At 44.0% G+C, this 57,671-nt stretch carries 47 protein-coding genes and 1 other annotated feature (1 of these 48 running past the window's edge); of the genes, 30 read left to right on the top strand and 17 right to left on the bottom strand.

All coding sequences use genetic code 11. The features are described 5' to 3' along the window. From recJ to BCV39_RS07190, 6 genes are all read left to right on the top strand, one after another. Positions 1-1,410 carry the 3' portion of a single-stranded-DNA-specific exonuclease RecJ gene (gene recJ, locus BCV39_RS07220; RefSeq protein ID WP_017059329.1) on the top strand. 327 nt of this gene lie to the left of the window's left edge, so 1,410 of the gene's 1,737 nt are visible here — the last part of the coding sequence; its start codon lies off the left edge, out of view; it ends in the stop codon at positions 1,408-1,410. A 235-nt stretch (positions 1,411-1,645) separates the two neighbouring features. Further along, positions 1,646-2,744, top strand: a protein-coding gene (prfB, locus tag BCV39_RS07215) for a peptide chain release factor 2 (RefSeq protein ID WP_100208942.1) whose coding sequence is annotated in 2 segments (ribosomal slippage) — positions 1,646-1,720 and positions 1,722-2,744 — 1,098 coding nt in all. Because the reading frame shifts where the segments join, the coding sequence is not laid out codon by codon here. Positions 2,745-2,842: 98 nt separating this feature from the next. Further along, positions 2,843-4,375, top strand: a complete 1,533-nt coding sequence (gene lysS, locus BCV39_RS07210) for a lysine--tRNA ligase (RefSeq protein WP_017059330.1) — start codon at positions 2,843-2,845, stop codon at positions 4,373-4,375. Between the two features lie 271 nt (positions 4,376-4,646). After that, the gene (gene vpsR, locus BCV39_RS07205; protein WP_050053118.1) at positions 4,647-5,981 is read left to right on the top strand and encodes a cyclic-di-GMP-binding transcriptional regulator VpsR; all 1,335 of its coding nucleotides are present in this window, start codon (positions 4,647-4,649) and stop codon (positions 5,979-5,981) included. A gap of 567 nt (positions 5,982-6,548) precedes the next feature. After that, on the top strand, positions 6,549-6,800 hold the full coding sequence (locus tag BCV39_RS07195; protein ID WP_004735015.1) for a hypothetical protein: 252 nt from the start codon (positions 6,549-6,551) through the stop codon (positions 6,798-6,800). A 214-nt stretch (positions 6,801-7,014) separates the two neighbouring features. Next, positions 7,015-7,326 carry a DUF6482 family protein gene (locus tag BCV39_RS07190; RefSeq protein ID WP_004735016.1) on the top strand — a complete coding sequence of 104 codons (312 nt, stop codon included), beginning with the start codon at positions 7,015-7,017 and terminating at the stop codon, positions 7,324-7,326. A gap of 89 nt (positions 7,327-7,415) precedes the next feature. Here BCV39_RS07190 and mutH read toward each other — a convergent pair whose 3' ends face one another. Further along, positions 7,416-8,081 (bottom strand): DNA mismatch repair endonuclease MutH, encoded by a 666-nt coding sequence (mutH, locus tag BCV39_RS07185; RefSeq protein WP_055319051.1) that lies wholly within the window; start codon positions 8,079-8,081, stop codon positions 7,416-7,418. Between the two features lie 616 nt (positions 8,082-8,697). On the opposite strand from mutH, the gene rppH reads away from it, so the two are divergent. From rppH to BCV39_RS07150, 7 genes are all read left to right on the top strand, one after another. After that, positions 8,698-9,216, top strand: coding sequence for an RNA pyrophosphohydrolase (rppH, locus tag BCV39_RS07180; RefSeq protein ID WP_017059335.1), 519 nt, complete (start codon positions 8,698-8,700; stop codon positions 9,214-9,216). A 2-nt stretch (positions 9,217-9,218) separates the two neighbouring features. Next, positions 9,219-11,468 carry a phosphoenolpyruvate--protein phosphotransferase gene (ptsP, locus tag BCV39_RS07175; protein WP_019820560.1) on the top strand — a complete coding sequence of 750 codons (2,250 nt, stop codon included), beginning with the start codon at positions 9,219-9,221 and terminating at the stop codon, positions 11,466-11,468. Between the two features lie 8 nt (positions 11,469-11,476). Further along, positions 11,477-12,268, top strand: coding sequence for a sulfite exporter TauE/SafE family protein (locus tag BCV39_RS07170; protein ID WP_048662681.1), 792 nt, complete (start codon positions 11,477-11,479; stop codon positions 12,266-12,268). Between the two features lie 57 nt (positions 12,269-12,325). Continuing rightward, on the top strand, positions 12,326-13,147 hold the full coding sequence (lgt, locus tag BCV39_RS07165) for a prolipoprotein diacylglyceryl transferase (RefSeq protein WP_017059338.1): 822 nt from the start codon (positions 12,326-12,328) through the stop codon (positions 13,145-13,147). A 9-nt stretch (positions 13,148-13,156) separates the two neighbouring features. Next, on the top strand, positions 13,157-14,008 hold the full coding sequence (locus tag BCV39_RS07160; RefSeq protein WP_017056122.1) for a thymidylate synthase: 852 nt from the start codon (positions 13,157-13,159) through the stop codon (positions 14,006-14,008). A 124-nt stretch (positions 14,009-14,132) separates the two neighbouring features. Next, the gene (locus tag BCV39_RS07155; RefSeq protein WP_102432240.1) at positions 14,133-15,521 is read left to right on the top strand and encodes a winged helix-turn-helix domain-containing protein; all 1,389 of its coding nucleotides are present in this window, start codon (positions 14,133-14,135) and stop codon (positions 15,519-15,521) included. Positions 15,522-15,736: 215 nt separating this feature from the next. Next, positions 15,737-16,213, top strand: a complete 477-nt coding sequence (locus tag BCV39_RS07150; protein WP_102432239.1) for a hypothetical protein — start codon at positions 15,737-15,739, stop codon at positions 16,211-16,213. 421 nt (positions 16,214-16,634) lie between these two features. Here the strand turns inward: BCV39_RS07150 and BCV39_RS07145 are convergent, their stop codons facing one another. Next, positions 16,635-17,780, bottom strand: a complete 1,146-nt coding sequence (locus BCV39_RS07145) for a Na/Pi symporter (RefSeq protein ID WP_048662115.1) — start codon at positions 17,778-17,780, stop codon at positions 16,635-16,637. 390 nt (positions 17,781-18,170) lie between these two features. Between BCV39_RS07145 and nhaR the strand changes: the two genes are divergently transcribed. Together nhaR and BCV39_RS07135 are read left to right on the top strand one after the other, a co-directional pair. Continuing rightward, positions 18,171-19,061: a transcriptional activator NhaR gene (gene nhaR, locus BCV39_RS07140; RefSeq protein WP_048658065.1), complete on the top strand. Its 891-nt coding sequence runs from the start codon at positions 18,171-18,173 to the stop codon at positions 19,059-19,061. A 100-nt stretch (positions 19,062-19,161) separates the two neighbouring features. After that, positions 19,162-19,455: a metalloregulator ArsR/SmtB family transcription factor gene (locus BCV39_RS07135; RefSeq protein ID WP_004735028.1), complete on the top strand. Its 294-nt coding sequence runs from the start codon at positions 19,162-19,164 to the stop codon at positions 19,453-19,455. 284 nt (positions 19,456-19,739) lie between these two features. Here the strand turns inward: BCV39_RS07135 and rpsT are convergent, their stop codons facing one another. Then, entirely contained in the window at positions 19,740-20,000 is a 261-nt protein-coding gene (rpsT, locus tag BCV39_RS07130; protein WP_012603273.1) for a 30S ribosomal protein S20, read from the bottom strand. A gap of 251 nt (positions 20,001-20,251) precedes the next feature. On the opposite strand from rpsT, the gene murJ reads away from it, so the two are divergent. The 6 genes from murJ (at position 20,252) to ispH (ending at position 28,074) form a co-directional block, all read left to right on the top strand. Next, the gene (gene murJ, locus BCV39_RS07125) at positions 20,252-21,814 is read left to right on the top strand and encodes a murein biosynthesis integral membrane protein MurJ (protein ID WP_032501129.1); all 1,563 of its coding nucleotides are present in this window, start codon (positions 20,252-20,254) and stop codon (positions 21,812-21,814) included. A gap of 70 nt (positions 21,815-21,884) precedes the next feature. Beyond that, positions 21,885-22,820, top strand: coding sequence for a bifunctional riboflavin kinase/FAD synthetase (ribF, locus tag BCV39_RS07120; protein WP_102394040.1), 936 nt, complete (start codon positions 21,885-21,887; stop codon positions 22,818-22,820). Positions 22,821-22,883: 63 nt separating this feature from the next. Beyond that, complete coding sequence (gene ileS / locus BCV39_RS07115) at positions 22,884-25,742, top strand: isoleucine--tRNA ligase (RefSeq protein ID WP_102394039.1); 2,859 nt, start codon at positions 22,884-22,886, stop codon at positions 25,740-25,742. 157 nt (positions 25,743-25,899) lie between these two features. Then, positions 25,900-26,400: a signal peptidase II gene (lspA, locus tag BCV39_RS07110; RefSeq protein ID WP_102394038.1), complete on the top strand. Its 501-nt coding sequence runs from the start codon at positions 25,900-25,902 to the stop codon at positions 26,398-26,400. A 149-nt stretch (positions 26,401-26,549) separates the two neighbouring features. Further along, the gene (fkpB, locus tag BCV39_RS07105; RefSeq protein ID WP_017062866.1) at positions 26,550-26,981 is read left to right on the top strand and encodes an FKBP-type peptidyl-prolyl cis-trans isomerase; all 432 of its coding nucleotides are present in this window, start codon (positions 26,550-26,552) and stop codon (positions 26,979-26,981) included. 136 nt (positions 26,982-27,117) lie between these two features. Next, positions 27,118-28,074: a 4-hydroxy-3-methylbut-2-enyl diphosphate reductase gene (gene ispH / locus BCV39_RS07100; RefSeq protein WP_102394042.1), complete on the top strand. Its 957-nt coding sequence runs from the start codon at positions 27,118-27,120 to the stop codon at positions 28,072-28,074. A 132-nt stretch (positions 28,075-28,206) separates the two neighbouring features. Here the strand turns inward: ispH and btsR are convergent, their stop codons facing one another. From btsR to BCV39_RS07085, 3 genes are all read right to left on the bottom strand, one after another. Next, positions 28,207-28,938, bottom strand: coding sequence for a two-component system response regulator BtsR (btsR, locus tag BCV39_RS07095; protein WP_055319044.1), 732 nt, complete (start codon positions 28,936-28,938; stop codon positions 28,207-28,209). Positions 28,939-29,041: 103 nt separating this feature from the next. After that, positions 29,042-30,712 (bottom strand): sensor histidine kinase, encoded by a 1,671-nt coding sequence (locus BCV39_RS07090; protein ID WP_102432237.1) that lies wholly within the window; start codon positions 30,710-30,712, stop codon positions 29,042-29,044. A 255-nt stretch (positions 30,713-30,967) separates the two neighbouring features. Further along, positions 30,968-32,458 carry a carbon starvation protein A gene (locus tag BCV39_RS07085; RefSeq protein WP_048669573.1) on the bottom strand — a complete coding sequence of 497 codons (1,491 nt, stop codon included), beginning with the start codon at positions 32,456-32,458 and terminating at the stop codon, positions 30,968-30,970. Positions 32,459-32,790: 332 nt separating this feature from the next. Between BCV39_RS07085 and BCV39_RS07080 the strand changes: the two genes are divergently transcribed. After that, entirely contained in the window at positions 32,791-33,141 is a 351-nt protein-coding gene (locus BCV39_RS07080) for a DUF2799 domain-containing protein (protein WP_017098352.1), read from the top strand. Between the two features lie 91 nt (positions 33,142-33,232). On the opposite strand, the gene murQ is transcribed toward BCV39_RS07080, so the two are convergent. Together murQ and BCV39_RS07070 are read right to left on the bottom strand one after the other, a co-directional pair. Next, positions 33,233-34,153, bottom strand: a complete 921-nt coding sequence (murQ, locus tag BCV39_RS07075) for an N-acetylmuramic acid 6-phosphate etherase (protein WP_048658073.1) — start codon at positions 34,151-34,153, stop codon at positions 33,233-33,235. Positions 34,154-34,198: 45 nt separating this feature from the next. After that, positions 34,199-35,314: an anhydro-N-acetylmuramic acid kinase gene (locus BCV39_RS07070; protein WP_102432236.1), complete on the bottom strand. Its 1,116-nt coding sequence runs from the start codon at positions 35,312-35,314 to the stop codon at positions 34,199-34,201. 121 nt (positions 35,315-35,435) lie between these two features. Here BCV39_RS07070 and nagZ point away from each other — a divergent pair, with 121 nt between their 5' ends. The 3 genes from nagZ (at position 35,436) to tyrA (ending at position 38,974) form a co-directional block, all read left to right on the top strand. Beyond that, positions 35,436-36,425 (top strand): beta-N-acetylhexosaminidase, encoded by a 990-nt coding sequence (gene nagZ, locus BCV39_RS07065; protein ID WP_102432235.1) that lies wholly within the window; start codon positions 35,436-35,438, stop codon positions 36,423-36,425. A gap of 246 nt (positions 36,426-36,671) precedes the next feature. Then, on the top strand, positions 36,672-37,745 hold the full coding sequence (locus BCV39_RS07060; RefSeq protein WP_017629783.1) for a 3-deoxy-7-phosphoheptulonate synthase: 1,074 nt from the start codon (positions 36,672-36,674) through the stop codon (positions 37,743-37,745). Positions 37,746-37,846: 101 nt separating this feature from the next. Next, positions 37,847-38,974 (top strand): bifunctional chorismate mutase/prephenate dehydrogenase, encoded by a 1,128-nt coding sequence (gene tyrA / locus BCV39_RS07055; RefSeq protein ID WP_017071391.1) that lies wholly within the window; start codon positions 37,847-37,849, stop codon positions 38,972-38,974. A 142-nt stretch (positions 38,975-39,116) separates the two neighbouring features. On the opposite strand, the gene BCV39_RS07050 is transcribed toward tyrA, so the two are convergent. The 3 genes from BCV39_RS07050 to ettA form a co-directional block, all read right to left on the bottom strand. Further along, a complete protein-coding gene (locus tag BCV39_RS07050) occupies positions 39,117-40,127 on the bottom strand; it encodes a M23 family metallopeptidase (RefSeq protein ID WP_048669570.1) in 1,011 nt (336 codons plus the stop codon). Between the two features lie 49 nt (positions 40,128-40,176). Continuing rightward, positions 40,177-40,545, bottom strand: a complete 369-nt coding sequence (locus tag BCV39_RS07045; protein WP_048658078.1) for a PilZ domain-containing protein — start codon at positions 40,543-40,545, stop codon at positions 40,177-40,179. A 90-nt stretch (positions 40,546-40,635) separates the two neighbouring features. Continuing rightward, complete coding sequence (gene ettA, locus BCV39_RS07040; RefSeq protein ID WP_017071393.1) at positions 40,636-42,303, bottom strand: energy-dependent translational throttle protein EttA; 1,668 nt, start codon at positions 42,301-42,303, stop codon at positions 40,636-40,638. A gap of 263 nt (positions 42,304-42,566) precedes the next feature. Here ettA and sltY point away from each other — a divergent pair, with 263 nt between their 5' ends. Continuing rightward, positions 42,567-44,516, top strand: a complete 1,950-nt coding sequence (sltY, locus tag BCV39_RS07035; protein WP_048662122.1) for a murein transglycosylase — start codon at positions 42,567-42,569, stop codon at positions 44,514-44,516. Between the two features lie 172 nt (positions 44,517-44,688). Next, entirely contained in the window at positions 44,689-44,982 is a 294-nt protein-coding gene (trpR, locus tag BCV39_RS07030; RefSeq protein WP_048658080.1) for a trp operon repressor, read from the top strand. Between the two features lie 105 nt (positions 44,983-45,087). On the opposite strand, the gene yjjX is transcribed toward trpR, so the two are convergent. The 6 genes from yjjX to BCV39_RS07000 all read right to left on the bottom strand — a co-directional run bounded on the left by yjjX (position 45,088) and on the right by BCV39_RS07000 (position 52,759). Further along, positions 45,088-45,609, bottom strand: coding sequence for an inosine/xanthosine triphosphatase (gene yjjX / locus BCV39_RS07025; RefSeq protein WP_102432234.1), 522 nt, complete (start codon positions 45,607-45,609; stop codon positions 45,088-45,090). After that, the gene (locus BCV39_RS07020) at positions 45,572-47,950 is read right to left on the bottom strand and encodes an EAL domain-containing protein (RefSeq protein WP_102432233.1); all 2,379 of its coding nucleotides are present in this window, start codon (positions 47,948-47,950) and stop codon (positions 45,572-45,574) included. Before BCV39_RS07020 ends, yjjX begins: the two co-directional genes overlap by 38 nt. Before the next feature lie 333 nt (positions 47,951-48,283). After that, positions 48,284-49,459 carry a prephenate dehydratase gene (gene pheA / locus BCV39_RS07015; protein WP_102432232.1) on the bottom strand — a complete coding sequence of 392 codons (1,176 nt, stop codon included), beginning with the start codon at positions 49,457-49,459 and terminating at the stop codon, positions 48,284-48,286. Positions 49,460-49,471: 12 nt separating this feature from the next. Next, positions 49,472-49,593 (bottom strand) — a sequence feature (Phe leader region). A gap of 110 nt (positions 49,594-49,703) precedes the next feature. Next, positions 49,704-50,039 carry a ribosome-associated translation inhibitor RaiA gene (gene raiA, locus BCV39_RS07010; protein ID WP_004735034.1) on the bottom strand — a complete coding sequence of 112 codons (336 nt, stop codon included), beginning with the start codon at positions 50,037-50,039 and terminating at the stop codon, positions 49,704-49,706. A gap of 428 nt (positions 50,040-50,467) precedes the next feature. Then, entirely contained in the window at positions 50,468-51,892 is a 1,425-nt protein-coding gene (locus tag BCV39_RS07005) for a lytic transglycosylase F (RefSeq protein ID WP_311195432.1), read from the bottom strand. A 138-nt stretch (positions 51,893-52,030) separates the two neighbouring features. Then, positions 52,031-52,759 (bottom strand): outer membrane protein assembly factor BamD, encoded by a 729-nt coding sequence (locus BCV39_RS07000; RefSeq protein ID WP_102432231.1) that lies wholly within the window; start codon positions 52,757-52,759, stop codon positions 52,031-52,033. A 137-nt stretch (positions 52,760-52,896) separates the two neighbouring features. On the opposite strand from BCV39_RS07000, the gene rluD reads away from it, so the two are divergent. The 3 genes from rluD to clpB all read left to right on the top strand — a co-directional run bounded on the left by rluD (position 52,897) and on the right by clpB (position 57,329). Next, positions 52,897-53,871, top strand: a complete 975-nt coding sequence (rluD, locus tag BCV39_RS06995) for a 23S rRNA pseudouridine(1911/1915/1917) synthase RluD (protein WP_019820953.1) — start codon at positions 52,897-52,899, stop codon at positions 53,869-53,871. 1 nt (position 53,872) lies between these two features. Beyond that, on the top strand, positions 53,873-54,613 hold the full coding sequence (pgeF, locus tag BCV39_RS06990; RefSeq protein WP_019820954.1) for a peptidoglycan editing factor PgeF: 741 nt from the start codon (positions 53,873-53,875) through the stop codon (positions 54,611-54,613). A gap of 142 nt (positions 54,614-54,755) precedes the next feature. Then, entirely contained in the window at positions 54,756-57,329 is a 2,574-nt protein-coding gene (gene clpB, locus BCV39_RS06985; protein WP_048606842.1) for an ATP-dependent chaperone ClpB, read from the top strand. Positions 57,330-57,671: the final 342 nt, after the last annotated feature.

Raw genomic sequence — 57,671 nt, 5'->3', positions numbered from 1 at the left:
GATGGTTATGGCTTGAGCCCTGAGGTTGTCGAACAGGCAATCGAGCTTGGCGCCGAAGTGATCATGACGGTTGATAACGGTGTCTCTTCTATTGAAGGTGTTCGCTTCGCTAAAGAGAAAGGACTAGAGGTTCTGGTTACCGACCATCACTTGCCGGGCAATGAACTGCCAATGGTCGATGCGATGGTTAACCCAAACCTTGAGAGCTGTGCTTTTCCTTCGAAAGCCCTAGCGGGTGTTGGTGTCGCTTTTTATCTGATGATGGCATTGTGTGTTCACATGCGTAAGTTGGGTTGGTTTGCAGAGCGCGGCATGACAGAACCTAAGTTGATGGAATTGATTGACCTTGTGGCGCTGGGTACGGTTGCCGACGTGGTCCCACTCGACGAAAACAACCGAATTTTAGTGCATCAAGGTTTGCAACGTATTCGTGCGGGTAAAGCTCGTCCGGGTATTCAAGCCTTGATCGAAATCGCTAAGCGAGACGCTAAGCGTTTGGTGGCGTCTGATTTTGGCTTTGCTCTTGGTCCTCGTATCAATGCAGCTGGTCGATTGGATGACATGTCTTTTGGTGTTGAGCTACTAATGAGTAACAACATCCATGCAGCGCGTCGAATGGCAAGTGAACTGGATGGTTTGAACCAAACACGTAAAGAGATCGAAGAGGGCATGAAGCAAGAAGCGATGGCTTTTTGTGAGCGCCTTGAGTTTGGTAAAGACGACCTGCCTTCTGGTTTAGCCTTGTTCCAACGTGATTGGCATCAAGGTGTGATTGGTATCTTGGCTTCGCGTATCAAAGACAAATACCACCGCCCAGTGATTGCGTTTGCAGATGGCGGCGAAGGCAGTATCAAAGGTTCATGTCGCTCAATTCCAGGTTTGCACATGCGTGATGCTTTGGACCGAATCGACACTCAAAACCCAGGCTTGATTCTTAAGTTTGGTGGCCACGCAATGGCGGCTGGCTTAACCATCATGGAAAAGGACTTTGAACGCTTCAGCAAGTTGTTCAATGATGTTGTGAAGAATGAACTTGGAGAAACAGCACTGAAGGGCATTATCTTGTCTGATGGTGAGCTGTTACCAGAAGAGTTCTCTATGCACACCGCTGAAACGCTGCGTTCAGGTGGCCCGTGGGGACAAGCTTTCCCTGAGCCAATTTTCGATGGTGAGTTTAAAGTGCTGCACCAAAAGCTGGTGGGTGAAAAACACCTTAAGCTGATGCTCGAGCCGCTCTACAAAGGCCACCCTACCAATGTGATGATTGATGGTATTGCCTTTAACGTCGACCTACGTCGCTGGCCTGATGCATCAGTAAAAACCGTTCATCTTGCATTTAAGCTCGATATCAACGAATTTCGTGGTAACCAATCGTTGCAGCTGATGATCGATCATATCGAAGCCAAATAGTTATTTTGGGCTCAATAATGCTCATCATCTAGCGCTAAATTCAACAAGCTCTGTTCAAAAACAGGGCTTGTTTTCCTTCCTGCCCTTACAAATTCTACGTGTTTCTTCTGCCTGTCAATTTTATATCCCATTAAGTTGTTGAATCTTGGTTCACCACTCTAAAAAATTCTGTATCTCCGTCACACTTTTGAGTACAATTCTTCGGTTAAATTCTACTCATAAATGATGAGCTAAAATGTTTGAAATCAATCCTATAAAAAACCGTCTGCAGGATGTGTCTGAGCGCACAAATATCCTGAGGGGGTATCTTTGACTATGACGCTAAGAAAGAGCGTCTAGAAGAAGTAAACGCAGAATTAGAACAACCGGATGTATGGAACGAACCTGAGCGTGCTCAAGCGCTAGGTAAAGAACGTTCTGCATTGGAAGCGGTAGTAGAAACGATCGACCAACTTGACCAAGGTGTTGAGGATGTTGATGGCCTATTAGAGCTTGCGGTTGAAGAAGAAGATCAAGAAACGTTCGATGAAATTGAACCTGAACTGGCCGAGCTTGAAGCTAAGCTAGAGAAGCTGGAATTCCGTCGTATGTTCTCTGGTGATCACGATGCATCAGATTGCTACATCGATTTACAGTCAGGTTCGGGCGGTACAGAAGCTCAAGACTGGACTTCAATGATGTTGCGCATGTACTTACGTTGGGCAGATTCGAAAGGCTTCAAGACTGAAGTTATCGAAGTGTCTGATGGCGATGTTGCTGGCCTTAAAGGCGCAACGGTACGTATCTCTGGTGAGTATGCTTACGGCTGGTTACGTACAGAGACTGGTGTTCACCGTCTAGTTCGTAAATCACCATTTGATTCAAGTGGTCGTCGTCATACTTCATTTGCATCTGCGTTTATCTATCCTGAGATTGATGACAACATTACGATCGACATTAATCCTTCTGACCTACGTATTGACGTATACCGTGCCTCTGGCGCTGGTGGTCAGCACGTAAACACCACGGAATCGGCGGTACGTATTACTCACGTTCCGACCAACACCGTGGTTCAGTGTCAGAATGACCGTTCGCAGCATAAGAACAAAGATCAAGCGATGAAGCAGCTACGTGCTAAGCTTTTTGAACTTGAGATTCAAAAACAAAATGCTGAAAAACAAGCGAGCGAAGAAACGAAATCAGACATCGGTTGGGGCAGTCAGATCCGCTCTTACGTACTGGATGATTCTCGTATCAAAGATTTACGCACCGGCATCGAAAACCGTAATACTCAAGCGGTTCTTGACGGTGACTTAGACAAGTTTATTGAAGCTAGCCTGAAATCAGGTCTGTAAGCTTTATCAACTATTAAGCTTTACCAATAATATTGGTAAAAATGCCTATATTTGCAAAAATATAGCGGTCCAAATTTTAAAAGCAGGGTACATCTCTAATGACTGATGCTGTTCAAAACGAAAACGCACAAGAAGCTTCTTCACCTGAAGAGAACAAACTAATCGCTGAGCGCCGCAGCAAGCTGGATCACATCCGCCAAAACTGCAAAGCTAACGGTCACCCAAATGACTTCCGTCGTGAGCACCTAGCTGGCGATCTTCAAGCGGAATTCGGTGAGAAGACTAAGGAAGAGCTAGAAGAGCTTAACCACATCGTTGCGATCGCTGGTCGTGTTATGGCGAAGCGTGGTCCATTCCTTGCGATTCAAGAAACTTCTGGTCGTATCCAAGCATACGCAGCGAAAGACGTACAAAAAGTACTGAAAGAGAAGTACCAAGGCCTAGATATCGGTGACATCATCGGTGTTAAAGGTGCGCTTCACAAATCAGGTAAAGGCGACCTTTACGTGAACATGGAAGAGTTTGAATTGCTGACTAAAGCACTTCGTCCTCTACCAGAGAAGTTCCACGGTCTAACTGACCAAGAGATGCGTTACCGTCAGCGTTACGTTGACCTAATCGTGAACGAAGATTCTCGCAATGCATTTATCGTGCGTTCTAAGCTTGTATCTTCAATCCGTAACTTCATGAGCGCGAAAGGCTACCTAGAAGTTGAAACGCCAATGATGCACGTGATCCCGGGTGGCGCAACTGCACGTCCATTCATCACTCATCACAATGCACTAGACATCGACATGTATCTACGTGTTGCACCAGAGCTTTACCTTAAGCGTCTAGTGGTTGGTGGTTTTGATCGTGTATTCGAGATCAACCGTAACTTCCGTAACGAAGGTCTATCTCCACGTCACAACCCAGAATTCACAATGATGGAATTCTACCAAGCGTACTCTGACTACAAAGACCTTATGGATCTGACAGAAGAGATGCTAAGCACGGCAGCAATGGACGTTCTTGGTTCTACTTCTATGCCTTACGGTGACGAAACGGTTGAGTTCGGTGGCACTTACGCTCGAATGAGCATGTTCGATGCAATCAAGCACTACAACCCTGAGCACGCTGAGATTCAAGCGCTAACAGAAGCAGACCTACAAGACCGTGAGAAGATGGTTGCTATCGCAAAATCTGTACACGTAGACGTAGAAACGTTCTGGACATGTGGTCAGCTTCTAGAAGAGATCTTTGGTGAAACGGCTGAGCCTCAGCTAATTCAACCAACGTTCATCACTGGCTACCCAGCGGACATCTCTCCTCTAGCACGTCGTAGCGATGACAACCCATTCTTCACAGACCGTTTTGAGTTCTTCATCGGTGGCCGTGAAGTTGCGAATGGTTTCTCTGAGCTTAACGATGCACAAGACCAAGACGAGCGTTTCAAAGCGCAAGTTAACGCGAAAGACGCGGGTGACGACGAAGCAATGTACTACGATGCAGACTACATTACTGCACTAGAGCACGGCCTACCGCCAACAGCAGGTCAAGGTATCGGTATCGACCGTCTAGCAATGCTATTTACAAACACGCACACAATCCGTGACGTGATCTTGTTCCCGGCAATGCGTCCACAAGCGTAATTCTCGCTTATAGGGCGTAACAGCCTATGTAATTAAAAAGCCACCTTCGGGTGGCTTTTTCTGTTTTTGGGCTTCAAAACCTAGTCTGTACCGCACTCTTGATTCGAAAAATCGTTATTTCTGACATAGTCTTACTATTGAGACATAAAATCTAAGATAGTCTCACTACTATACGCCTCTGCGCTGAATACGATCTCGCGGCATTTTGTCGAACGATGAAGCAGTGACTCGTATTAGCCTGATTTAAATAAAAATAGAATAAGGAAGAAGGATGGGAACTCAATTTAAGATGGATTCCTTACCAGGTTCTCTTATCGTCGTTGGTGGTGCGTACGAACCCTGGTTATCAGTGTTAGAACAAGTGGGTTGGCAGTGTACCCAGTGTGCAGATTTACGAAAAGCCGATGCCTTGATTGCTGATATTGGCCCATGTATTGGTATTGTCGATCTTAGTCATGATGAGTTCAGTCTCAACGGTATTGCTAACCTTGTGAGCAATAACAAGCAGGTGAGATGGCTCGCCTTTATCCGTGAATCGCAATTAAGCTCTGATACTATCTGCCAGTTTATCGTTAACTTCTGTATCGACTTTTTCACGGCGCCAATCCCAGATGCTCAGTTGCTGAGTACCATTGGTCACCAACTGGGTATGCTGAAGCTTGAGCAGAAAGTATGGCCAAACTACGGCATTAACAACAATATGGGCCTGCTGGGCGACTCTGTGGCTGTGAAGCGCTTGAGAGACCAAGTGAAGCGTATTGGGCCGACTGATGTCAGTATCTTGATTTATGGCGAGAGCGGAGCTGGTAAAGAGACGATTGCACGCTCGATTCACCAAAACTCGTCGCGAGCACAGAAGCCATTTTTAACGGTTAACTGTCGTGCCTTGTCTGAAATGAGAATAGAGGCCGAGGTCTTTGGTATTTCAGCACAGCCAGCGACAGCGCCTTGTATGTTGGAAGAAGCCGATGGCGGAACCATCTTGCTTAATGATGTTTTAGCGATGCCACGCAATCAACAACTGAATCTGTTGCGCTTTTTACAAGAGGGTAAGATTGAAACCGCTAATGGACCTAAATCCGTTGATGTGCGTATTCTGGCCGCGAACTCCTCTGATATCGAGAAGGCGTTGATTGAGGGCGATTTTAATGAAGAGCTCTATCACTACATTAATGTTCTGCGTATTCATGTTCCGAGCTTAAAAGAACGTGTGAGTGATATTTCAGTACTGGCTAATCACTTTCTGCGTGAGTACTCGAAAGAGTTTAATGCTCAAGCGAAGAGCTTTTCAGACGATGCTATCCGTTCGATGAATCGCTACCATTGGCCTGGAAATGTGCGTGAGCTGATGAATCAGATTAAGCGTGTTGTGTTGATGTCTGATGCGGTGATCATTGAGGATCACCAACTCGATTTACCAAAACAGAATGATGAACGCCGAAGTTTGAAGAGTATTCGTGAGCGTTCAGAGCGCGATGCACTGCTGATTGTGTTGGAGTCTTACGGCGGTCAGGTTTCGTTGGCAGCTAAAGAACTTGGCGTATCACGAGCAACTATGTACCGATTGCTCAATAAACACAGCCTAATCTCTGAAGGGGTTGTTTAGACTCTTTTCTACATGACTTTATTCAGTCACTGTAAATGAAAGGCCACGTATCTACGTGGCTTTTTTGTTTCTGAAGGATAGCCAGTTCTTTTCTAGCTCAGCCGAAGATAGATATGCTGTGATTTTATATAATCATAGTGAATATGTTATATTTAAATGAATATGCAACTGATATTTTGGGTAAATGCATTGTTTTGAAAATGTTAACCAATTATCGGTTGAATAATATACTCACTTGGTTAGACTTTACCCGTGAAAGCAGAGATTTAACAAATACTTGTCTGCTTTTACTACCTCATTTCTTTTTGGATTTTTTAGTTAGCTTGGAGGCGCAAATGAAACATTTCGATTTTATACAGCATATTTGCGCGTCGTTTGATCCGTGTACTGACATGGTGACTGATATGTCACAAACATCAGCCATGGCCGATCGAAACACCCAAGATAAACCTAACTAATAGATCCGTATCCTTATTTGGCTGCGGAAAAATAGCAGCTAAATGAGAAGCCCTCACACTATCTAACACGCTATTTTTCCTCAGTTTATTCAACAACTGGAGAGTTATTATGCGTCACTCAGTATATTTAAAATTAGCAACAGTCCTTATCCGTGCCGATCTTCGTCGTGAAGAGCGTGAATGGCAACGAAAAGTTCGTCGTAGTTCATATGATCTACCATGGAACAATACTCACTTATTAAGAGATATTGGTCTTGAGGCTGACGGTCGACCTATTGGTTTTTCTGAACCAGAAGTTGTCACTATTGAACGTCGAGTACGTCACCTTCGTCGTGTCCTAAGTGCGCGAATACCGACGTAATCTGCGGGGTTGATAGCACCGTTCAACCCCTAAGATAAGTCACAGTGATAGTTATGGCGTCGAAAGTGCAAACTTTTGAACTAGAACTGGTCAAATAAGAGAAGCTCTTGCTTCTCTTTTTTGCTTTTTTAAGCCGTTATCTATGCTTTTTTAAGTTGTTATCTAGTAAAGGAAAAGAGTTCTACTAAGCTTTATAGAGCAAGGGAGGCTGGCTATGCAGAAGCATCAATTAGACATGTGGTTACATGGAGAGCATAAAGACTCTTATCAAACTCCAAAAGTGTACGTTATAGGCTGTTCTGATATCTCAGAATATCTACTGGCGGTGGAGTACAAACACAAGCTAGAACCGGTAAAGCAAGACGGCGAGCCGCTTCACTTTGGATCCTTGGATCAAGTGAAAGAGGAGTTACTCCGGCTCGGCTTTGAAAAGGCGTATCTTCGCCTACATAACGCGTATGATGAGTTTGGTAATGAGCCAAGCCAAAGCTACTGTGACATTGAACTGGCGCTTAAACCTCATTAAGAGAGCGTTTGTTGCTAGAGATTGATTCTAATTGCAGGCTCTTTTGTAACGCATTGAGAGTTTTCGCTACCGAGGCTCGATTAAACGATCTATGCGTAATGTGTTGTCAGCAATTTGTGGGTGAATTGAGTTCGTAGATAGAAACCACGTGGTTTAGTTTTGATAGGTTTTCCACTTGCACCGTAAGCTTCGGTTAACACTCGACTGTTGGCAGCTTTTGGACGTAAATGCAGTGCTTCACCGTGTCTTGCAGTTATTTGCTCCACATTGCCTAACACGATCAATTCCATTAGTTCTTCCCAATCTCTTTTCAAGAGTTCGTCTTCAGCTTGGCTAGGTGTCCATAATAAAGGGGATCCTACATGCCTCTCTGCTAACGGGATCTCTCTTTCTCCCTCGACAGGGATCCACAACACCTTAGACAGCTTGTTTCGAACGTGGCTGGTTTCCCAAGTTATGCCTTGCACACCCATCAAAGGCGCGACACACACAAAGGTGGTTTCGAGTGGCTTGCCAGAATAGCCAATCGGAATACTTTTTAGCTCGATCCCTAGCTTGGCAAAATCTTGTTCTGGCTTGCTGCCTGCAGGTGCACCCAAGTGCCATTCCAATAACTGCCCAACCCAGCCTTTATCACGCTTAAGGTCGTTTGGCATCCGCATCTCGGCTTCGTCGGCGAGTTCTTTAAAGGTCATTCCGGCGATGGCATACGCGCGCTCTAACAGCTCTTGTTGTGTTTGTGGTTCTGGTTTCATAATAAAAGGTATGATCAAAAAAACGATTTTATCAGAAGTTATCACCAAATGACGACTGGTTAAGAAATGATCTCCTTGCGAGAAAAGGGATCAAACTCAGGGTTATCCACAGGACATAAAGGTAATTAATTGAAATATTAATTTAGTGGATAAATAAACAGGGGTTTATGGTGGATAAAATGCTTGCCAAATGGGGTTCAAAATGAATCTTTCACTTGGTAGTGTGGATAAACATCGGAGTGGTTGATCTTTAACCATGTCGAATTTCTGAAAGATCTTTTACATTTCCAATGTTTTTTAAAACTAAGATATTATTTTAATTGGTTGATTTGTATGAATATAAATTAAGTTTTATTGATTTGTCGTTTTTTGTGTTGATGAATCTATGGATTAAAAAAAACGATTGCGGGTAATTCTTCACATAGTTATTCACAGAAAAGGTGAATAAATGTGGTCTATGTCTCACTATTGTGTGGGTAACTAGAATTTGAGCAAAACTTATCCATATCTTTAGTTATTATTCATAAATATAGCGCTTATCACGTCACTAAGTTTGCTCCGATTGGGGATATGTGGAAAAATCAGAGTAATTAAAAATTTAGATAGAGGTTGGCCAGTGATAGATGGCGATGGTTACCGATTAAATGTTGGTATTGTAATCTGTAACAACCATGGTCAGGTCTTCTGGGCTAAACGATACGGGCAACATTCATGGCAATTTCCTCAAGGGGGAATAGATGAAGGTGAGACTCCGGAACAGGCAATGTACCGCGAGTTGTATGAAGAGGTTGGCCTTACTAAAAAGGATGTAAAGATCGTCGCGACAAGTCGTCATTGGTTACGCTATAAGCTACCCAAACGACTGGTTCGGTGGGATTCTAAACCTGTCTGTATTGGACAAAAACAGAAGTGGTTTCTTTTGCGCTTAGATTGCGATGAATCGCATATCAATATGCAGCGTGGAAGTACACCTGAGTTTGATGGTTGGCGTTGGGTGAGTTACTGGTACCCAGTTCGACAAGTTGTTTCTTTCAAGCGAGATGTTTACCGTCGAGCGATGAAAGAGTTCGCATCTTTAGCAATGCCGTTTAAAGAGCGAAAAATAAAAGGAAAGCGCAAATTGCGTAGAGGTTAAGCATGCTCAGTCAACTAAGGGAAATAGTTGAACACGTATCAAGAGTTGAAGATGTGTCGACGGCTCTTGATATTTTGGTGAAAGAGACATGCAGTGCGATGCAGACGGAATGTTGCACCGTGTATTTGGCAAATAATGATATGCAGCGCCTTGAGTTGATGGCAACTCAAGGCCTGATCTTCAAAGGCAATAGCATTCACATTGGTTTTGACGAAGGTCTGGTTGGCCTTGTTAAAAGAAGTGCTGAACCTATCAACCTTGCACAAGCATCTGCTCACCCTGCTTATAAGTTTTTTCCAGAGCTTGGAGAAAACGTCTATCACTCTTTTCTCGGTACTCCGATTATCCACCGCAAGCAAGTACTCGGTGTATTGGTCATTCAACAGAAGACTCCGCGTTTATTCAGTGAGATGGAAGAATCTTTCCTTGTCACGCTCTCAGCACAACTTGCCGTTATTGTGGCGCACGCCCAAACTCAAGGTCATTGGCTGTTAGAGCAACAGAAGCTACCTGCGACTAAAGGTATTGCAGCTTCATCGGGCGTGGCGATTGGTGATTTATGGTGGGACAACACCCAGCCTGAACTTACCGATGTTTATCCTGCTTCGACGCTCAATGTAGAGAGAGAGCATGAGTTGTTGGCGGTAGCGGTTGAAAATGCCCTCAATGACTTTAAGCGCATGCGAAAGCGCTTAGATAGCGAAATCAATAAAGACGCATTAGCGATCTTTGACCTGTTTACTCACTTACTCAACGATCCTATGTTGCGTAAGGATCTAAAGAGTCAAATTCAGAAAGGCGATAAAGCCGATTGGGCATTAAGACAAGTGGTTGAGAGCTATTCGAACCGCTTTGCTCGTATGTCTGATGTGTACCTTCGTGAGAGAGCACAAGACATCCGAGAGCTCGGACAAAGGTTGCTCTATTTCCTCCATAACTCTGAACATGAACTCCGCACATTAGATAAGCCGATTATTCTAGTGGTTCGTGAGTTAACCGCTTCGGTATTAGCGTCTATTCCAAAAGAAAAGCTATTAGCTGTTATTTCCTTGGAAGGGGCGGCGAACTCGCATGCAGCGATTTTGTCTCGAGCGCTTGGCATACCTTCAGTCATGGGGGTAAATCTCAATCTAGCTCAAGCTAATGGCAAGCGAGCGATTGTGGATGGGTATAGCGGTGAGATCTTTATTGAGCCGACTAAAAACCTGCTTAAAGAGTATCGAGGGCTGATTCTAGAAGAGAGTGAGCTCTCCTCTATGGTCAATCGCGAGCTGTACCTACCGGCAAAAACGCAAGACGACAAGCAAGTAGAGATTCTACTTAATGCGGGTTTGAGTGCAGACACTAACATCGCCATCAACCAAGGTGTTGATGGAGTAGGGCTGTATCGAACTGAAATCTCTTTCTTGTTACAGCAAAGATTCCCGTCAGAGGATGAACAATTCAAGCAGTATCGTTCTGTGCTGGCAAGTTACCCTGAGAAACAAGTGGTGATGCGTACACTCGATATCGGTGGTGATAAGGCCTTACCTTATTTTCCTATCGAAGAGGACAATCCATTCCTTGGTTGGCGTGGTATTCGTTTTACGCTCGATCATCCAGATATCTTCATTATTCAACTGCGTGCCATGCTACGTGCGAGTTGTGAAAGCCATAACTTGAGCATTTTGCTGCCGATGATCTCTGGTGCTCAGGAATTGGATGACGCGCTACAACTGATTGAACAAGCGTATGACGAAGTGCATGAGCTTGATAACCGAGTGCGTATGCCTCGCGTTGGTATCATGATTGAAGTGCCATCCATGCTGTACATACTGCCGCTGATTGCGGATAAGGTCGACTTCGTTTCAGTCGGTACCAACGACTTAACCCAATATTTATTAGCGGTTGATCGGAACAATTCACGAGTATCCGATGTCTATGAATCAATGCACCCTGCGGTGATCATGGCATTAAAACAAATTCATGATACTTGTAAGCAATATCAATTACCTGTGTGTATTTGTGGCGAGTTAGCCGGTGACCCGATGGGCGCGCTGCTATTGATTGGATTGGGGTATGAGACGCTAAGTATGAATACCTCGAATGTCGCAAGAACCAAATATTTGATTCGTCAATCGAACTTGGCTGAATTACAGGATTTGGCAAATAAGGCACTTTCAAAACCGTATGGTAGTGACATCTATAGTATGATGCTGAACTATTTCGAAGAGCGTGAATTTACAGGCTTCATTCGAGCAGGTAAAAAATAGGATTTAACGTGTCATATGAACTAATAGGCTTGTTAGCAGGCCTTGGTGCTATTGTTGGTGTTTTAGCAGGCTTGCTAGGCATTGGTGGTGGTTTGCTGGTGGTTCCTGCCTTACTGTTTTTGCTTCCTAAAGCGGGTATCCCCCAAGAGTTTGCGATGCAAATGGCATTGGCTACTTCGCTATCAACCATCATTGTTACGTCGGGATCGTCTGCGATTAACCATTTAAAATTAGGTAACGTAGAGATATTTGTCGTTAAGTGGTTGATGCCGGGTGTCGTTATAGGCGGCTTCCTCGGTTCTTTCGTGGCCGATGTCATTCCAGCTCAATACTTACCAAAAGTCTTTGGTGTGATTGTTTTGGTATTGGCGTTGCAAATGCTGTTGTCGATTCGCTCTAAGAGCCAAAAGTCGATGCCGGGTTCAGCTAAAACCGTATTGTGTGGTGGCGGTATTGGTTTGGTATCAAGCTTGGCGGGCATTGGCGGTGGGTCTTTATCGGTGCCTTTCCTTAACCATCATGGTGTGGAAATGCGCAAAGCTGTGGGCTCATCTTCGGTATGCGGTTGTGTTATCGCGATTTCGGGAATGCTCGGTTTCATTTGGCATGGATCTTCTGTTGATGATCTTCCTGCGTATAGCTTAGGTTACGTTTATCTGCCGGCTTTGATCGCGATATCTTGTACCTCAGTTTTGACCACTCGAGTGGGGGCGAAACTGGCCACTCAATTGCCAACCTCTGTGCTGAAGAAATTCTTTGCGGTATTTTTAATGTTTATAGCAGCCACAATGCTGCTGTAGTGTCTTTTCTGTTAGCCATTGAGCTAACCGTTAATCAATTTAGATAGAGAGCCAAGTATGTCTCAGGGTTTTATCGAATTCCCAAATATCGATCCTGTTCTTATTGAACTAGGACCAATCTCAGTTCGTTGGTACGGCTTAATGTACCTTGTTGGTTTTATGTTTGCTCTTTGGTTAGCAAATCGTCGAGCTGATCAACCGGGCAGCGGTTGGACTCGAGAGCAAGTATCAGACTTACTGTTTGCTGGCTTTCTAGGTGTGGTGCTGGGTGGTCGTATTGGCTACGTACTTTTCTACAACTTTGACCTTTTCCTAGCAGATCCTCTTTATCTATTTAAGGTATGGACTGGCGGTATGTCTTTCCACGGTGGTTTGCTTGGTGTTATTACTGCCATGTTTTGGTATGCCAAAAAGAACGGTCGAACCTTCTTTGGTGTGGCAGACATGATTGCACCATTGGTGCCATTTGGTTTAGGCATGGGACGCTTAGGTAACTTCATGAACAGCGAGCTTTGGGGCCGTGTGACTGATGTGCCATGGGCTATTGTGTTCCCTAACGGTGGCCCACTTCCTCGTCACCCATCTCAACTTTACGAGATGGCGCTTGAAGGTATTGTGCTGTTCTTCATCTTGAACTGGTTTATCAAAAAGCCGCGTCCTCTTGGTTCTGTATCAGGGTTATTCCTAGCAGGATATGGTACATTCCGCTTCTTAGTAGAATACGTACGTGAACCTGACGCTCACCTAGGTTTGTTCGGTGGATTTATCTCTATGGGACAAATTTTGTCACTGCCAATGGTTATCATCGGTGTGCTGATGATGGTGTGGGCATACAAGCGTGGTCACTACAAAGACGAATTACCACAACAAACGAAGTAAGGAATTGGTGTGAAACAGTATTTAGATCTCTGTCAGCGTATCGTTGATGACGGTACTTGGATTGAAAATGAACGCACGGGCAAGCGCTGCCTAACCGTGATCAATGCTGACCTGGAATATGATGTTGGTAATAACCAGTTCCCTCTAGTAACAACGCGTAAGAGCTTTTGGAAGGCCGCGGTTGCTGAACTGCTTGGCTACATCCGTGGTTACGATAATGCTGAAGACTTCCGCAAACTAGGTACTAAGACTTGGGATGCGAATTCGAACTTGAACGAGGCATGGCTAAATAACCCTTACCGCAAGGGCGAAGACGATATGGGCCGTGTTTACGGCGTTCAAGGACGTGCATGGGCAAAACCTGATGGCGGTCATATCGACCAACTGAAGAAGATTGTTGATGATCTAACGAACGGTATTGATGACCGTGGTGAGATCTTAAACTTCTATAACCCAGGTGAGTTCCACATGGGATGTTTGCGTCCGTGTATGTACAGCCATCACTTCTCTCTACTTGGTGACACTCTGTACCTAAACAGTACTCAACGTTCTTGTGACGTGCCTTTAGGCCTGAACTTCAACATGGTTCAAGTGTATGTCTTCCTAGCTATTATGGCGCAAATCACGGGTAAGAAAGCTGGCGTGGCTTACCACAAGCTTGTGAATGCTCATATCTACGAAGATCAGCTGGCGCCAATGCGTGACATTCAGCTAAAGCGTGAGCCGTTAGCTGGCCCAACATTCCATATCAATCCTGAGATTAAGTCTCTAGAAGATTTGGAAACATGGGTAACGATGGATGACTTCTGGGTTGAAGGTTACGAATGCCACGAAGCGATTAAGTACCCGTTCTCGGTTTAATCTAATCTGCTTTGTTTGATTGAAAGGCTGCCATTGTGCAGCCTTTTTTATTTGTGATACTTGGCTTGCTTACTATTTATAAAACCAATAATCTTGTGGGGTCTTTTCTAACCACAGAACTGCTATGACTCGTTCGCATTGCTTCGTGTTGCAACATGACTTTCCTATTGCTTTCTACCCTGATAAAAATCAGTTGGTGATTGATGATGAGGCGATTCATCTAGAGCCATTACAAGCAAAGCTACTCAGCTATTTCATCGAAAATCGCGGGCAAGTGGTTAGCACTCAGCAGATAGCCTCTGATGTGTGGCAAAGAACTCAAGTGTCTGACAATCTGGTTAGGCAAGTCATCAGTTTATTGCGCAGTCAACTTCAGGATAAGTCACGTCCGTATCGCATTATTCAGACGATCCCTAAACAAGGTTACCAGTTCGATGTTGAGGTGACTCAGTCGAGCGTTAAACCAACTCCCGTTGAGGACGCCTCTCAACTTGAGCCTATTGTTGCTAAGTCGAAAAAGAAAACCATCGCCCTGATTACAACCGCAGTATTCTCTATTGGCTTAATAGCAGCTTGGGCATGGCAAACCGATGTCCCAGCTAATGACACTGCTGTTATTTCTGCTCATCAAAGTGATGTAATTCCTGTTTATATTCATGACATAACACTCGATTCTGCGAACGATTATGAGATGTCAGAAAGCGTTTATAACTATCTTTTCTACGGGCTGAATTCGGCAAAAAACTTATCGGGTTACCACTTTTCTCAGCTATCGCATCAGGGCAAGCAATCACTGACCAACAATGGTGTTGAACTCAAAGGTTGGCTCAAACAAAAGGACAGTGATTATGTGTTGAGCGTGCTTGTACAAAACAATCGCCAACCGAATCAAAGTCAGAAAGTGGAAAAACGCTTTAGCCAAGATAATTTCTTTGATGCAATTGGGGATGTGATTCTCGAGGTCAAAGCCATTATTGCTCCAATGAGCTCCGAATACGGCGTGGCAAGTCATCGAGTGACCTCTATTGATAACTACGATGATTGGAGTGTTATCTCCGAGGGGATATCGTTGTTCTACCAAGGAAAAGGTGGTCAGCCAATTGAGGAAATAGCACTTCAGTTGGATACGATTCAACAACAAGGGCGAGATAATTATCTGGTCAATGCCTTGCTGTCGTATTCGGAATCTTTGGCTTATTTACAAAATCATGAACAAGAAGACCGCGAACATGCACTGCAACTGGCAAAGCAAGCCTTCGAGATGAACCCACGTTGTGACATCGCTAATCTTACCTTGGGGCTAGCCTTGTTAATCAATCAACATGCTAATCAAGCGTTCCCTTATCTATCCTATGCTGCCGAAAGTACGCCGAGCCCAATCAGCTTTTATCTACTGAGTGTGGCTGACAAGCTGTCGGACAACCCAAAAGGTTCGCAATACAACTATCAACGTTATACCGAAGTAAAAAAAGAGAATGACGGTCAACTGTTTGATCTTATTGAATCTTTATAAAAAAAAACCTTTCCTAAACCACGAAATACGTTTTTAAGCGAAGGTGTTTCGTGAGAGCCAATAGCAACGGTATATCCGCAAGACTTTCTTGTGCCAACAGGCTTCTCAATATGTTTGATTATTGTTTGGACTCAGGCTCGATTGCCTTGCATCAAGCGTAAAAACATCGACTTCCAGATACTGGTACCAAATCATTCATTATTGGGGGTACACACATGTTGAAGAAGTTTGCTTTTCAGATCATTCCAATTCAGATCTTCTTATTCGTCTTTTGGTTTAAAAATGGCTTTATCGATAAAGTGATGGGCGTGCTACTTGGCTACATTACACCCGATACCGCTTATGCGGGAGACACTTGGGTGGGTTGGAAAGGCTATATTGTCGGCACTTGGGATAAGAGCCAAATCGGTCATGCTTTATTGAGTCCAACGTTCGATTTTATGTTCCCAATTTTGATTGCTTTGCAATGTGTGCCGTTTTTATTGGTTCTTCGTTCGGTACTTGCTGGTGAGTTCATGGTTGGCAAAGAACGTCCGTGGTTGCTCTATGCCGCCTTTGCTTCTCTGTTTGTGACTGCTTGTATGGCTTTCACTCAAACCATCACAGGTGCAAGCGACGGGCAGTATCTATGGCAATTTATCGGCTTTGGTATGGTTGCCATTATGTACCTGCGTAATGAGCAAGGTAAGTAAGCTTTTTTAGATGCGAGTAAACGAGGTGCGGGATACGAAGATCAAAAGCGCCTGTCATTCCCTAGACTGACGAAGGAAGGAGTTGGGAATCTCTGGGTGTTGTGCGCTGCGTAGATTCCCTATCCCGCTAGTTCCTCGCTGTAGGGAATGACGGATTTTTAGATGCGAGTAAACGGGATTCGAGATGCGAAGAGCGTGTTTAGATTTGAGTCAGTTAGATATGAAATATTAAAACGCAGATAATTAGAGATAGTCGCTTTTCGTTACTCGTTTACACGAATCTCGTATCTGGTTTTGGTCTTCGTTACTCGCTTACTCAAATCCCGCATCTTCTTTTTGTTTCCTGCATCCGTTCCTAAAAAGAAAAAGCCCGCAACCTAGGAGGTTGCGGGCTTTGCTATAAGCGATGTTTGTTTTGCTATTAAGCAGTCAAAGCTAACACGGTACCAGGCAGTACAAGGAATACCGCAACAAGGTAACCAGCGACTACTGATTTGTTCTTCACAGCCATGTCTGAAATCATGTCTGCCGCTTTAACTGGTAGCTCACGTAGGAACGGAATACCGAAGATGAATACCGTTGCCATGATGTTGAACACCAAGTGTACTAGAGCAATTTGTAGTGCGAATACTGCGAACTCACCAGATACTGCTGTAGCTGCAAGTAGAGCCGTAATACATGTACCGATGTTTGCACCAAGAGTGAATGGGTAAACGTCACGTACTTTAAGAACACCTGAGCCTACTAGTGGAACCATCAAGCTTGTTGTCGTAGAAGAAGACTGAACAAGGATAGTAACGATAGAGCCAGAAGCGATACCGTGGATAGGACCACGACCAATTGCATTCTTTAGAATCTCACGAGCACGGCCAACCATCAGGCTCTTCATTAGCTTACCCATTACCGTGATAGCTACGAAAATAGTCGCAATACCTAGAACGATAAGCATGATGCCACCAACAGTGTCGCCAAATGTTGATAGAGGCTCTTTAATAGCACTAACTACTGGCTTAGTGATTGGCTTGATGAAGTTAAGACCACCCATGCTCATATCACCTGTTGCTAGCATTGGTGATACCAACCAGTGAGAAATCTTTTCTAGAATACCAAACGCCATCTCTAGTGGTAGGAAGATAGCAACGGCTAATAGGTTAAAGAAGTCGTGAATAGTCGCACTTGCGAATGCACGTTTGAACTCTTCTTTACAACGAACGTGACCAAGGCTAACTAGCGTATTGGTTACCGTAGTACCAATGTTAGCACCCATGATCATTGGGATTGCTAGCTCAACAGGTAAACCACCTGCCACAAGGCCAACGATAATTGAAGTAACTGTGCTTGATGATTGAATAAGTGCTGTTGCCACTAAACCAATCATTAAGCCTGCAACTGGGTGTGAAGCAAATTCGAAAAGAACCTTTGCTTGCTCGCCTGTTGCCCATTTGAAGCCTGTACCAACCATTGAAACTGAAAGTAATAGTAGGTAAAGCATGAATGCCAAGTTAGCCCAGCGTAGCCAACGAGTAGTGCTCGAGATAGGCGCTGCTGCAGTAGTAGCTTGGTTCATAATGTTTTCTCCATTGGACCGTTTAAGTCTGTGTTTGGTCTGTTTGTTTAATCTGAGCGTGATGTTAGAGAACAAATATTTCAGTAATATTACATTTTGGTTTAGGTTGGTTTTTTTTGTGATGATTTGCTGTTTAAATATTTTGACAGTAAATGTTGTTAATTTAACCTTTTGTTTTAATTGGTGTTTTTGTGATTTTCAACTTGGGTGATATAGATCTTAAAAGTTAGAGAAAAATTGAAAATAATCGCTGAAATATTACATTATGAAATCAGACACTTCGTAAAAACAGGTGATAATGGTTAGTTAGGTTTGGTTTTTCCGAGTTTGTTGAGTGGGAGTGTCATATTTGATATAAAAGGGTATCTACTCTTTTATTACGGCACATCTATGTCGCACCTCAACTATAACCACCTTTATTACTTTTGGATGGTTTGCAAACAAGGCTCTGTTACTAAAGCGGCAGAAGCTCTATTCCTAACACCACAAACAGTAACTGGTCAGATAAAAGCGTTAGAAGAGCGTATGGATGGCAAGTTAACTAAGCGTAATGGTCGCAGTGTTGAGCCGACAGAGCTTGGGCAGCTAGTCTTTAAGTACGCTGACCGTATGTTTGGCCTGAGTTATGAGATGCTGGATATCGTAAATTATAGCCAGCACTCTAATATTCTGTTTGATGTTGGTGTTGCGGATGCACTGTCTAAAAGACTCGTAAGCAAGATACTGATGTCGACGATTCCCCCAGATAACAGCATTCATTTACGTTGCTTTGAATCGACCCATGAAATGCTACTTGAGCAACTTTCTCAGCATAAGCTCGATATGATCTTGTCTGATTGCCCGGTGGATTCGAGTCAAAGCCCTGGCCTGTTTAGTAAAAAGCTTGGCGAAAGTGGAATGAGCTTTTTCAGTTCCGGCAAGGTTGAAGGTGTGAACTTCCCCGCGGTATTAGAACAAAGAAAGCTTTTGATACCTGGTAGTCGAACCTCAATGGGGCGCAAAGTGCTGCAGTGGTTTGATAGACAAGGACTTAAACCTGATGTTTTGGGTGAGTTTGATGATGCGGCATTGATGAAGGCTTTTGCTCGCTACCACGATGACGCAATATTCTTAGCGCCAACCCTTTATATGTCTGAGGTTGAGGAAGATACATCACTGCAATTATTAGGTGGCATTGAAGAGTTAAAAGAGGAGTACTACGTCATATTTGCTGAGAGGATGATCCAACATCCAGCAGTAAAAAACGTATGCGACGCAGATTTTAGCAAATTGTTCGAGTGAGGCGGTTTGTTAATGAATTGATATCGATTATCATAACTCCACCATATGCCGGAAATACTGATAGCCCGTAGTTGGCGTAAAGGTTGTAGGGAGCCAAACTATGAACTTAAAAGAGATGGAGAAGAACTCAGCACAAGCTGTGATTCTACTCAAAGCCATGGCCAACGAGCGTCGCTTACAGATCTTGTGCCTATTACATGGTACTGAGCTGTCGGTTGGGGAGTTGTGTGGCAAGTTGGAACTGAGTCAGTCTGCTTTATCTCAACATCTTGCTTGGTTGAGAAGAGATGGTTTGGTCGAAACTCGCAAAGAAGCTCAAACTGTGTATTACACATTGAGTAGTGAAGAAGTAAAAGCGATGATTAACCTACTGCATGGTATTTACTGCAAGTAGCTTATTGCTGGTGGGAGGTGGATTTCTTATCAGGAATAAGACCGACACAAGGAAGTGTCAGTATTTCACGTCAAACGTGAGTGCCTATCTATATTACCGACCTATCTATCTGCTTGTCTGTTTTTTTCTCGTTGTTTTTTAGCTGCTTAGCTATTTATCGGTAAGCAAATTAGCGGTTTTTCAGTTAAATAATCACCGGAAAATAATAGCATTTCTCAAATTTTAGATATAAAAAAACCGGCCAAGGCCGGTTTTTTTCGTTTTGCGTTGTAATCAAATTTCTATTAAAGAGCTTTGATTGCAGCAGCGAAACGAGACTTATGACGTGCAGCTTTATTCTTATGAATAAGGCCTTTAGTCGCCATACGGTCTAGAAGAGGTGTAACTTCTACAAGAGCAGCAGTTGCAGCTTCTTTATTGCCAGCTTCAATAGCTGCAATAGTTTTTTTCATGTAAGTGCGCATCATAGAACGACGGCTAGCATTGTGCTGGCGACGTTTCTCAGCTTGGATAGCGCGCTTCTTAGCAGATTTACTGTTTGCCAAGGGTCTAACTCCCAAAAACTTAGTTCGGTGACAATTTAAGGGCGAGGACTATCCCTCATTAGCGCTTAATTGTCAAATGATTTGTGCAAAAACCAATCGTAGCCAAACAAACTTTGGTATGGAAAGGTCATCGCGGTTAAGATGGCGGGGATTCTAACAGCATTTTTAGACCAATGCTAATAAATATGCTTCTTAGGATAGGATAGTATTTATCCTCGCTTGAAAGTAATCAACCAGTGTCAGAGGTTTCTGTGAGTAAACGACTATTAAAGTCAGGGCTGATTGTCAGTGTAATGACTTTTGTTTCCCGTGTCTTGGGGCTAGTACGTGATGTCGTAGTAGCAAACTTAATGGGGGCAGGAGCAAGTGCAGACGTATTTTTCTTCGCCAATAAAATTCCTAATTTTTTACGTCGGCTGTTTGCCGAAGGTGCTTTTTCTCAAGCCTTTGTACCAGTATTAACGGAATATCACGCCGCAGGTGATAAAGATAAAACTCGAGACTTGATAGCAAAGGTGTCCGGTACTCTTGGGGTGTTGGTTTCTATTGTTACGGTGCTTGGGGTATTAGGCTCTGGGGTTATCACCGCAATGTTCGGTGCGGGTTGGTTTATTGATTGGCTTAATGACGGCCCCTCGGCGCCTAAGTTTGAACTCGCCAGCCTAATGCTGAAAATTACTTTTCCTTATTTATGGTTCATTACGTTTGTCGCTTTATCAGGTGCAATCCTTAATACCATGGGCAAATTTGCGGTTTCGTCATTTACGCCTGTGTTCTTGAACGTAATGATCATTGCTTGTGCTTGGTTTCTTGCTCCTAATTTAGAACAACCTGAAATTGGTTTATCCATCGGCGTTTTTCTTGGAGGCTTAGTTCAATTCCTGTTCCAAATGCCTTTCTTGATTAAAGCGGGAGTACTGGTTAAGCCTAAGTGGGGTTGGAGAGATCCGGGCGTGGTTAAGATCCGCACGTTAATGATCCCTGCTTTGTTTGGTGTGTCAGTAAGTCAAATCAACTTGTTGTTCGATACTTTCATTGCCAGTTTTCTAGCGACGGGCTCGATCAGTTGGCTGTATTACTCGGATCGACTATTAGAATTTCCACTCGGTTTGTTTGGTATTGCCATTGCGACGGTTATTCTTCCTGCTTTATCTCGTAAGCACGTTGATGCTGAAGGAGAAGGGTTTGCTCACACCATGGATTGGGGTGTGCGCATGGTACTGCTGCTCGGTATTCCTGCGATGTTCGGTCTTATTGTGTTAGCAAAACCGATGTTGATGGTGCTGTTTATGCGTGGTGAGTTTTCTCCTCATGATGTTAATCAGGCTTCAATGTCTTTAGTGGCGTACGCTTCAGGCTTGCTGAATTTCATGCTTATTAAAGTATTGGCTCCCGGCTATTACTCTCGTCAAGACACCAAAACACCGGTTAAGTACGGCATCATTGCGATGGTGACTAACATGGTGTTCAACGCAATCTTCGCTTATTTCTATGGTTATGTTGGTTTGGCAATCGCAACGGCGTTGTCTGCGTTCGTGAACATGACTCTGCTTTATCGTGGTTTGCATCTAGCGGGTGTTTATCGTTTAACCAAGACTACATTGTTGTTTAGCCTTAAATTATTGATCTCAGGTACGGTAATGATTGGCGTGATTTTATGGCAGCTAGACAATATGCAATTGTGGCTTGATTGGGGCTTTAACCAAAGAGCGTTGACACTAACAGGGTTGATCGCACTTGGCGCCTTTGCTTATATTGTGTCGATACTGGTTTTAGGTATCCGAGTAAAACATTTAAAAGCAGCGACAGATTAATACTGATTAGTATATAATCCGTCGGTTTCACACAATAAATGATGTTAATAACAGGTTTTAGCTGATCACAATGGAACTGATCCGAGGTATACACAATATTAAAGCGCAGCATCATGGCTGTGTATTAACCATAGGTAACTTCGATGGTGTTCATTTAGGGCATCAAGAGGTTCTGAGTCAGGTTTCTAAACAAGCTGCAGCATTAGGGCTCCCTTCTGTTGTCATGACGTTTGAGCCGCAACCTATGGAGTTGTTTGCCAAAGGTAAAGCACCAGCACGTTTAACTCGCTTACGAGATAAATACGTGCAACTGAGTAAGCTAGATATCAGTCGTTTATTGTGTGTGAATTTTAATCAGTATTTTGCAAGCTTGTCGGCTGAAGCGTTCATTAAAGACCTTTTGGTTGATAAGCTTGGCGTGAAATTCTTGGTTGTCGGTGACGATTTTTGCTTCGGTAAGGGTCGTACTGGTAATTTCGCTATGCTCAAAGCGGCAGGCGAGAAGTATGGTTTTGAGGTGGTGAGCACCCAGAGCTATTGCTTAAACCAATTACGAGTAAGCAGTACTGAGATACGAAATGCGTTAGCGGCCAATGACTTGGCTTCTAGTGCTACCATGCTAGGGCGTGACTACAGTATCAGTGGTCGTGTTTCTCATGGTCGAAAACTAGGGAGAACTATCGGTTTCCCTACCGCTAATATTCCATTAAAGCGTTGTGTTTCTCCTGTATCGGGAGTGTATGTTGTTGAAGCTTTGGATATCGACGGTGTTCCTGTCGGTGGCGTTGCTAATATTGGACAACGACCAACAGTTAATGGGGTAAGGCAGCAATTAGAAGTGCACTTTTTTGACTTTAAAGCCAATTTATATGGTAAACAGTTAGAAGTACGACTTTTGCACAAACTGCGCGACGAGATAAAATTTGAATCGTTCGACGCACTAAAGAATCAAATAGAATTGGATGCTGAAGCCGCAAGGGTGTGGCTGCTTCAGCTAAAGAATTAATCGGATGATTCCACCGATTAACATAATGTCTAACTTCGCCCAATATAACGGAATTAAGAATCGATGAGTGATTATAAAGATACCCTGAACTTACCAGAAACAGGGTTCCCAATGCGCGGTAATCTGGCAAATCGTGAGCCAGAAATGCTGAAGCGTTGGTACAAAGAAGATCTTTACGGCGAAATCCGTAAGGCAAAGAAAGGTAAAAAATCTTTCGTACTGCATGATGGCCCTCCATACGCGAACGGCGACATTCACATTGGCCACGCGCTGAATAAGATTCTTAAAGACATTATTATCAAATCTAAGACCCTTTCTGGTTTTGATGCACCGTACATCCCAGGTTGGGACTGTCACGGTCTTCCAATCGAGCTAATGGTTGAGAAGAAGAAAGGTAAGCCTGGTCAGAAGATTTCGGCTGCTGAATTCCGCGAAGAGTGTCGTAAGTACGCTGCGGGCCAAGTTGAAGGTCAGAAAGAGAGCTTCAAACGTCTTGGTATCATGGGCGAGTGGGACAAACCTTACCGTACTATGGATTTCGGCACTGAAGCGAACATCATTCGTTCTCTAGGCAAAATCGCAGACAAAGGTCACCTTCTTAAAGGTTTCAAACCAGTTCACTGGTGTACTGACTGTGGTTCTGCTCTGGCTGAAGCTGAAGTTGAATATAAAGATAAAGTTTCTCCATCTATCGATGTGAAATTTACAGCAGCTGACGAAGCGGCGCTGCTAGAGAAATTTACTCTAGCTGAAGGTCATGCGGGTCAAGGCGAAATTTCTATCGTTATCTGGACGACAACACCATGGACTCTGCCGGCGAACCGCGCAGTATGTCTACGTGATGATCTTGAATACGTGCTTATCCAAGTTGAAGCGAATGGCGACCAACCAGCTCAACGTATCGTTGTTGCTTCTGATCTAGCAAAAGACGTAATGGACCGTGCAGGTATCGAGCATTTCCATAACCTTGGTTTTGCTACAGGTGCTGATCTTGAGCTTTCTCAGTTCAACCACCCGTTCTACGATTTTACTGTTCCTGCTGTTCTTGGCGACCACGTAACAACGGATTCAGGTACTGGTGTGGTTCACACTGCGCCTGGCCACGGTCAAGAGGATTTCGTGGTTGGTAAGAAGTACAACCTAGAAATCGCTAACCCAGTTGGTTCAAACGGCGTTTACCTGCCAGATACTGAGCTATTTGCTGGTCAGCACGTATTTAAAGCGAACGACTCTGTTTTAGAAGTTCTAAAAGATAAAGGTGCACTTCTGCATCACCACGCTTACGAGCACAGCTACCCACACTGTTGGAGACACAAAACTCCAATCATCTTCCGTGCAACACCACAATGGTTCATCTCTATGGATCAAGCTGGCCTACGTGCTAAAGCACTAGAGTCTATCAAGAGTGTTGAGTGGTTGCCTGAATGGGGTCAAAGCCGTATCGAAGGTATGGTTGAAGGTCGCCCTGAGTGGTGTATCTCTCGTCAACGTACTTGGGGTGTGCCAATTGCTCTGTTCGTTCATAAAGAAACAGCAGAACTTCACCCAGAAAGCCCAGCGCTTATTGAAAAAGTCGCGAAGTTAGTTGAAGAGAAAGGTATTCAAGCTTGGTGGGATGTAGACGCTGCTGAACTTATGGGCGCAGAAGACGCTGATAAGTACGAAAAAGTAATGGATACGCTAGACGTATGGTTCGACTCAGGTGTGACGCACTTCTCGGTTGTTGATTCTCGTGAAGAGTACAACTTCCCGAACGAAGAGCGTACTCACAGTGCTGATCTTTACCTTGAAGGTTCAGACCAACACCGTGGCTGGTTCCAGTCTTCTTTAATTTCATCTATTGCGATGAAAGACGAAGCACCATACAAGCAAGTACTAACTCACGGTTTCGTGGTTGACGGTAACGGCCGTAAGATGTCTAAATCTATCGGTAACGTTGTTGCACCTAAAGATGTAACCAACAAGCTAGGTGCAGATATCCTGCGTCTATGGGTTGCTTCTACAGACTACACGGGTGAAGTTGCGGTTTCTGATGAAATCCTGAAGCGTTCAGCTGATGCTTACCGTCGTATTCGTAACACAGCGCGTTTCTTCCTAGCGAACTTGAATGGTTTCAACCCTGAAACTGACCTAGTACCTGCTGAAGAGATGGTTGCACTTGATCGCTGGGCTGTTGGCCGTGCTCAAGCTGCACAAGAAGAGATTGTTAAAGCATACGGCGAGTACAACACTCACGGTGTGACTCAACGTCTAATGCAGTTCTGTTCTATCGAAATGGGTTCTTTCTACCTAGACGTAATTAAAGACCGTCAGTACACAGCGAAGCAGGGCAGCCATGCTCAACGTAGCTGTCAAACTGCGCTTTACTACATCGTAGAAGCTCTAGTTCGTTGGATGGCACCTATCATGTCGTTCACTGCAGATGAAATCTGGAACGAGATGCCGGGTGAGCGCGACAAGTTCGTGTTTACTGGCGAATGGTTCGAAGGCCTATTCGGTCTAGCTGAAGGCGAAGAGCTAAGCAACGAATTCTGGGCTGAAATCCAAACGGTTCGTGGCGCTGTGAACAAGCTTCTTGAAGATGCTCGTAAAGAGAAAACGATCGGTGGCGCACTGCAAGCTGAAGTGATTCTATACGCTGACGACGCACTAGCGGCGAAAATCAACAAGCTAGAAGATGAGCTACGTTTCGTACTTATCACTTCTGCAGCTGTTGTTAAGCCATTAAGCGAGAAGTCTGATGCAGCTCAAGAGACAGACGTTGCTGGTCTATTCGTTGAAGTTGCAGCTACTGAAGCTGAGAAGTGTGACCGTTGCTGGCACCACACTCCAGATGTAGGCACTATTGAAGGTCATGAGAAAGTTTGTGGTCGTTGTGTGTCGAACATCGACGGTGAAGGCGAAGTGCGTAAGTTCGCATAACAGCTCAGAGAAAGACTGAACTTTTTGTAAAAATCATAGCCCCAGTATCAACTGGGGTTATTTTTAATTATAGGAAATGTGTTTATACAAGTACGGTAATCAGGTCACTTAAATTGAGTAACAGTGAATACCAACTTCGTAAATACTAGGAATAGAAATGAGTGAAGTTTCGTTAAAACAATCTGGTGTGCGTTGGCTATGGTTGGCCCTAGTGGTCTTCCTTGCCGATATCGGCATTAAACTCTTTGTTATGGATAACATGGGTTATGGCTGGGCAAACCGTATTGAGGTTCTGCCATTCTTTAACTTTTTGTACGTGCATAACTATGGTGCAGCGTTTAGCTTCTTGAGTGATCAAAGTGGTTGGCAGCGTTGGTTATTTACCGGTATCGCATTTGCGGTAACAGGTATGCTGACGTACTGGATGAGCAAACTACCAGCTGCAGAGAAGTGGAATAACATTGCTTATGCGATCATCATTGGTGGCGCAGTAGGAAATGTGTTTGACCGAGTCGTACATGGCTTTGTTGTCGATTACTTAGACTTCTACTGGGGCACTTACCATTGGCCCGCATTTAACTTAGCCGATATGGGAATCTGTATCGGTGCTGCGATGATCATCCTAGATGGTTTCCGTAAGAAAGACGAAAGCAAATAGCTTGCCTCAAAGTCAGTCTATGACTCACAGAATAGAATAGCCCTAAGCGCTGTCGGTTGATTCCGACGGCGCTTTTTTTTATGCTTCAGTCAACAAGGAAGCAAAGCACAATGCATCCTCAAATAATAAAGAAATCTAAGGAAAGTAACGTGGCAGCAATTAAAAATGATTCAGCAGTAACTCTACATTTTACGATTAAAATGAAGGATGGTTCAGTTGCCGATAGCACCGAAAATATGGGCAAACCTGCAAAGTTCGTCATGGGCGATGGCAGCCTAAGTGAGAACTTTGAAGCGTGCTTACTTGGACTTGAAGCTGGAACTGAAAAGTCTATCGAACTGAAAGCGGAAGATGCGTTTGGTATGCCAAACCCTGATCATATTCATTATATGGATCGTGCTAAGTTTGTTGGTGATTCTGAAGTTGAAGTGGGTACTATCATGGCATTCTCTGGTCCTGATGGGATGGAAATTCCAGGTATTATTACTGAGATCGCAGGTGATTCAGTGACGGTTGATTTTAATCACCCACTCGCAGGTCAAGACGTTACGTTTGACGTCAATATCTTAACGGTAGAATAACTCTCTTAACGTTAGAATAAGATAGCCTTACTGCGGTGATGTCACCTAGAGCTTCACTGTCTAGACGCTTCACTGTAGAATGCGAACCTCGCTGACGGCGAACTCTATAGAAACAACCTTAGTACCGCGGTAAATGATGAGCAATGAAATGAAAATAATGTTAGCTAACCCTCGTGGCTTTTGTGCCGGTGTCGATCGTGCGATCAGCATCGTAGAGCGCGCACTTGAAATGTATCAGCCACCGATCTATGTTCGCCATGAAGTGGTACACAACCGCTTTGTTGTTGAGGGGCTCAAGCAACGTGGTGCTATTTTTGTCGAAGAACTGAGTGAAGTGCCTGACGACAATATCGTGATTTTCTCTGCTCACGGTGTTTCTCAAGCGGTTCGTAAAGAAGCGAAGGAGCGCGAGCTAACGGTATTCGATGCAACCTGTCCTTTGGTGACTAAAGTTCATATGGAGGTTGCTCGTGCGAGCCGTAAACATATGGAAGTAGTACTGATCGGTCACGCGGGTCACCCGGAAGTTGAAGGCACTATGGGTCAGTACGCGAGTCAAACAGGTGGTATGTACTTGGTTGAAAGACCAGAAGACGTACAAAAACTAGTGGTTAATGATCCAAGTAACTTACACTACGTGAGCCAAACTACGCTGTCTGTTGATGAAACGGCAGATGTAATTGAAGAGTTACGTCGTGTATTCCCTGAGATTCAAGGCCCTCGTAAAGACGACATCTGTTATGCGACTCAAAACCGTCAAGACGCGGTGCGTGAGATGGCGAATGACGTTGATGTGGTGATAGTGGTTGGTTCTAAGAACTCATCGAACTCTACACGCCTAAAAGAGCTAGCTGAGAAGCTAGGCACACCAGGCTACCTAACGGATTGCCCAGAAGATATTCAGACTGAATGGGTTGAAGGCAAGAAGAAAATCGGCGTAACGGCTGGTGCTTCTGCTCCTGAAGAGTTAGTTAACCAAATCTTAGATCGTATCCGCGAACTAGGTGCGACTGGCGTTGAAGAGATTCAAGGTCGCGAAGAGAACATGTTCTTCGAAGTACCTAAAGAGCTGCAGATCAAGCAAGTAGATTAATCTCTATTGATTCGAGACACTAGCGATTCGCAAACAGTTGATTCGCAAATACTATCGATTTGTAAACAGTAGGAAGCCAACGTTGATGCGTTGGCTTTTTTGATCGTGCTGTATGTCCCGTCCGAGATGTGTTTACTGAAGACCGAGCTGCTCTTTTAAAGTCTTGAGGTAACGACGGCTAACAGGGACTTCAAAGCCAGTCAGGGTAATGATCTCCGCTAATCCATTCTCTAACAGTTTGATCTCTTGGATCGACTTTATGTTGATCAAATACTGGCGATGACAGCGGATCAAATCGGTTTTTTCTTCCAAGATCTTTAGCGTTAACTGTGAAGTCGCGGTTTGCGATGAGCTACGTACATGCACCCCACTGATATCGGAATAGGCGCACTCGACCGTTTGGCTTGCCATGATCACAATGCGGTTATGACCAATACATGGAATCTGCTCTAAGTGACAGGGAGCAATCGCAGAGATGTCTTGTGCTGGCGCTTTCTGATTTTGTTTGATGACCTTATTCAGGCGACAAACGCTCTTGTTTAATCGACAAGGCTCGACTGGCTTAAGTAGGTAATCAAAAGCATTATCTTCAAAGGCTTGAATAGCATATTGGTCGTAGGCGGTGACGAATACCACGTAGGGCATGGTTTCCGGGTCAAGCATACTCAACAATTCAATACCGGTGACCTGAGGCATTTGAATGTCCAAATACACCACATCAGGCTTGAGAAGGTTGATCTGCTTAAGTCCTTCAATTGCGTTACTCGCTTGACCAATGACTTCGACTTCTCCGGTTTCGGTCAGAAGTTCAATCAGTTCTTCGCGAGCAAAAAGCTCATCATCGATAACTAATGCTTTTAACATCCTACAATCTTCATTTTTGTGCCATCCCTGCTTGATTCACGCTTATCTTTTTAATGTCTGCTAAATGTTACTACTGGGGGAGCTAACATCTATGAAAACATCATTATTTTAGTATAGGTATGATAAAGCTCATTCGAGTAAATTGCTGTGGTTGAGATTCTATTTTTAGTGCTGAATCTTGTCCAAAGAAATTAGTGAGTCGTTTATCAACAATCTCCATCCCTAATCCTACATGATCTTGAGATGGCTTCTGATAATTACCCGCGTTGTCTTCAACGGTTAACTTGAACCCACTCTCGAAAGCCTCGCTATAGATCTTCACTGTGCCACCTTCTAGCATGTTCGAAATGCCATGCTTGATGGCGTTCTCAACCAATGGTTGCAGGGTAAAGCTTGGTAGTTGTGACTCGTATAACTGTGGATCTATGTCCCATTCCACTTCTAACCGGTCGGTAAAACGTGCCTTTTCAATGGTGAGATACGCATTGACGTGTGCAAGCTCATCTTTGAGTTTCACAGTGTTGATGTTCTGCTTAAGGTTGCTTCTAAAGAAGTGAGATAGGTGCTGAATAAGCTCTCGCGCTTTATCAGGGTCACGGCGAGTAACGGCGCTAATCGTATTAAGCGCATTAAACAAGAAGTGTGGGTTCACTTGAGCGTGCAGTAGTTTGATTTCAGCTTGGGTAAGCAGGGTTTGTTGTTGCTGATAGTTGCTGAACAGGATCTGACTCGACAATAGTTGAGCAATACCTTCAGCCATCGACATGTTGATGGTTGAAAATAGCTTTAGCTTAGGCTCATACAGTTTGATGGTACCGACGACTTCGTTACCGGCACGCAGTGGGATAATCAGCGCAGAACCTAACTTACAATCTTGCGAAAGAGAACATTGGTATGGGTTCTCTTTGCCATCAAGGTAGATGATGTCGTTCTGTTCCATCGAAGTGAGCGTGCTTTGCGATGAAATAGGGGTATTTGGAATATGGTGTTCATCGCCAATGCCAACGAACGCGAGGATTTTTTCTCGGTCGGTGATCGCTACCGCCCCAACATTGGTCTCTTCGTAAACGATACGTACGATTTTTTGCGCGTTATCTGAATTAAACCCGCCATGCAAAATACCTACCGAACGCTCGGCAATAGTAAGTGCGCGGCGCGAGAAGGTTGCGGAGTATTTCTCGAAGATGGTTTTTCTGTCTTGGATGATGCTCATGAACAGTGCAGCGCCCACTGAGTTAGCAATGATCATTGGCGCGGCAATATCAGAAACTAGAGCGTAGGACTGCTCAAACGGTTTAGCGACTGCGAGCAGAATTAACATCTGAATGATCTCTGCAAATAGCGTCACAGAGAACACCACCATCGGGTTAAACAACTGGCTGGCTTTGTTCTTTCGGACTAAGTATACATGCAGCAAGCCACCAATCAGGCCCTCTGCAGTGGTTGAAATCGCACAAGCTAAGTCAGTAAAGCCACCTAATGAGTAGCGATGAATCCCGCCGGTAAAGCCTACGGCAAAGCCAACGACAGGGCCGCCAAACAGGCCTCCCATTACCGCCCCCATTGCACGAGTGTTGGCTATCGCGTCATTAATCTGCAGTCCGAAATAGGTGCCCATAATGCAGAACAGGGAAAACAGAACATAACAGCTGACTTTATGACTTAAGCGTGAAGAGATGCTTAACAGAGGGAGAATCAGCGGGGTTTTACTTAGCATGTAAGCAATCACTAAGTAGACACAAGTTTGTTGCAGAAGAGAGAGAATGAGTTCCATATTTTCACCTATTGAGACGCTTGTTAAGTGTAAAGCTCATTGCGTGGTAACGGTAGCTTTGCTTGTGTTTTCGTTGGTTATATCGAGTGACGATTGCTTCTCAATGCTGAGATACAGTAAAGCCCATCACAGAGGACGGGCTTTAGTCTTAATTTCCACGAATCACTGGGTGATTACGGGAGCAAGCGAAGTGTGTTTGGCTGTTGTTTTGTCTCTCAATGAAGACGTGTCTCTTTTATTCAAAGTCTGAAAGAACTAGGCAGTTTTGGTTACGCCTTTTGCTTCTTTCTCTTCTTCATCAGCAAGGTCGATATCACCTTTGCCTTTTGATATCTTGATAACGTAAGCCGCAATACCAAGTGCACTCACCACACCAATGATGGTCGAGATTTGCATTGGTAGACCGAAGCCTAGTTGGCTGTTGTTCAGGATGAATGTGATACATACAGATGTCATGAACACAGCTGGAACCGTAGTTACCCAGTGCAGTTTATTGTGACGAAGTAGGTAAGCCGAAGCTGTCCATAACATCATTACAGCTGTTGATTGGTTAGCAAAACCGAAGTAGCGCCAGATGATACCGAAATCAACTTGAGTCAAGATGCCACCGATAACGAACAGTGGCAGAGCCATCAGTAGGCGGTTACGCAGTGTTTTCTGTTCCATGTTGAAGTATTCAGCAAGGATAAGACGGCTTGAACGGAATGCTGTGTCACCAGAAGTGATTGGTAGGATAACCACGCCAAGGAAAGCAAGGATACCGCCGAATACACCCAGTAGACCAAATGAAGCGCTGTATACCACGTTACCTGGGCCGCCGTTTGCAATTGCGTCTGATAGAGACTCAACTGAACCGAAGAATGAAAGAGCAAGTGCACACCAGATTAGAGCGATGATGCCTTCACCAATCATTGCACCATAGAATACGAAGCGACCGTTCTTCTCGTTTTCCATACAACGCGCCATCAGTGGTGACTGAGTTGCGTGGAAGCCAGAGATTGCACCACAAGCGATAGTGATGAATAGAGCAGGCCAAAGTGGTAGGTCATTCGGGTTCATGTTGGTGAACATGTCTTTCATCTCGAAGCCACCCATGATTTGGTGCTCGTCAGATAGACCAATCGCAGTGATTAGGCCAACAGACATGAAGATAAGTAGTGCACCGAACAGTGGGTAGAAACGACCAATGATTTTATCGACAGGGACAATCGTTGCGATGATGTAGTAAGCAAAGATGATAACAACCATGGTTGTTGCAGACATCGCGAAATCAGTTTGGTCGTTCACTAGGTTAGTGATCATGCCTGCAGGAGCAGAAACAAATACCACACCAACAAGAAGCAGTAGAACAATGGCAAAGATGTTCATAAAGTGTTTTGCGCCATTGCCTAGGTAACGTCCAGTGATGGTTGGAACCGAAGCACCACCATTACGGATAGATAACATACCTGAGAAGTAGTCGTGTACTGCACCTGCGAAGATACAACCTAGCACGATCCAAAGCATCGCTGCTGGGCCGTAAAGGGCACCCATGATAGGTCCGAAGATTGGACCTACACCTGCAATGTTAAGCAGTTGAACTAGGTAAACCTTTGGTGTCGACATTGGAACGTAGTCCACGCCATCTTGCTTAGTGTGAGCGGGTGTTTGACGCTTTTCATTGATACCGAAAATCTTCTCGATAAAGGCACCGTAAATAAAGTAGCCACCAATGAGTGCTGCAACACAGGTAAGAAACCACATCATAATTTGTTATCCCTGAATGTATTAATTAAGTCAGGGTGTATATTAAAGAAGAGTATGAAAAGAAACTTCCGCTATGAGAGTGAGTGGTCGAATAGTCAATTAAGTGGTGTTATAACTGATTGAGTGGTTTGCTACGTTTGTAGAGCGGTTGGTTATTCGTGTTGAGAAGGCTCTTGCTTCTGGCAAGTGGTGATTTATCAGCTTTAAGCGGTAACCAATAGATATCAGTGGCAGATAACAGACATAAGTGGACATCAGCCAGTGTTCAGCGGAGAATCACCATAAAGGTAACGCTTCGTCAGGAAGTGGCTAGGTAAATATAAAGGACTGAAATGAAAAAAATAATCGCACTATTCGCCGTGGCATTTAGCCTTGCAGGATGCAGCGCCAATGTTCAAGATTTAGCCGCTGAGGGCAATTGGCAAGAGATTGGCTATCGTGATGGCATCAAAGGTCACACTCAGCGTTCGTATTCAGAGATGACTGAGCTTGGCGCAGTCGATCAAGCGAGTTACACAGAAGGTTACCATCTAGGTGTGACTGAATATTGTAATCCGAACCATGCTTATCAGATTGGTTTATCTGGTCAGGTGTATGAAGGCGTGTGCTCTGGTACGGAAGACGCTCAACGTTTCCGCATGGAATGGCAACGTGGCTGGGATGAGTTCTCAAACGACTATTAAGCCCAAGCTAGCGATAAAAAATTAAAACTAAAAAGACCAGTACCGCATGTGTACTGGTCTTTTTGTTTGTAGTGAGAGTAACAGAAGCAGATTACTGATTATTCTCGACTGCTTTTCTCAAGAAACCATTTTGCTTATCAAGCTGAGCCTTGGCCAATTCTAAATCTAGCCCGGTTAGAATCATCAAAATAGACAACTTCACATCGTAATCAGTCGTTTTAAGTGTCGAGACTGCCAGCGCTTTGTCGCATTCAGTTGCTTGGATAACGATACGAGCAGCGCGGGCAACCAACTTTTCATTGGTCGCTTTTACGTCGACCATCAGATTTTGGTAGCTCTTACCGATACGAATCATGCTGGCAGTCGTTAGCATATTAAGCACCAGCTTTTGTGCTGTACCTGATTTGAGTCGTGTTGAACCAGTCAATGCTTCTGGGCCAACCACCGGGCTAATTGCGATTTGAGCGATTTCAGCAATTGGAGAATCAGGGTTACAAGACAATGCAACGGTCACCGCGCCAAGCTGATTGGCATAGTTGAGTGCACCAATCACGTAAGGTGTGCGACCACTGGCAGCTATACCCACCACGACATCATTTTCTGAAAATTGAATCGCTTTCAGATCTTCAATACCGAGAGTCAGCGAGTCTTCTGCGCCTTCTTTGGCTTTTAAAATCGCCTCTGGTCCACCTGCAATTAGGCCGATAACCATTTTGTCTGAAACACCGAAAGTCGGTGGGCATTCTGATGCGTCCAACACACCTAATCGACCACTGGTGCCTGCGCCCATATAAATCAGTCGACCACCGTTTTGAAAGGCATGAGCAATTTTATCAACCGCTTTCGCGATCTGCGGCAGTTCCGCTTCAATCGCCAGTGGGACTTGTTTGTCTTGTTGGTTAATCTTTTCAACCACTTCGAGAGAGGTGAGCAGATCAATATCCATAGTATCAGGGTTTCTCCCCTCCGAAACGAGGTGCGAGAGCGCTGATATGAGAGCGTCGTTACTCATAATGATCCTTAAATGGTGATTCTAAAATGATGGTTCTAAAATGGTTTAGTCAGCACGATAGAGAACGCCTAGAGAGGCAGCTCTACTTGCGCCAGTCACTTCTGGTAAATTGCTTGGCAGTTGATGAACATGGCGTTGGGCAAGCCACGCAAAGGCCATAGCTTCCATATAATCGGCATCAACGCCTTTACTGGTGGTCGATTCCACTTCCCAACTCGGAAGCAATTCAGCCAACCTTTTCATCAACAATGGGTTTCTCGTACCGCCACCACACACATAGAGTGCAGGTTGGTTACCCAAGCGATAAGTTTCCACTTCATTGGCTATCGTCAATGCCGTGTATTCACAAAGCGTGCGTTGCACATCTTCTGCTGCAAGGTCTTTAAATTCTGTAAGCTGTTGTTCTAGCCACGGTAGGTTAAACAACTCTCTACCGGTACTTTTGGGTGGTAATTGAGATAGATAAGATTCATTCAACAGCTGTTCGAGTAAAGCTTGATTAAGTTGGCCTTTAAGTGCGAATTGCGCATCACGGTCAAACTTCTTACCCGTATGTTTATCAACCCAAGCGTCCATCAACATATTGCCCGGGCCAGTATCATAACCAAGCGTTGGCTGATTCGGGCGCAGTACTGAAATATTCGAGATACCACCAATATTCAACACTACAACTGAGCTGTCTTGCGGGTGAAAAATAGTGTGGTGGAAGGCGGGGACTAACGGTGCACCTTGTCCGCCTAATGCCATGTCTTTACGTCTAAAATCAGCGACGGTTTGAATCTGTGTTTTAGCGGCAATGATGTTGGCATCACCCAGCTGCATGGTAAATGGAGATTCGCCTGTTGGCTGATGAAACACCGTTTGGCCATGATTACCAATCGCAGTCACAGAAGATGCAGGTGTGTCTGACTTGTCGAGAAGTTGCAGAACCGCATCAGCAAATAGATGGCCAAGCTGGTGGTCGAGTTCGCCAATAGCAATCAAATCCGTTTTCTGACCAATACACACCTCAAGCAGACGCGCTTTGAGATCATCAGGCATTGGGAACTCATCATGAGCGAGTAATGTGATACGCGTATCTTCAATCGAAACTAAAGCAGTATCAACGCCGTCCATACTCGTCCCCGACATCACGCCGATATACAGTTCTTTATGATCCATTCCTAAGCTCTTGCACTGCATTCCTAAAGTCTTCCACAGATTGGTTTAAAAACATTGTAAAGCAAATTTAAAGAGAATAATCTCGGGAAGTTTATGAAATTAGGTTTAATAAGGGATAAATATGGGACCGTTGTGGGTTGATGTTGCAGGCTACGAGCTGACAGCTGAAGACAGAGAGATTTTGGAGCACCCAACTGTTGGTGGTCTCATCTTATTTGCTCGAAACTACCACGATAGCAAACAGTTATCGGCGTTAAATAAAGAGATTCGCAAAGTTGCAAAACGTCCTATTTTAATCGGCGTTGACCAAGAAGGCGGACGAGTACAGCGTTTCCGTGATGGCTTTTCAATTATCCCAGCAGCTCAAGAATTCGCGACTAAGAATAATGGCGAACAGTTAGCAGAACAAGCGGGTTGGCTGATGGCGGCGGAATTGATTGCCCATGATATCGACCTGAGCTTTGCGCCAGTATTAGATAAAGGCCACGACTGTAAAGCAATTGGTAGCCGAGCGTTTGGTGAAGATATTGAGACCATCGTTCGTCATAGCAGCGCGTTCATCAAAGGCATGAAGTCGGTTGGCATGGCGACAACAGGAAAACACTTCCCTGGACACGGTGGCGTAATTGCTGACTCACACTTAGAGACGCCATATGACCCTAGAGACGACATCTTTGAAACCGACATGGCAATCTTCAAGGCGCAAATTGAAGCCGGAATATTGGATGCCATGATGCCTGCACATGTGGTGTTCTCTCATTATGATGATCAACCAGCAAGTGGCTCTCAGTATTGGCTACAGAAAGTATTGAGACAAAAACTTGGCTTTAAAGGCCTAATATTCTCGGACGACTTAACCATGGAAGGTGCTGCTATTATGGGCGGACCAGCCGACAGAGCGAAAGCGGCCTTGAATGCGGGGTGTGACATGGTGTTGATGTGTAATAAACGAGATGCACAAATTGAGGCTCTTGATCACTTAGCGATTCAAGAAGTGCCTTTAGCCAACTCATTGTTTAAAAAGCACAGCTTTGATTTACCGACGCTTCACTCGGATAGCCGATGGAAAGAGGCCTCAGAGCAAATTAAGCGGATGTTAAACGCTGGGTGATAAATAAACACTCTATAAGTTTTAAGAAGGCGATATTAAAGATATCGCCTTTTTTGTATGTGCTTGGTGTGGTTAAGGCCTATTTGTGCCTCAGAACGAGCTAAAGATGGGATGTAAATTTATATTTACATTAAATGTTTTTTATTGTTTACACTTGCAATCGTTTTTGTAGCTGTTATTGTGTTTTTAAAGATTGTTAGCCCAAATGGAAATGTTGGGTGTAAAAATAAATATACAGGTTGAGTTATGCAGAAAAGTGAATTAAGCAATGTCAATATCATCGACGAACAGGTACTGATTACTCCTGAGGAGTTAAAAGCAAAACTGCCTTTGAGTGATAATGCTCGTCGTTTCATTCAAGAGTCTCGTCAAACTATCGCAAACATCATTCATAAGAAAGATCATCGTATGCTTGTTGTATGTGGTCCATGTTCTATCCATGACATTGAAGCTGCGAAAGAGTATGCGAAACGCCTAAAAGCACTTTCTGAAGAACTGAGCGATCAACTGTATATTGTAATGCGTGTTTACTTTGAAAAGCCTCGTACTACTGTTGGTTGGAAAGGTTTGATTAATGACCCTCATCTAGATGGCACTTTCGATATTGAGCACGGTCTGCATGTTGGTCGTGAGCTGCTGGTTGAACTTGCTGAGATGGAAATTCCACTCGCAACAGAAGCACTAGATCCAATCAGCCCGCAATACCTAGCAGATACCTTCAGTTGGGCGGCGATTGGCGCTCGTACTACTGAATCGCAAACTCACCGTGAGATGGCAAGTGGTCTTTCAATGCCAATCGGTTTTAAAAACGGCACCGATGGCAACTTAGGTACAGCAATCAATGCAATGCAGGCGGCTTCTTCTAGCCACCGTTTCATGGGTATTAGTCGCGAAGGTCAAGTTGCACTACTAACAACGCAAGGTAACCCAAACGGTCACGTGATTTTACGTGGCGGTAAGCAGACGAACTACGATTCAGTATCGGTACACGAATGTGAGCAAGAGCTGGGTAAATCTGGCTTAGAGGCTGCGCTAATGGTCGACTGTAGCCACGCGAACTCTCGCAAAGATTTCCGCCGCCAACCTCTAGTTGCAGAAGATGTGATTCACCAAATTCGTGAAGGCAACAAGTCGATTATCGGCCTTATGATTGAAAGCCATATTAACGAAGGAAACCAATCTTCGGATATACCTCTCAATGAGATGAAATACGGCGTATCTATTACCGACGCGTGTATCAATTGGGATTCAACTGAGGCACTATTGAAGCATGCACATACGGAATTAGTCCCGTTCTTAGAGAACCGTTTGAAAGGTTAGTCAGAGTTTTAAATTTAAGTGCCTCATCTAATGGGGCATTTTAAGATCTGTTACTAGCGAACTCAGCGTTAGTAGGGGCTTATAGATTAGTAAGGAATAAAATGGCCGTTGAACTGAACGAATTACGCGACCAAATCGATGCTGTCGATAAACAAATGTTGGATTTACTTGCTCAGCGATTGGCTCTAGTAGAGAAAGTCGGTGAAGTAAAAAGTGAACATGGTTTACCTATTTATGTACCAGAGCGTGAGGCTGCAATGCTGGCATCTCGTCGTCAAGAAGCCGAGAAAATAGGGGTTCCACCACAGCTAATCGAAGATATTTTGCGTCGTACTATGCGTGAGTCTTATGCCAGTGAGAAAGATTCTGGTTTTAAGTGTCTAAACCCAGAGTTACGTTCAGTGGTTATCGTTGGTGGTAATGGTCAACTTGGTGGCTTGTTTGGTCGTATGTTCAAACTGTCTGGCTACGAAGTGAAAATCCTCGGCAGCCAAGATTGGGATAAGGCCGACGAAATCTTAGATAATGCTGGCCTTGTTGTTGTTACGGTTCCAATTCACCTAACGGAAGGTGTGATTGCAAAACTAGGTAACCTACCAAGCGATTGTATTCTTTGTGATTTAACATCGATTAAGTCAAAACCGCTACAAGCAATGATGGACATGCACCAAGGCCCAGTGGTTGGATTGCACCCAATGTTTGGTCCTGATGTTCCTAGCCTTGCTAAGCAGGTGATTGTCTACAGTGATGGTCGTGGTTCTGAAAGCTACCAATGGCTACTGAATCAATTTGGTATCTGGGGTGCGAGCCTATGTCAGATGGATGCAGCTGAACACGATCACGGTATGACCTTGATTCAAGCACTTCGTCACTTCACCTCTTTTGCTTACGGCTTGCACCTGAGTAAAGAGAACCCGAACATTGATCAACTTCTGAAGCTAAGCTCGCCAATCTACCGACTTGAGATTGCGATGGTTGGTCGTTTGTTTGCTCAAGACCCGAACCTGTACGGTGACATCATTCTCTCTTCAGATGAGAACATTGAAATGATTCGACGCTTCCATAGCTGTTTCGGAGAGGCGTTAGAAATCCTAGATGGCAAAGATAAAGCCAAGTTTGTTGAGAGCTTCAACCAAGTGAGTGATTGGTTTGGTGACTACTCACAACAATTTTTGCAAGAGAGCCAAAGTCTTCTAAAACAAGCACATGACTCGATTCATCGTGGTTAATACGATTTGAAATCATAAAAAAGAGCGACCTGATGGTCGCTCTTTTTGTTTGTGTTGAACGCTATGAAAGCATTTGGCCTACTGTAGGCTAAATGCAATTAGATCATCATAGGCCAAATCAACAGGTTCTAGTTAGCTGTGTCTAGTTAGTCGTAATAGGTTTCTTACTATCTTCACTCGATACGGTGTCGATGGTTGAGCTAATGTAAGGCACGTTAGTCAGGTTGATCTGCAAACGAACCACATTATCAATCAGCTGAACCAGTGGGCCCCACTTAACCTTTTTCTCTTTTTCGAATACGTAGTTGAAGTTTTCCGGTGTCCAATCCATCAAGTATTGAGGGTTCAACGAACGGCCAAGGAAGCGTACTTCATAATGCAAGTGTGGGCCGGTTGAGTTACCTGAATTACCACAGCTCGCAATGACATCGCCTTTACTTACAAACTGACCGCTACGTACCTTGAACTTCTGTAGGTGCGCATAAGAACTCATGAAACCAAACGAGTGACGCATAGTGATAAAGTTGCCGAAGCCTTTTTTACTTGGGCGTACTGTTTCAATGACTCCATCTGCGGGCGCCACAATATCTTCACCACGCTTACACGTTAGATCGATACCAGTATGTACGTGGCGTTTACCTGAAATAGGGTTAGTGCGGCTACCATAAGAAGAAGAGATACGTTGATAAGCCATCGGGCTGTCGTTTGGAATCAAACGGAACATCGTGGCTCTTACTGCTGAATCGACTGCAGCCGCATCAATACGATCTTCTAAAGATGCATCATCGGTAAGCAGCTCTTCATCAGCAAGACCAAGTACTGATTCCACATCGAATACACGCTTACCAAGCAGTTGAATCGTGCCTTCTTTCTCAGTCAGTGTTTGCGATAGCGAATGGTTGGTTTCTACTTGCTCAGCATAAAGAAACTCAGTTTGCTCTTTTTCAACAATCAGAGTTTCAATCAACTCTTGTGCGTCACCTGCTTGCATCGCGAGTTCTTGTTTACTCTCGAAGTGCATGTACGCCGCTCCGCTAATCAGTAACGGTACTGAAAAAATGGCAGTGGTGCACATGAGCACGGCTTTTCGGCCGAAGTAAAACGTCTGTTCCCCCTGACTAGAGGGAATAGTGATGGAAATTTTTTTAGACATGGTTCTGTATTAACTAAATGCTTCTAATAGAAAAAGGGTAATGGAGATATCACTCTCTACCTAAATCGGTAAGGTGTTCAATCTCTCTATAAAGCAGTTCATCGTCACCAACGTTAAGCTCCACAAGGCGCTTAAGGTGGCTAATACTATCAATATCTAAATGCTCTATGCGTAAACGCATTGAGGTATTGATGGTAGAGACTATCGTTGCTTCTAACTGAATATTGATATCACTGCTTTCGAGCTTAAAGCTCACTTGAACAGGGATATCATGGCTAAGTTGTTTTGATTCATTGCATTGAATGAGTAAACCATGGAGTGATAAGTCTTGCACTGAGCCTGATACATTTACTTGCCCTTGTGAGATCTCAGTCGGGACTTGATAAATAACTCGTGAAAATTGACGTCTTTCAACCATAAGTGATCTCTCTATATCGATGCATAACACGTAAGCCAGATATATCAAAGGCCGCTATTATCGCGGCCTTTGTTCAAAATACAAGCTTATTTACTTAGCGATACGCTTGTACTTGATGCGGTGCGGTTCTGCCGCTTGAGCGCCCAGAGTCTGCTTAAGCCACTCAGTGTACTCAGTATAGTTACCTTCGTAGAAGTTAACTTGACCTTCATCACGGTAGTCTAAGATATGGGTCGCAATACGGTCAAGGAACCAACGGTCATGCGAGATAACCATTGCACAGCCAGGGAATTCAAGCAGTGCTTCTTCAAGAGCACGTAGCGTTTCAACGTCAAGGTCGTTGGTCGGTTCATCGAGTAACAGTACGTTACCGCCCGCTTTTAGCAGTTTAGCTAAGTGAACACGGTTACGTTCACCACCAGAAAGCTCACCGATGATCTTCTGTTGGTCGTTGCCTTTAAAGTTGAAACGAGAACAGTAAGCACGCGCAGGGATTTCGAAGTTGTTGATCTTAATGATATCAGCGCCTTCAGAGATCTCTTGGAATACTGTCTTAGTGTCGTCCATGCTGTCACGGAACTGATCAACAGAAGCAAGCTTAACAGTCTCACCTAATACAACTGAACCTGAATCTGGTTGTTCTGCACCGCTTAGCATCTTGAATAGTGTTGATTTACCTGCACCGTTGGCACCAACGATACCGACGATAGCGCCCTTAGGCATGCTGAACGATAGGTCGTCGATAAGAACGCGGTCACCAAACGACTTAGTCAGGTTGTTCACTTCAAGAACTTTGTCACCTAAACGCTCACCTGGCGGGATGAACAGTTCGTTGGTTTCGTTACGCTTTTGGTATTGGCCAGTAGTCAGTTCTTCAAAACGAGCCATACGAGCTTTAGACTTAGCTTGACGGCCTTTAGGGTTTTGACGAACCCATTCAAGTTCTTTCTCGATTGTCTTTTGACGTGCGCTTTCGCCCGCTTTTTCTTGCTTAAGACGCTCGTCTTTTTGCTCTAGCCAAGACGTGTAGTTACCTTCCCATGGGATACCTTCACCACGGTCAAGTTCTAGAATCCAGCCTGCAGCGTTGTCTAGGAAGTAACGGTCGTGGGTAATCGCCACAACAGTACCGCTGTAATCGACTAGGAAGTGCTCAAGCCATGCTACTGATTCGGCATCCAAGTGGTTGGTTGGTTCATCAAGAAGCAGCATGTCTGGCTTTTCAAGAAGTAGACGACAGATAGCAACACGACGACGCTCACCACCTGATAGGAATTCAATTTTCGCATCCCACTCAGGAAGACGAAGTGCGTCAGCAGCACGCTCTAGAGCTGTTTCTAGGTTGTGGCCGTCTTTTGCTTGAATCAGTGCTTCTAGTTCGCCTTGCTCTTTTGCTAGTGCATCGAAGTCTGCATCCGGTTCTGCGTAAGCTGCGTAGACTGCATCGATACGCTTAAGTGCGTCAGCAACGTCAGAAACCGCTTCTTCTACGATCTCACGAACGGTTTTTGATTCGTCTAGTACAGGTTCTTGCGGTAGGTAACCTACTTTAAGGCCTTGCTGTGCACGAGCTTCACCATCAATATCAGTATCAATACCAGCCATGATACGTAGTAGGGTAGATTTACCTGAACCATTTAGACCCAAAACACCGATTTTAGCGCCAGGAAAAAAGCTAAGAGAAATGTCTTTAAGAATTTGACGCTTAGGTGGAACAGTTTTGCTCACCCGAGACATGGTATATACGTATTCAGCCATTGCCGATCGATCCTAATTATTGTTCAAAATTGTCTGCTATTTTATACCAATATCCCTAAAGATGTTACTCCTAGGTCAGAAAAGCCATTCTTGAACTAATCCTTACCTATTATTGTCACATTGGTCATTAAAACTATATTTAATAAGCTTCTGAGGCGAAGTGTTAAATATTAATAGTATTTACACTCAAATCCTTTACATTTGATGTGATGTCGGGCGTAAATAGACTTCACGTATTCATACACGCACTAAGGAAAGAGCGAATGTTTTTCCGCATTGGTAATACGAAAATTGCTGTGGCTGCATCAGCAATTTTGTCTTCATTTTCACTGGCTCCGATGGCTATGGCTAGCAACGCCTCTGAGCTTGAAATGCAGCGTGATGTTTATGATAGAGCGCAAGAGGTTTTAGACAACCGTGATCTAAAAGCTTACTCCGCGCTGCGCAACAAAATTCAAACATACCCTTTAACACCTTACACCGATTATCGAGCCTTTCTGATTGGCTTAGGTGATCGCACACCTGCTGAGGTGGATGCTTTCATTGAAGAGAATAAGGCACTGCCATTTTCTAATCGAATGCGCGCACCTTACCTGGATTCATTGGCTTCTCAAAAACAGTGGAAGACCATCCTTGAATTTCAAACTAAAGAGCCTGTCGGTGAAAAATATCAATGCATCTATTATCGAGCGCATTACGAGCAAGGTAACAAAGAGCTCGCCTTTAAAGGGGCGAAACAGCTTTGGTTGAGTGGCAGTGGTGTTGATGATGCCTGTGACCCTTTATTTAAAAGTTGGGATCAAGCCGGTTTAAGAACGGATGAACTCATCCTAGATAGAATGTTATTAGCGTTTGAAGGCCGTAACGGCAAGCTGATGAGCTACCTGATCAAGCAATTGGATCATGATGATTCAATTGCTCAAGCTAAGCAGATGAAGGCGTTGTACAACAAGCCTGAAAACGTGCTCGAATTTGCTAACAAGCACCCAGCAAATGAATTCTACCAAGCGCAAACCGAGTTTGCTTTCGAGAAGTTAGCAAGGAAGTCATCAAGCAGCGCTCAAGAGGTGTTTGATGACGTCATCAAGGCTCAAAAGTTCTCGAAAGAGAAGTCTCAAGAGCTTGCTGATTACCTAACGTTTCGTTTGATTAACACCGATTCTGAAGAGTTGATGGCGTGGCGAGACCAGATGCTCGCGAGTTCATCAAAGCAAGTTCTGCTCGAACGACGTGCTCGCTTAGCGATTCAACATGCCGATTGGACGGGTCTGAAAGAGTGGATAGCGCGCTTGGATGACAAGCATCAGGCTTCGCTTCGTTGGCAATATTGGCAGGGCAGAGCTGAAATCGCGACGGGCGATACTGACAAAGGAAATAAGCGATTGTCAGATATCTTGGGTCAGCGTAATTTCTACAGTGTAGCTGCGGCTAAGCAGTTAGGTAAGTCTGTCGAATACCCAACATCGACACTTAAATACAATGCTGAAACAGTCAAGCCATTCGACACCTCTTTGGTGCGTATTGGTGAGCTGATTGACCGAGATAAAATTGCGGCAGCGAAGAGTGAGTGGAGTTGGTTACTAAGCAACGTAGACAAAGACCAAAAAGCGATGCTTGCGGCTCATGCTGCGACGCAACGTTGGAATCACTTTACCGTGACGGCGAGTATCTCAGCGAAGATGTGGGACAACATTGCATTACGTTTCCCTGTTGCTCATAAGTGGTGGTTTAACTTCTATGCAGAAAAACACGATATAGACCCGATCACTTTAATGTCTTTAGCAAGACAAGAGAGTGCGATGGATTCAGAGGCTCGCTCCCCTGTTGGCGCGCGTGGAATCATGCAAATTATGCCGAAGACGGCGCAATACACGGCTAACAAACATAAAATTAAGTATCAGGGCAGCGATGATCTTTATGATGTCGGCAAGAACATTGAGATTGGTAGCCACTACTTAGATGGCTTATTAGCTCAATATGATGACAACCGTATCTTTGCTTTTGCCGCTTATAATGCAGGTCCTAGCCGTGTTAAACAGTGGCGTTCACGCAGCGATGAAAAACTCGATGCTTTTGCATTTATCGAAATGATCCCATTCAAAGAGACTCGGGGCTACGTTCAGAATATCTTGATGTTTGAGACCTACTATCGAGATATCTTGGGTGAGAAAGGGACATTTTTAGCTCCCCATGAAGCAAAAATGAAATACTAAGGCTTCGGCATTTGGCCCGAAACTGAGTAAGAATAAAGGCAGTGAGTGCGAACCATTTCCACTTACTGCCTTTTTACATTGGATCGCATCAAGTGTTTCGGTATAAAGTGTTAAACGCTTTCAATTGTTAAGCGACTCTTTAAAGTCAGAATTTAAAAGTAAGTGTAGAGATATGGCATCACAACCTGAATATGATAATTGGCAACAACTGATGGACTTGGTAAAGACGGCTGTCGAAAAAGATCAGCACGAACTGTTGTTGACCATGATGATGACACCAGACGAGCGAGATGCTCTGGTTGCTCGAATTAATATCTTCTGTGAGTTGATGAAAGGCGATCTGTCTCAACGACAGGTGAGTCAAATGCTGGGAGTAGGCGTAGCGACGATAACCAGAGGTTCGAATGAGCTAAAGGCAAAATCGGAACAAGAGAAAGCCGTGATTGCGGATCTACTACTCAAATAGTCACTAAGTTGTTAAAGTAAGAGTTCGATAAAAAACGCTAACTAACTGTTAGCGTTTTTTGTTTCTGAAGATTGTTTTCAGAACCTTTCTAAGTTTAACGAAGCACTAAACAGGGAAGTGCTCAGGGTTCACAAATGGGATCAGCGCTAAAATTAAAGCCTGATGATACACTGAACTGCGAGACAGTTGATTATGTGTCAGTAGGCCAATTGCTCCACCTTTCTGTTTGATATTATCGGTACCAAACACTTCATCCATTACATCTCCGAGCTCGTTTGCATGCTCTAACTTATCAAGCACGGCTGGTGGCAACATAAGGCTAGCTGAACGAGACTCTCCACGTTGACCATTCGCTTCGATAACCATCCAAGCAAAGGTGACGTTTTTTTCTATTCCTGCTTCTAGGCCAACATAAAAGTCAGCATAGGGCTGCGCTTGCGTTGCGTTGTGCACACGGTTCACTGCCCCTTGATAGGTTTCATCATTACTCATCGGTTGATCGGCAACGCCACTAGGGACGCTGATGCCTTTGAAATCAAATTCAGTATTAGGAAAAGCAGATAAGAACGCACTTTTAACGGCGTTAATTTTAGCTGGGTTCAGCGATGCGATGATTACAGATTTCATGTGTCGGATTCTTTTTGTTGTCGAGTAGATTGAGTTGATGTTGTTGGTACCAGTCACTCAACTCTTCTAATGGCATAGGTTTACCAAAGTAATAGCCTTGCAGCATATCGCACTGCGCATCCTGTAACCACTGGTGCATGCCTTGAGTTTCAATCCCTTCGGCGGTGACCTTTTTCCCCTGAGCATGACATAGTCCAATCACAGGTTTTACGATGTTCTGGTTATCGGTCTCAATCAAGGTATCCAAAAACGCTTTATCTAATTTAATTTTTTGAGTTGGATACTGCACCAGTTGAGTGATAGAGGTATAACCGGAACCAAAGTCATCAATTGCTAATCGATAGCCCATCCCCGCCAATTCGTTGAGCAACGGAAAGCCTTCCGAATTCGAATAAAAGGTCTCGGTAATTTCAAAATCAATCAAACTTGGTGGAATATGATTGATTTTTGCGTGTTTTTTAATGAAATCGGCAAGGTGTGTGGTTTCAATCCCAGCAGAAGATAAGTTAATCGACAGCTGAATTGAGTGGTCAAATTGAGCCTGAAGTCGGTAAAAAGAAGCAAACGCATTCTGAATTACCCAACGATCAACTTGCTCGAATAACCCAGTTTGCTCGGCAATTGGAATGAATTCATCGGGCGGAACTACTCCCAACAGTTTCGAGTCCCAGCGTAATAGTACCTCAACCCCAATAATATACGCGCCGGTTGAATCCATATAGGGCATATAAACGAGTCTAAACTCTTCATCAAAATTCTTGTCTCTAAGCGCACGTTCAATGTTTGCTTGGCGTTGAATCGCTTTGTCTAAATCCCGTGAATAGTCAGCAAATTGGTTTTTGCCTGCACGCTTGGCTTGATACATTGCGGTATCCGCGTTCGACAGTAGCTTCTCGATTGAATCGCCATCATTAGGGTAGGTCGCAATACCAATACTGACCGTGATCGGAAAGCTTCCTGATTCGGTGATAAACCCTTTTTGTAAGGGAGTCAGTAAATCACTCGAAAATCGATGCGCGACATTTCCTCGGTGACTAGGAGCGTTAATGTAGACAACGAATTCGTCACCAGAAAGTCGGGCTGGCATGCAATGAGCATCGAACTCCGTTTGATAGTGGCGACAAATATCTGAAATACGCTGAGCAAAAGAGACCAGAATCGAGTCGCCGATTTGATGCCCATATTTATCGTTCACAAACTTGAAGTTATCCAAATCAAAGTAGAGAACCCAAGTTTCGGTATTTGAACTCGGTTTTGGCAACGATTGCTGAACGAAGGTTTGAAACTGATGCCTGTTGGCGATTTGGGTTAACTGATCATTCTCGGCCAAGAGCTTGGTTTGTTGGTAGGTGTTATCTAGCTCTTGGTACATGTCATAAAAACGCTGTGATAGTCGGCCAAGCTCATCTCGAGTGCCTAAGCGTTCAATGTTCTTCCGTTGTTTTTTTTCTACTTGCTGTAGTTGTCGATCAAGCCGTGTTATCGGAGTAATCACAGTGCGAGACAGAAGTATGAGTAGTAAAGCGACAGTCACAAACGCAGACAGTGCAAACGACAAACTCAGCTTGTTCCATATGGAATCGAGCTTGTTTTCCAACAGGAATTGCGCCGGATCGACCGTGGCGTATAGTTCTGGAGCCAGCTTGACTGAATGGGTGACATCATTTTCCAAAGAAATCGCTATGGATGTGAAAAACAAGCTGGTTTGGTAGTCGAACTCTATCTGTTTTCTAAGCGCATTAAACTTGTCGAGAGAAACAGATACAACAACAAAGAATACATCGCTTGGTTGATTACTTTCGGTTGGAAAAATCGCTTTTCTATCTACCTTTTCATAGTGAACCAACATCCCTTCGCCTTGGGAGTTTTGAATATAGTTGGTACTCGATGTTGCTAGGGTGTCTTGATAGTGCTGGTCAACATACTCCAATATCTTACTGTCAATCTGAGTGCGTGAGTCGTTGCTATTATCTGCGTAGTAACGCAGTTTTCGGTCAGCATTAAGAAGTGCTAAACCCGTATAGCTCTCATCGTCATCTTGCAGGAAATCTATAGCTTCTCGAAGGTTACTAACCAGTTCAAGATCGCGAGATAGATTTTGGTCAGTGAGAAAATAACCTTTCACCATATCGCTTTGGGTCAAGGTGTAAGAGTAGCTATTGAGAAACGAACGAGATTGACGAAAGTATCCGGCTAGTTTTTCCATGTTCAGCTGAAGTGAGTTGTCTTCGCGTTTGATGAAGCTGCTTTTTTGCGTCGAATAAATAATATAGCTAGAAGCCGCGGTACTGATCAGTATCACAGGGGTTATCAGTAGTAAGATTTTAGTACTTAGCTTCATAGTTAATGACAACACTATTTATAATTTAAGCGCGTAAGTTTATGTTACTTAATGCTTACTCGCTATTAATTACACGTAGTTCGATGATTTCCTGTGAAGGGTGTAAGGTTTTGTCTTTATTGATAAAAAAGCCACTAATGAGTTTTTTGTTAGAAATACTTAAGCAGTGGAGGGGATAAGCGTGCCGAATGTGCGAAACAAGTGAATTGTGTTTTAGGCATGCTAGGGTAAGTGTTCTTAGACCGAATAGTATTCGACTAAATGGTGATTTAAGTATTTGGCCTACTATAGGCCAAATACTTATGTTAGCTAAAAGCTGATACTCGCTCTCAGCTATGACAACTTAACTTGAGTCGCTTTGATATTCTCACTCGGGTAGCAACCTAACACTTTCAGGTGACGAGTTATGGCTGTTAATTCATTGATTGCTTGCTGCATATTATCTGAATCCAGATGTGCTTCTAAATCGACATAGAACATCTCTTCCCAAGGGTTACCCATAATAGGACGAGACTCTAGCTTGGTCATGTTGATACCCAAGCGTTGCAGAATCAGTAGTGTCTCGACCAAAGAACCTGCTTCTTGAGAAGTCGACATGATGAGTGTCGTTTTTGCAGGTATTTGAGTTGACACTTCAACAGGCTTACGAGCTACCACGATGAAACGTGTGTGGTTTTCTGTTTGGTTTGCAATGTTGCCCTGAATTGCCTGAAGTCCATAAAGCTTGCCGCTAGACGCATTACCAATTGCAGCAACATCATCACCGTCCAGATCTTTCACCTTTTTCATGGCGTCAGCTGTGCTGGCACAAGACTCAAGGGTTACATCTTTAAGACGGCTCAAGAACTCGCTGCACTGCTGATGTGGTTGTGGGTGCGAGTAAAGTGTTTTGATGTCTTCTAAACGGATATCACTTTTCGCCACTAGGCAGTGTTCGATTGGTTGAGAAAGCTCACCAACGATGTAAAGCGTTGTGTGTTGAAGTAGGTCATACACTTCGTTAATCGAACCTGAGCTGGTGTTCTCAATAGGCAGTACACCGTAGTCGGCATGGCCAGATTCTACCGTAGAGGCTACTTCTTTGAAGTGATTACAGTTTAACTCAATCAACTCCATATTCTTACGGCTGAAGTATTCGCGACTCGCAAGGTGAGAGTACGACCCCTTAGAACCCAAGAATGCAACGCGAGCCAATGGTTTACGACTTTGCGGGTTCGCTAGATTTTGTAAGTATGACTGCTGTAGTAAAACGGAATCTTCGATGATGGTGTGAAACAGCTTGGTAATGTACTGCGCATCAAGTTCGTATTTATCTTTGCCATTGTTGATCAGCTTAACTAATAGTTGTTGCTCTCGTACTGCATCACGAACTGGTTTTGATGTCTCTACCTTGCTTTTAGCAACTTCGATACTTAGCTTGCGACGCTCCGAAAGTAACTTCAGGAGTTCGTCGTCTAAATCATTAAGACGAAGGCGGATATCATCCAGTGAAATTGAGCTGTCAGTCATAAATGTGTCCTTATAAAAAAGCCTCCCTAGTGTGGGAGGCTTCTTGTTCGTTTTTGACTTGTTTTTCTAAAACGACTTAGCCTCCGATTTACGGAAGAAAAAAGAAGTCAAAAATAAACAAAGATTGAGTGTGCATAAAAAGTGATTGTTTTATGAATGTTTAAACACAATAAGCAAGCGAGCTACGAGCGTCAAGCAAAAAAATAGCGCCCTGAGGCGCTATTTTTTAATCTGTTCTCTTTCCTTATTCTACTTCAGCTTCTAGCTCTTCGATTTCAGGCTTTTCAGCGCGGCGCGCTTCTGGTTTATGGCGTAGCTTGTTGAGTTGACGCTCTAGTTTTTGTTCTACTTCGTTGATAGCTACGTAGAGGTCATCATGGATTGATGAAGCAACAAGTTGGCCTTTTGGTACGGTTAGTACCGCTTCAAACTTCTTCTTCTTGTTTGGTTCTTCGCTAAAGCTCGCTTGGCAGCCAATGATGTCTACTTGCCATTTATCCAGCTTTTTAAATTTGCTTTCTATGTGATCACGGATTGCAGAGGTAATGTCGATGTTTTTACCAGTGATGTTCATTTTCATAGAAGTTTTCCTCTGTTGTATCCCTCATGGGTTAACTTCAGATTACGACTTTTAGGAATAAAGAATGTGATATAGATCTTATTTTGGTTGGGTGGAGTGAGCATTAAAATCAAATGTGATCTCACGCAAGTCTTAGTATCTTTTTGGCGGAAAATGCTTGTTATCCTTATGGAAAACGATAACTTGGAGGCAAGGCTTCGCTAAAAATTAAACCAGTTTTTAGGGGCGTCCTACAGCTTATAGAAAGTGCTTGATTGAAATTTGCTCAATAGTATTTTGTGATGTAGCTCTCGTGACATAGATAGCTACGCAAGCTTCTTCTGAATTAGATAAGCAAAAGCCGCATAAGTCTTCTTATGCGGCTTTTGTGTTTTTAGACTTACCTAATCCCCTTTAGCTCTCCAGCTGTGGGATTGATTGAGGCGATCCTAATCGTTAGTGTTCAGTAATCTCGCTGTGCCGTCTTCTCGGATGGCATTGATAGCTTGTAATTGTTTATAGATTACGAAGTAGCGATTGATGTTGGCAACATAGGTTACGGGTTCTTTACTCACGTACTTGCGAGTGATGATTTCTACGTTTTTAAACCAGATGTTTGGGTTGTAGCCTTTCTGCTTAGCAAGGCGCCTCATCTTTCTGATCTTAGCGGGACCTGCGTTGTAAGAAGCCAAGGTAAAGTAGATTTGATTGTCGGGTGATATTGCCGGGTCGTCAAAATATCGGTCTTTGATAAAACGCATGTATTTCACACCCGCATGGATATTGTTATCCACCTTATGGATGTTCTTTATGTTGACGTTTTTATCTTTGGCGGTACTTGGTAATACCTGCATCACACCAATAGCCCCACGATGAGAAACTCTGCTTTGATCCAACCCAGACTCTTGGAAACCTTGTGCAGACATCATCAAAGGGTCGAATTCGTATTTACTCGAATACTTTTCAAAGACATCTGACAGCTTAGCCACTCGGTCTATTTTATTTGGGTTGAGTGCTCGACCTAACCAGCGAGTGTTGTCGATGTATTTCTGATAGATAACATTTCCAAGTAGGGTACCTGTTCGTGCAGTCTTGACGTATTTGTTTATCTCTTTCTTTAACTGAGGGCTGTTTTTTCTCAATGCCCATGCTATTTGGCCATTTTCACGTAAGGGCAAATCATGATGCACTTGAATGTTTTCCATTACATCTATCCAGAGCTTTGCTTTGTGGCTGTCCAGAATTGTGCCCTGAATATAACCTTGGTTAACCAACTCTATCAGCTCGTAGTCTTGCAGTGATTCTTCAATGAAGTGGACATGCAGTGGTGGTAAACCTAATTTGTTAAGCTCTTTATTGATTCTTTGTACACTCTCGAAGTAACTCGAGCTTGCACGTATCCACACCTCTTTGCCGCTCAATTGCTTGATTTCGGTGATAGGTTCGGCCTTTTTCCCTGTGATAATGAGTTCTTTACCATCTTTAATCATCGGATCTGAAAAATCGATGGTTCGTAATCGTTTGTCGGTGATCGTTAGGTTCGCGACAGCGACATCACCATAGCCAGATTCTAAAGAGGGAAGTAGATCATCTCGTTGTACGGGGATGATTTGAACATTGAGGTAGGGGTGTTTTTTACGAAGACTTTTTTCAAAGTGGTAGAGCATTTCTGCCACGATGCCTTTTGGCTTACCATCCTCGATGTAATAGAAACCAAGATCGGCAGATACGAGCACTCTAACCGTTCCTTTGGTTTTGAGCACATCCAAATCACCCATGTAAGGCTTATTGCTTAATGGGGACAGTTCTAATGCGTAGGATAATTGGCTAAATAGCGATATCCAGATAAATAATAACAACCTACTCACATCCACACTCCATGTTGATGTTTTGTTAAAAGTTATCTTTTGAAGATACCGTGTATTATGCGATTCATCAAGTTTGCGATATGTGGTCAAAAAAAACGCGCTAGTAAACTAGCGCGCTTTTTGGGTTGAGATGTAAGAAGTTGATTAAGGTAGTGGGTTTAACTCAATCAACTTTTCAGTTCTTAACACAGCATCATCTAGGCCTAGTTGTTTATAAGCTTCTAGCTGAATCTCTAAAGATTTACGCGCAGCAACGGTATCTGGGTAAGTCTTTTGCAACTCTTGTGTTCTGTTAATAGCAGCAATCCACGCTTCGCGACGTAGGTAGAAGTCCGCAGTTGCTAAGTCATATTCTGCTAGGCGGTTCTTAAGTGCGAACATGCGTTTTTGTGCATCTTCAGCATAAGGGCTGCTAGGGAAACGTTCGAGTAGTCGCTTGAAATCTGCAAAAGCGAGTTTCACTGGCTCAGGGTCTCGGTCACTACGGTCGATATTGAAAATATCGTGCATGAAGTTTCGGTCTTGCGCCATGTGCGTTAAGCCGCGCATGTAAAGAACCCAGTCTTGTTTCTCATGAGTTGGGTTCAAACGTAGGAAACGTGAAATGGTAGCAAGGCCAAGTGCCAAGTCATCATTTTTGTAGTAAGCGTAAATCAGATCGAGCTGTACTTGCTCAGAATAGGCGCCGAATGGGTAACGTGAGTCTAGGGCTTCTAGCTTTTCTATTGCTGAAAGCCAGCTACCGCTCTGTAGTGATTCTTGAGCGTCAGAGTAGAGAACCGATGGCGGTACATCTGGCACTATCTCTTCACTACTTGAACAACCAACCAAGAGTGATACGGCTAATAGACCCGATAAAGTAAGGTGTTTCATGTCAGGCGTCGATTCCTTGAATTAAATATTTCGTAAGCTTCCGTTACTTTCTAACCAGTAACAGATACAATGATGCAATTATTCTATTTTATCCATACTAATGGGTATTAGTCTCACGGTTTTTAAAAAAGTTCGATATGGCTCAGCAGATCACATTAACAGACACAGTAAAAAGCAGCCAGTTAGGTCAACGTTTAGACCAAGCTGTCGCTGAACTATTTACCGATTTTTCTCGCTCTCGCATTAAAGAGTGGCTTCTTGACGGCAAAATCCAAGTGGATGGCGAAGTTATTACTAAGCCGCGCGTTAAGGTTTTGGGCGGTGAAGAGATCATCTTGCAAGCTGAACTTGCAGATGAAGAACGCTGGGAAGCACAAGATATTCCTCTAGACATTGTCTACGAAGATGATGACTTATTGGTTATCAATAAGCCTCGCGATCTGGTTGTACACCCAGGCGCAGGCACACCGGATGGAACCATACTAAACGCATTGCTTTTCCATTACCCACAGATTGCAGAAGTGCCTCGTGCAGGTATTGTGCACCGTCTTGATAAAGACACAACAGGCCTTATGGTTGTGGCTAAAACGGTTCCAGCTCAAACTCGTCTTGTGCGTGCTCTTGCTAAGCGTCGTATTACTCGTGAATATGAAGCAATTGCAATTGGTAAAATGACCGCTGGTGGTGTTGTAGAGAAAGGCATTAGCCGTCATGCAACTAAGCGTACCTTAATGGACGTAAATGAATTAGGAAAGCCAGCGGTAACTCACTACCGTGTTGCTGAGCACTTCCGCGAGCATACTCGTATTCGTCTACGCCTAGAAACGGGTCGTACTCACCAAATCCGTGTTCACATGTCATACCTTCAGCACCCGCTGCTAGGTGATGTTGCATACGGTGGCCGTGCTCGTATTCCAAAAGGTGCATCTGAAGAACTAACAACAATGATTCGTTCTTTTGACCGCCAAGCACTGCACGCAGTCATGCTTAAATTTGTTCACCCAATTACAGGTGAAGAAGTTGAGTTCCACGCTCCTGTGCCAAATGACATGGTTGTGATGGCTGAAGCGTTACGTGTTGATGCTCGCGAAAATAAAGAAGAAGACATTTAATATGTCGTTGATCATCCCTAACTGGAATGCACCCAATAACGTGAAGGCATTTGCGTCGACACGTGTAGGTGGCTTTTCTACTGGTGCGTATCAAGGATTAAACCTAGGTACGCATGTTGGGGATGATGCTTCGCTTGTTGAAAACAATAGAACTTGGCTTAAGCAGCAAGCGAACATGCCGGCAACTCCGGTATGGCTAAATCAAACCCATTCAACAGATGTTGTTACGGTTTTACAACCTACGGCGGATATTCTTGATGCTGACGGTGCATTTACCACTGCTAAAGGTGTTGTTTGTTCTGCGATGACAGCTGATTGTTTACCTGTAATCCTTACTGATACGAAAGGCACTCAAGTTGCTGCCGTTCATGCTGGTTGGCGTGGTCTTGCTGGTGGAATTCTTGAAAATGCCGTCGCAAAGTTTTCGAAACTAGATTCAGAGAATAAGATCATTGCTTGGCTTGGGCCTGCAATAGGCAAACAAGCCTTTGAAGTCGGCGATGATGTGTTGGAAGCGTTTGTTAGCTTTGACCCTCAAGCTAAGCTTGCATTTAAAGCCAAGCCTGAACAGGGTAAATGGCTAGCGAATATGTCTCAGCTTGCAACGCAACGACTGAACAAAGTTGATGTAACTTCTGTGATAGACTCCAATCTATGCACCTTCGCTGATGCGGATGCGTTCTATTCTTATCGTCGTGATGGCATTACGGGACGCCAAGCTACTTTTATTTGGTTAGAGTAATCTTTAGCTAGTGCAACTAGCCATCCAGCCCATTTATATTTTCATATAAACTCTATTCTTCATTCTTATCCCTTGAAAATCCGCGTTACCGTATCCATCTTCTAAGCATAAGATAAACATATCTAAGAGTAGGAAGGTTGGCATGCGTCTCGATCGATTCACTAGTAAATTCCAAATTGCGATATCTGATGCTCAGTCACTCGCATTAGGTCGTGATCACCAATATATAGAACCTGTACACCTAATGGTGTCTTTGCTGAATCAAGATGGTAGTGCAATTCGTCCATTGCTCACCATGCTGAATATTGATGTGGTTCAATTACGTTCTAAATTGAGCGAAATATTAGACCGAGTGCCTAAAGTCAGTGGCATTGGTGGTGACGTTCAGCTATCGAATGCGATGGGAACGCTGTTTAATCTATGTGATAAGGTCGCGCAAAAGCGTCAAGACAGTTACATATCTTCAGAAGTATTCCTACTTGCTGCCATTGAAGACAAAGGCCCTTTAGGAAACCTACTTAAAGAGCTAGGTCTTACCGAGCAAAAATTATCTCAAGCAATTGAACAAGTTCGTGGCGGCCAAAAGGTCGATGATCCGAATGCGGAAGACAGACGTCAAGCGCTAGAGAAGTTCACCATTGATCTGACGGAAAGAGCAGAGCAAGGCAAGCTTGATCCGGTAATTGGCCGAGATGACGAAATTCGTCGCACTATCCAAGTACTTCAACGCCGTACTAAGAATAACCCTGTCATTATCGGTGAACCTGGTGTCGGTAAAACAGCGATAGTCGAAGGTTTAGCGCAGCGTATTATCAACAATGAAGTGCCGGAAGGTTTGAGAGGCCGACGTGTACTTTCGTTAGATATGGGCTCTTTGATTGCCGGTGCTAAATATCGTGGTGAATTTGAAGAACGTTTGAAATCAGTTCTTAACGAATTATCAAAAGAAGAGGGCAACATCATTCTCTTCATCGATGAAATTCACACCATGGTAGGTGCGGGCAAGGGTGAAGGCTCTATGGATGCGGGTAATATGCTGAAACCAGCATTGGCTCGTGGTGAACTTCACTGTGTAGGTGCAACGACACTCGATGAATATCGCCAGTATATAGAGAAAGATCCCGCGTTAGAGCGTCGATTCCAAAAAGTGATAGTCGATGAGCCAACCGTGGAAGACACAGTCGCAATTCTCCGCGGTTTGAAAGAGCGCTATGAACTTCACCATCATGTAGAAATTACCGACCCAGCGATTGTCGCAGCGGCAACCTTATCTCATCGATACGTTTCTGACCGTCAGTTGCCAGATAAGGCGATTGATCTGATTGATGAAGCGGCTTCGAGTATTCGTATGCAGATCGACTCAAAACCTGAGTCACTAGATAAGCTCGAGCGTAAGATCATTCAGTTAAAGATCGAGCAGCAAGCTCTTACTAATGAGAATGACGAAGCCAGTGAAAAACGCCTTCGAACACTACAAGAAGAGCTTTCTGATAAAGAACGAGATTTCGCAGAGCTCGAAGAAGTGTGGAATGCAGAGAAAGCCGCACTTTCTGGCACACAACACATCAAGTCCGAGTTAGAACAAGCTCGCATGGATATGGATTTTGCAAGACGTGCTGGTGATCTTAACCGAATGTCTGAATTGCAATATGGTCGAATCCCAGAATTAGAGAAGCAGTTAGATCTTGCGACTCAAGCTGAGATGCAAGAGATGACCTTACTACGTAATAAGGTCACGGATGCAGAAATTGCAGACGTACTATCGAAGCAAACAGGTATCCCTGTTTCTAAAATGCTAGAGGCTGAGAAAGAGAAGCTTCTTAAAATGGAAGGTGTTCTGCACAAGCGTGTTATTGGTCAAGCGGAAGCAGTAGAAGTGGTATCGAACGCGATTCGTCGTAGCCGTGCTGGTTTATCTGATCCGAACAAGCCGATTGGCTCCTTCTTATTCCTTGGCCCAACTGGTGTTGGTAAAACCGAGTTATGTAAAACACTCGCAAACTTCATGTTTGATAGTGACGATGCAATGGTGCGCATCGATATGTCTGAGTTTATGGAGAAACACTCTGTTGCTCGTTTGGTTGGTGCTCCTCCGGGTTACGTTGGATATGAAGAAGGTGGCTACTTAACAGAAGCCGTGCGTCGCAAGCCTTACTCAGTGATTTTGCTAGATGAAGTAGAGAAAGCGCATCCTGATGTTTTCAATATCTTATTACAGGTTCTTGATGATGGACGCTTAACTGATGGACAAGGTCGGACCGTCGACTTTAGAAACACGGTAGTGATCATGACTTCGAACCTTGGCTCTTCGAGAATTCAAGAGAACTTCAATACGCTCGATTACCAAGGAATAAAGAATGAGGTGATGGAAGTAGTAGGCAAACATTTCCGTCCTGAGTTTTTGAATCGAGTTGATGAAAGCGTTGTGTTCCACCCATTAGGTCAAGAGCACATTCAATCGATAGCCGCTATTCAGCTTGAGCACCTCAAGAAGCGAATGGAAGACAATGGTTATGAGCTTGAAGTCTCGGATAAAGCACTCAAGTTAATTTCTCAAGTCGGTTTTGACCCAGTATATGGTGCACGACCTTTGAAAAGAGCGATTCAACAAAGTGTCGAGAACCCTTTAGCGAAAGCAATATTGGCAGGAAAAATTAATCCAGATAAAAAAGTACAACTATTAGTAAACAACGACCGCATTATTGCTCACCAGTAGTTTAAGTAAGAATTGTAGGTACGATTGGCCAAAATCAAGGTGTAATCGTACCTATTTTGAACGCTTTGTGTGAATAGTGTTCGAACGGTCGCCGGTGGCGGTTTTTTTTTCGTTTTTGGCCTTGTGCAAAGGATTATTCTCTCTATAATGCGCCTCCGTTGCCAAGGATAACCAAGCGGTTTGAACTGAATGACGAGACGGTGATAAGCATTTAAGATGCTTTGAAAAATTAGCTGGAAAAAGTGTTTGACACTGGAACCCAATTCGCTAGAATGGCCGTCCACTTCGAGAGGCTCCTTATTAAAAGGAACGCTCAACAAGTAAAGCTCTTTAACAATTTAA

Source organism: Vibrio sp. 10N.286.55.E10 (assembly GCF_002872555.1).
In the GTDB taxonomy this organism is placed as follows: domain Bacteria; phylum Pseudomonadota; class Gammaproteobacteria; order Enterobacterales; family Vibrionaceae; genus Vibrio; species Vibrio crassostreae.
The sequence above is the reverse complement of the archived record's forward strand: the minus strand, read 5'-3'. Positions and strand labels throughout refer to the sequence as shown.

What these genes read in the sequence shown, in the direction of transcription:
- lysS (WP_017059330.1), top strand. Translation starts at nt 2,843, where the DNA reads ATGACTGATGCTGTTCAAAACGAAAACGCACAAGAAGCTTCTTCACCT.
- vpsR (WP_050053118.1), top strand. Translation starts at nt 4,647, where the DNA reads ATGGGAACTCAATTTAAGATGGATTCCTTACCAGGTTCTCTTATCGTC.
- BCV39_RS07195 (WP_004735015.1), top strand. Translation starts at nt 6,549, where the DNA reads ATGCGTCACTCAGTATATTTAAAATTAGCAACAGTCCTTATCCGTGCC.
- BCV39_RS07190 (WP_004735016.1), top strand. Translation starts at nt 7,015, where the DNA reads ATGCAGAAGCATCAATTAGACATGTGGTTACATGGAGAGCATAAAGAC.
- mutH (WP_055319051.1), bottom strand. Translation starts at nt 8,081, where the DNA reads ATGAAACCAGAACCACAAACACAACAAGAGCTGTTAGAGCGCGCGTAT.
- ptsP (WP_019820560.1), top strand. Translation starts at nt 9,219, where the DNA reads ATGCTCAGTCAACTAAGGGAAATAGTTGAACACGTATCAAGAGTTGAA.
- lgt (WP_017059338.1), top strand. Translation starts at nt 12,326, where the DNA reads ATGTCTCAGGGTTTTATCGAATTCCCAAATATCGATCCTGTTCTTATT.
- BCV39_RS07155 (WP_102432240.1), top strand. Translation starts at nt 14,133, where the DNA reads ATGACTCGTTCGCATTGCTTCGTGTTGCAACATGACTTTCCTATTGCT.
- BCV39_RS07150 (WP_102432239.1), top strand. Translation starts at nt 15,737, where the DNA reads ATGTTGAAGAAGTTTGCTTTTCAGATCATTCCAATTCAGATCTTCTTA.
- BCV39_RS07145 (WP_048662115.1), bottom strand. Translation starts at nt 17,780, where the DNA reads ATGAACCAAGCTACTACTGCAGCAGCGCCTATCTCGAGCACTACTCGT.
- nhaR (WP_048658065.1), top strand. Translation starts at nt 18,171, where the DNA reads ATGTCGCACCTCAACTATAACCACCTTTATTACTTTTGGATGGTTTGC.
- BCV39_RS07135 (WP_004735028.1), top strand. Translation starts at nt 19,162, where the DNA reads ATGAACTTAAAAGAGATGGAGAAGAACTCAGCACAAGCTGTGATTCTA.
- ribF (WP_102394040.1), top strand. Translation starts at nt 21,885, where the DNA reads ATGGAACTGATCCGAGGTATACACAATATTAAAGCGCAGCATCATGGC.
- ileS (WP_102394039.1), top strand. Translation starts at nt 22,884, where the DNA reads ATGAGTGATTATAAAGATACCCTGAACTTACCAGAAACAGGGTTCCCA.
- lspA (WP_102394038.1), top strand. Translation starts at nt 25,900, where the DNA reads ATGAGTGAAGTTTCGTTAAAACAATCTGGTGTGCGTTGGCTATGGTTG.
- ispH (WP_102394042.1), top strand. Translation starts at nt 27,118, where the DNA reads ATGAGCAATGAAATGAAAATAATGTTAGCTAACCCTCGTGGCTTTTGT.
- btsR (WP_055319044.1), bottom strand. Translation starts at nt 28,938, where the DNA reads ATGTTAAAAGCATTAGTTATCGATGATGAGCTTTTTGCTCGCGAAGAA.
- BCV39_RS07090 (WP_102432237.1), bottom strand. Translation starts at nt 30,712, where the DNA reads ATGGAACTCATTCTCTCTCTTCTGCAACAAACTTGTGTCTACTTAGTG.
- BCV39_RS07085 (WP_048669573.1), bottom strand. Translation starts at nt 32,458, where the DNA reads ATGATGTGGTTTCTTACCTGTGTTGCAGCACTCATTGGTGGCTACTTT.
- BCV39_RS07080 (WP_017098352.1), top strand. Translation starts at nt 32,791, where the DNA reads ATGAAAAAAATAATCGCACTATTCGCCGTGGCATTTAGCCTTGCAGGA.
- murQ (WP_048658073.1), bottom strand. Translation starts at nt 34,153, where the DNA reads ATGAGTAACGACGCTCTCATATCAGCGCTCTCGCACCTCGTTTCGGAG.
- BCV39_RS07070 (WP_102432236.1), bottom strand. Translation starts at nt 35,314, where the DNA reads ATGGATCATAAAGAACTGTATATCGGCGTGATGTCGGGGACGAGTATG.
- nagZ (WP_102432235.1), top strand. Translation starts at nt 35,436, where the DNA reads ATGGGACCGTTGTGGGTTGATGTTGCAGGCTACGAGCTGACAGCTGAA.
- BCV39_RS07060 (WP_017629783.1), top strand. Translation starts at nt 36,672, where the DNA reads ATGCAGAAAAGTGAATTAAGCAATGTCAATATCATCGACGAACAGGTA.
- tyrA (WP_017071391.1), top strand. Translation starts at nt 37,847, where the DNA reads ATGGCCGTTGAACTGAACGAATTACGCGACCAAATCGATGCTGTCGAT.
- BCV39_RS07050 (WP_048669570.1), bottom strand. Translation starts at nt 40,127, where the DNA reads ATGTCTAAAAAAATTTCCATCACTATTCCCTCTAGTCAGGGGGAACAG.
- BCV39_RS07045 (WP_048658078.1), bottom strand. Translation starts at nt 40,545, where the DNA reads ATGGTTGAAAGACGTCAATTTTCACGAGTTATTTATCAAGTCCCGACT.
- ettA (WP_017071393.1), bottom strand. Translation starts at nt 42,303, where the DNA reads ATGGCTGAATACGTATATACCATGTCTCGGGTGAGCAAAACTGTTCCA.
- sltY (WP_048662122.1), top strand. Translation starts at nt 42,567, where the DNA reads ATGTTTTTCCGCATTGGTAATACGAAAATTGCTGTGGCTGCATCAGCA.
- trpR (WP_048658080.1), top strand. Translation starts at nt 44,689, where the DNA reads ATGGCATCACAACCTGAATATGATAATTGGCAACAACTGATGGACTTG.
- yjjX (WP_102432234.1), bottom strand. Translation starts at nt 45,609, where the DNA reads ATGAAATCTGTAATCATCGCATCGCTGAACCCAGCTAAAATTAACGCC.
- BCV39_RS07020 (WP_102432233.1), bottom strand. Translation starts at nt 47,950, where the DNA reads ATGAAGCTAAGTACTAAAATCTTACTACTGATAACCCCTGTGATACTG.
- pheA (WP_102432232.1), bottom strand. Translation starts at nt 49,459, where the DNA reads ATGACTGACAGCTCAATTTCACTGGATGATATCCGCCTTCGTCTTAAT.
- raiA (WP_004735034.1), bottom strand. Translation starts at nt 50,039, where the DNA reads ATGAAAATGAACATCACTGGTAAAAACATCGACATTACCTCTGCAATC.
- BCV39_RS07000 (WP_102432231.1), bottom strand. Translation starts at nt 52,759, where the DNA reads ATGAAACACCTTACTTTATCGGGTCTATTAGCCGTATCACTCTTGGTT.
- rluD (WP_019820953.1), top strand. Translation starts at nt 52,897, where the DNA reads ATGGCTCAGCAGATCACATTAACAGACACAGTAAAAAGCAGCCAGTTA.
- pgeF (WP_019820954.1), top strand. Translation starts at nt 53,873, where the DNA reads ATGTCGTTGATCATCCCTAACTGGAATGCACCCAATAACGTGAAGGCA.
- clpB (WP_048606842.1), top strand. Translation starts at nt 54,756, where the DNA reads ATGCGTCTCGATCGATTCACTAGTAAATTCCAAATTGCGATATCTGAT.